A 57,671-nucleotide genomic window follows, 5' to 3' on the forward strand; every position below is an offset into this window, starting at 1 on the left:
TCCCGTACCCGGGCCATGCCGGCCCCGAGCCGCGCGTTCGAGCTCGGGCAGTGCGCGACGCCCGTACCCGTGGCCCCCAGGCGCGCCACGGCGGCGTCGTCGAGGTGCACGCCGTGCGCGAGCCAGACGTCCTCGCCCAGCCAGCCGAGCCGCTCAGCGTACTCCACGGGGGTGCAGCCGAACCGCGACCGGCAGAAGTCCTCCTCGTCGTCGGTCTCGGCGAGGTGGGTGTGCAGCCGGACGCCCTTGTCCCGGGCGAGCGCCGCGGCCTCGGTCATGAGCGTGGACGTGACGGAGAACGGCGAGCACGGCGACACCCCGACCCGCAGCATCGACTCCGGCGACGGGTCGTTCCAGCGGTCGATCGCGGCAGCGGTCGCGGCCAGCGCCGCGTCGGTCTCCTCCACGACGTGGTCCGGCGGCAGCCCGCCCTGAGACCGTCCCAGATCCATCGAGCCACGGGTCGGGTGGAAGCGCAGCCCGATCTCCCGGGCCGCCTCGATCTCCGCCGCGAACACGTCGCCGCCGTCGCGCGGGAAGACGTAGTGGTGGTCCATGCTCGTCGTGCAGCCGGACAGCGCGAGCCAGCCCAGGCCCGCGGCCGCCGCGGCGCCGACCGCCGACGCGTCGAGGCGGCCCCAGATCGGATAGAGCGTCGTCAGCCAGCCGAAGAGCGTCTCGTCCTGCGCCAGCCCGCGGGTCGCCCACTGGTAGAGGTGGTGGTGGGTGTTCACCAGGCCCGGCGTCAGCAGGCAGCCGGTGCCGTCGACGCGGCGGGCCGAGCCCTCGGGACGGTCGGCGGGCCCGGAGCCCACCGCCGCGATCCGGCCGTCGTCCCCGACGACCACGTGGCCGTCGGTGTGTTCGGTGCCCGCGGCGTCGACGGTGGCCACGGCGACGTTCTCGATGACGATCACGAGAACCACGGTGCCAGGGCCGGCGCGGCGTCGTCGCGGGTCACGGTGCCTTCGATCAGTCCGTACGGCCGGTCGCCCGCGATGAACACCTCGCCGGGGTTCGACAGGTCGAAGTGCGAGAGGTCGGCCAGGTAATGATGCTTGTTCGGCAACGCCAGCCGGATCTCCGCGATCTCGGGACGGTCCTCGAGCACTCGCGTGCCCATGGCGTACAGGGTCTGCTGCAGCGAATAGCTGTACGTCGTCACGAACGCGTGCACCATCGCGTCCTTCGCCTTCTCGAACGACTCGTCCCACGGCGACGCGGGCGAAGCGTGCCGCCAGCGGGCGTCGACGGCCGTGGCGAGGATCCGGTCGGTCGCCTCGGGCAGCGTCGTGTACTTGTCCCGCGCGAAACCGTGGAACTCCGAGTCGGTCGTGTTCATCAGCACGAGATCCCGGACGCCCGAGACCACCTGCTCCCCGGACTCGGTGACGTCCACGAGCGCCGTACGCACGAAGTCCCCCGCGCGGCGGAACGAGTGCGGGCCGAGGCGCTCCCACCCGTACGCCTCGATCGTGACCCTGGCCCGGAAGATCTGCGGCTGCGTCGCGACGAAGTGCCGCCCCAGCAGCAGCGCGAAGTCCTCGGGCGCGCCGATGCCGTACTCACGCGCGAAGGCGTACACCGTGTTCTTCATGGTGTCCGTGGGCAGCACGCCGCTGTTGTCGCCCGTCAGGTGCGTGGCCGCGAGGTCGCCGGCGAGGGCGACGCTGACGTTGAGATCCGCCAGCCCGTGCCTGTCGCCGTCCCGGGTGACCCGCACGAGCCGGGTCTCCGCCTTGCCGTATCGGTGGGGTCCCAGCACGATCGCCACGCGTCAGCTCCCTCGGTAGGTGGTGTAGCCGAACCTGCTCAGCAACAACGGCACGTGATAGTTCCGGTCGGTGTCCGCGATCCGGAAGGTCACCGTCGCGGACGGGAAGAAGGCGTCCGGCCCGAGATGGGCCGCCACGTCGAACTCGAGCCGGTAGTCGCCCGCCTCGGCCACGTCGAAGCGCAGCCGCCCGTCCCCGTCGGTCACGCCCGGCGCGCCGGAGGGCTGCAGGGTGACCGGCACCCCGGTCGCCGGCGCCCCGGTCACCGTGTCGAGCACATGGGTCGAGACGTGGAAGGGCACGAGCCGCGCCAGCCGCAGCCGCGCGATCTTGCCCAGCTCCCCGGCAACCACGCGCTGCTCGGCGGCCGGATCGGAGGACAACCGCTCGCGCGCCGCCGCCAGGATCTCCGCCTGCGACCTCCCGCTGGCGAAGATCAGGAACACATGCCCGAACTTCTCCTCGTACGCGCGGTTGGCCGCGACCAGCTCCGCCCGCGTCACGTCGTCGGCGGTCTGCGCGGCCGTCGACTGCTCCCGCCGCGACCACGCCGCCTCGGCCGTGTCCCCCTGCGCCCGCTCGCCGATCCGCGGATGGGCCGAGAGCCCCTGCAGCACGTCGTCCCAGGTGAGCGCGGCCGACGCGGCGTCAGCGGCGGCGAGCAGATCGGTCCGCGACGCGTACGGGCGGCCGGCCAGCACCGCGGCACCCCACGCGGGCGCGGCGCACACGGCCGTCAGCTCACGCGTCAGCCGCTCGGCGGGCAGGGAGTTGAACTCTCCGAGGCCGTCCACGTACCCCCCAGTGGTCAAGGAGAGATCAGTCAAGCAGCCCCGCACCGGATCCTCCATGCCTTCGGGGAGGATTTAACCGTGCTGATCCACCGATTGCCGGACCTGCCCATCACTCCGGTGCTGCCCGAGGTGACCGGCGCGCTCACGGCCCGGGGCGCGGCGGTGCTGGTCGCGCCGCCCGGCACCGGCAAGACCACGGTCGTCCCGCTGGCCCTGGCCGGGCCCGCCGGCGGCCGGGTGGTGATCGCCGAACCGCGCCGGGTCGCGGCCCGGGCGGCGGCGCGCCGCATGGCGGCCCTCTCCGGCACCGAGGTGGGAGACCTGATCGGCTTCTCGGTACGCGGTGAGCGCCGCACCTCCGCCCGCACGCGCATCGAGGTCGTGACCACCGGTGTCCTCGTCCGCCGGCTCCAGCGCGACCCGGAGCTCGCCGGCGTGACCGCCGTGGTGCTCGACGAGTGCCACGAACGGCACCTCGACACGGACCTCGCCCTGGCCTTCCTGATCGAGGTACGCGCGGCTCTGCGCGACGACCTCCACCTCCTCGCCACGTCCGCCACCGCCGACGCCACCCGCCTGGCCGCCCTGCTCGGCGACGCCCCGGTCATCACCGCGCCGGCCGTCATGCATCCGGTCGAGGTCCACTGGTGCCCGCCGCCCCGCCCGGTGCAGCCGCCGCAGGGCCTGCGCGTCGACCCCAAGCTGCTCGACCATGTCGCCGCCACGGTGCGGCTGGCGCTCACCGGCGGCGACGGCGACGTGCTCGTCTTCCTGCCCGGCGCCCGCGAGATCGAGGCGGTGGCCGGCCGGCTCCGCGGGCTCGACGTCGACGTCGTCTCGCTGCACGGCCGCCAGTCCGCCGCCACCCAGGACGCCGCCCTGCGCCCCGGCCCGCACCGGCGCGTCGTGCTGTCCACGGCCGTCGCGGAGAGCAGCCTGACCGTGCCCGGCGTGCGCGCGGTGGTGGACGCGGGGCTCAGCCGAGTTCCCCGTACGGACCATGGGCGCGGCCTCGGCAGCCTCGCCACCGTCCCGGTCTCCCGCTCCGGGGCCGAGCAGCGTGCGGGCCGCGCGGGCCGGGAGGCGCCGGGACGCGTCTACCGGTGCTGGTCCCCGGCGCAGCACGACCGGCTGCCCGCCCAGCCCGAGCCCGAGGTGGCCGCCGCCGACCTCACCGGCTTCGCCCTCGACCTCGCGCTGTGGGGACATCCCGACGGCACCGGACTCGCCCTTCCCGACCAGCCGCCCGCGGGAGCCCTCCAGGCCGCGACGGAGACGCTGCGTGCGCTGGGCGCCGTCGGCGAGGACGGCAAGGTGACCCCGCGCGGGCGGGCGCTGGCGGGTGCAGGTCTGCATCCCCGGCTGGCCCGGGCGCTCATCGACGGCGCGCCGAGGGTGGGCGCCCGGCGTGCCGCTGAGATCGTCGCGGTCCTGGACGCCGATCGCACGGCCGGAGACGTTGTCGCCGCGTGGCGAGCGGCTCGTCAGGACGGTGCGTGGAAGTCCGAGGTGCGCCGCCTCACCCGTGCCGTGGACGACGCGCCTCCGACCCGCATGCCCGATGACCTGGCCGCCGGGCTCGTGACCGGGCTCGCCTATCCGGAGCGGGTGGCCCGCGCGCGGGAGGCGGGCTCCGGGGCGTACCTGATGGCGGGCGGGACCGCCGCGGAGCTGGCCGCCGGCAGCTCGCTGGCCGGCGCACCCTGGCTGGCCGTGGCCGACGCCGACCGCGCGCCGGGCGCCCGCACCGCCCGCATCCGCGCCGCCGCCCCGCTCGACGAGCCGACCGCCCGCGAGGCCGCCGCCACCCTCGACCGCACGGCCACCGAGATCGGCTGGATCGACGGCGACGTCGTGGCCCGCCGGGTACACCGGCTCGGAGCGATCACGCTCACCGAACGCCGCCTCGACCACCCCGATCCCGCCCTGGTCGCCGAGGCGCTGCGCGAGGGCCTGCGGCGGGAGGGGCTGGGGCTGCTGACCTGGTCGCGTACGGCGACCGAGCTGCGGCAGCGTCTGGCCTTCGCGCGCGCGGCCCTCGGCGACCCGTGGCCGGACGTGAGCGACGCCGCCCTCGCCGACCCAGGCTGGCTCGATCTGGGCCGCGCCCGCCGCCGCGCCGACCTGGCCCGCATCGACGTGACCGCCGCCCTGCGCGCCCTCCTCCCGTGGCAGGTCGCGGGCCGCCTGAACGAGGTCGCCCCCGAACGCCTCCCGGTGCCGAGCGGCTCGGCGATCCGCGTGAACTACGCCGACCCGGCCCGCCCGGTGCTCGCCGTCAAGCTCCAGGAGACCTTCGGCTGGCAGGATGCGCCCCGCCTCGCCGACGGCCGGGTGCCCGTCGTCCTGCACCTGCTCTCGCCGGCCGGGCGGCCTCTCGCGGTCACCAGCGATTTGGCCAGCTTCTGGTCCTCGGTCTACCCCCAGGTACGCGCCGAGATGCGCGGCCGCTACCCCAAGCACCCCTGGCCCGAGGACCCCACCGCCACCGCCCCCACCCGCCACACCAACCGCCGAGCCCGCTGACCGCGACGGACGGACCATAGCCGCCACCAAGTGACGGCCGAGCGCGACGGACCGCTACGACCACGCCTGCCAAGCACTGGACGAGACTGGCCACACCCTCTGCGCCTGCGGAACGAGAGGTGGCGGGTCAGGCTGTGCGGGCCTTGTCGGAGCGGCTTTCGATCGCGGCGATGACGTGCTCGGTCGTCCGGAGGCCCGCGAACGACAGCGCCTCGCCGTCTGCCGCGGCCAGTTTTCGCAAGATGTATTGGTTGAGGCTCATGCCGTCCTCGGCGGCGCGGATGGCGAGCTCCCGATGCAGGCTCTCGCCGACCCGCACGTTGAACTTGCCGGAGTAGCTGCGCTCGGCCAGTGGCTGCGGCACTTGCTCACCCTGGCCGACGAGATCGGCGACCACGTCCCGGACGAGGACGAGCATTCCTTCGAGCGCCTCGACCTGGGACTCCGCCAGCCATGACAGCGACGGGAACTCGGCGCAGGTCGCCACGTATTCGCCGTCCTCGGCCGACCAGCTCACCCGATAGCTGTAGTGCGACACATCGGAACGGTCTGCAGTCGAACTCACGTGGCCTCCTTCTTGTCGATCGCCGCGAGCACCTGCCGCACCTGGTAAGCCTTGGCCTTCGCGCCCTTGCGCTGGATGTTCACCCGGGGATTCCCGGGCCAGGGCATTCGGAAGACCATGTGGGAGCTGCCGCTCTGCCGCGGCTCGCCGAAGTAGAAACACGCACACCTGGCAGAGGTCGTCGAAGGCGATGTTTCGCGGGTTGCTTCGCATCGCGGTGACGATCTTATCTAGTTGCGTCACCGAGAAATGGTACTACAAGCGGTACCGCCGGTACCAGCTACGACGCGAGCTCGGCCCGATCGGCCGGCCCGGGCTGGGCGGGAATGGCGACACCCGGCTGGGCGGGAATGCCGGGGCCGAGCTGGGCGGGGACACCGGCACCCTCCTGCGCAGGGAGGTCGGCCGCGAGGCGCTGGACCGGGCGCGGCTGGCCGTAGAGGTAGCCCTGGCCGAGGTCGCAGCCCAGGCCGGTCAGGGCCGCGGCGCGCTCCGGGGTCTCGATGCCCTCGGCCACCACGAGGATGTCCAGGTCGGCGCAGATGGTGACGACGGAGCGGCACAGGGCGCGGGCTCGTTCGGGGGCCACGTCGACGTCCGTGAGGCTCGAGTCCAGTTTGACGATGTCGACGGGCAGGGAGTGGAGCTGGGCGAGGGCGTTCCAGCCGCTGCCGAAGTCGTCGAGGGCGATGCGGACGCCGTGGGCGCGCAGCTCGTCGGCGGACGCGGCGGCCCGGGGCATGTCGGGGATGCGGCGGGTCTCGGTGATCTCGACGATGAGGCGCTGGGGCGGAATCCCCCACCGTTCCAGCGCGGCGACGACGGTGGCGGTCAGGCCGGGCTGGGCCAGGCGGGCGGCGGAGACGTTGACGTGGACGTCGACCGGGTGGCCGTACGCGTGGGCCAGGGCCGCCATGTCGGCGCAGGCGCGGTCCAGGACGAAGTCGTCGACGGCGGCGACGAGGCCGGTGCGCTCGGCAACAGTCACGAAGACGTCGGGGTCGACCGGGCCGGCGATCGGGTCGGTCCAGCGGGCGAGGGCCTCGACGGCCACGACGGCGCCGTCCGACAGGCGGACGATCGGCTGGTAGTGGACCTGGAAGCCGTACTCGGCGGGGTTGCCGGACAGGGCCCGCAGCAGCAGGTGCGGGAGGTCGGCGTGCGGGCCGCCGTCGGCGGCGCCGGTGTAGCGGGCGAGGGCGTTCTTGCCTCGGCGCTTGCTCGCGTACATGGCGGCGTCGGCCCGGCGCAGCAGCGAGTCGGCGGAGAGCTCCTGGTCGCCGGGCTCGGGCTGGACCAGGCCGACGCTGGCGCTGACCACGATCGTGCGGCCGTCGACGAGGAACGGCTCGCGCAGGACGGCCAGGATGCGCTCGGCGATGGGCTCGGCGTCGGGGGCGTGATGGTCGAGCAGCACCGCGAACTCGTCGCCGCCGAGCCGGGCGACCAGATCACCGCGGCCCGTGCAGCCCGCCAGGCGCTCGCCGATCGCGCGCAGCAGCCGGTCGCCCGCGGCGTGGCCGTAGCTGTCGTTGATGAGCTTGAAGTCGTCCAGGTCGGCGAAGATCAGGGCGACAGGCTGACCCCACAGCCGGTACGCCTCCAGCGCCGCACCCAGCCGTTCGCGGAACAGCGCCCGGTTGGCCAGCCCGGTCAGCGAGTCGTGATAGGCCTGGTGGCGCAGCCGTTGCCGGCCCTCGGACACCCGGGCGAGCAGCACGGAATTCTCGGCGATCGTGAGCATCTGCCGCGCGACGACGAGACCGAGGCCGAGCCAGCCGTAGAACGCCTCGTAGGCGGTCAGCTGCGCCCCGGAGCCGGTGCGCACGACGATGACGACGCCCGACGCGATCACCGGCAGGTAGGGCAGCAGCAGGTGCGTCCAGTCGGCCTCCGCCTGCGACGAGTCCGGGGGCGCGAGCGGGCCGGGGTTGCTCAGCGCGGCCAGCCCGAGCAGCGCGGGACCGAGCAGATGACCGGCGGACTCGACGGGGGTCGGCAGGGCCGCGCTCAGCTGCAGCAGCCGCACGAGGTCGGAGGCGCCGAAGGCCAGCATGCCCGCCGCGACGAGCCCCAGCGGCGCGCGCCCCGGCTGCCACGCGGGCCGGGTGATGAGCAGCAGCACGGCCATGACGGTCAGGAGCAGATCCGCCACCGGGTACGCGGCCGCGACGCCCGTGGTCCACGGGGTGCGCGTGACCTCGTCGACCACCCGCAGCGGCACCAGCGACCAGACGAGGGCCACCAGCGAACCGGTGACCAGGATGCTGTCGATGACCAGCACGACGCGGTCGCGGCCGAGGGAGATCCGGGCGGGCCGGGGCAGCACGGATGTCGCGCACAGCAGCCCGGCGAAGACGGCGGCCGGCAGGATCAGGAAGCCGCTGCGGCCCGGCCCGGACAAGGGGTCGGCGACGTCGCGGACGACCCACCACACGCGGGTGGCCGCCCAGGCGGTGAGCCCGGCCCCGATCAGCACCCGCCACGCTGCCAGGGCACCCGACCGGTCCCGGGCCCCCGCGAAGCAGGCATAGGCCGCCAGCACTCCGGCCGCGAGCTGAGCCGCGTCGCCGTAGAGACGGCGGCCCGGCCCGTCGGGCACCACCCACGTGCCGGCGGCCGTGACGACGGCGACGATCGCCAGCGTCACGGTGAGCCGCACGGACAGGCGTCCCGTCGTCATCACCACCCACCAGCCGGTCACGGGAACCGAAGTAAGGTACCGCAGGCGAGCGCCGGAGGCGGGACTGTGCTCAGTCCAGTGTCAGATCGGCGACAATCACCGTGATGTTGTCCGGGCCGCCACCCTCGAGCGCGAGGTCGAGCAACCGGCCGGCGCAGTCGTGCGGGTCCGGGATCGCCAGCATCTCCGCCTCGATCCGCTCGGGCGGGACGACGCCGGTGAGGCCGTCGCTGCACAGCAGCCAGCGGTCGTTCTGCTCGGGCTCGACGATCACGTAGGACGGGCTGACCGGCTCGCCCTGCAGGGCTTGGGTCACCACCGCCCGCCGCGGATGCCCGGCCGCTTCCTCGGGCCGGATCAGGCCCTGGTCGACGAGCATCTGGACGTACGTGTCGTCCTTGGTCAGCTGGTTCAGCGTGCCGTCGCGCAGCAGGTAGGCCCGGCTGTCGCCGACATGGGCGAGCGCGGCGCGGTCGGTCGAGAAGACGACAGCGGTCAGCGTGGTGCCCATGCCCTGCAGGGCCTGGTCGCCGGCGACGGTCTCGGCGATCCGTCCGTTGGCGACCTCGAGGGCCTTGTGCAGGGCGTCCATCTGGTGGTCGTTGTCGATCGGCACGTCGAGCGACGCCATGGCCTCGACGGCGATGCGGCTGGCCACGTCTCCGGCGGCCATGCCACCCATGCCGTCCGCGACGACCAGCAGGCGCTCCCCGGCGTAATGGCAGTCCTGATTGCTGCTCCGCACGTGGCCTCTATCGGTGACGGCCGCCCACCGCAGGTGCAAGGTCATGGCGTGCAGCCTGCCAGGTCCGGTCCAGCCTGTCTGCACGTGGTCGGCGGCGCGCCGCGACAAAGCCCCGCCAACTGCGGAAAAAGGAGTTCCACGGGTGCGTTTCCCCTCATCGCGACACCGGACGGCCGAGACAGCGCGGGTCGACGGCGGCGCCGGCGGGGCGCGTCGGAGCAGCCCATTCGAGGGCGGACTGATCGACGGCCCAGCCGCGCACCGTGATCCGGCTGAACTGCGGGCGCACCGGTTCCGGGCAGAGCGTCTTGGACCGTACCCGATCGTTGGGAACGAACATGACGTCACCCCCGCGAGTGAGGATGGTCGTCGCGGTGTCGTCCACCGTGATGAGTTGCCCGCGGATCACCTCAGGGCCCGGATCCACCTCGATCGCACTGTTGGGGAGCACCGGCGCGCGGAGGAAGACCACGCCGACGACGATCGGTGCCACGGCGACCGCGGCGACGGCGGGCCAGTGCGTGGCGAGGCGGGCGGCGCGCGGCGGCACCGGCCCGGTGAGCAACCAGCCGAGCAGCGGGGGTACGGCCAGCAGCACCGCCGTCCCGGTCTCCCCGGCCGCGAGGGCGGTCCGCACGCCCGGCCACACCCAGATCAGCGCGATGATCCCGGCGGCGACGGGGACCACGAGCGTGGCGACGACCAGCATCGCCCGCTCCCCCGGGAAACGCTGCACCGCGGTGAGCCCGATGATCGCGACGACGAGCATCAGCAGGGTCGGCAGCATCCGCATCTGCCACGTGAAGCCGGCCAGCCCGACGCCGAGCACCACCACCCAGTCGGGCATCCGCTGGGCGCTCAGGGCGAGCCCGGACCGGCGCGTGGTCTCTTCCCCCTCGGGCGAGCTGACCAGCAGGATGCCGCCGAGCGTGCGGATGACGAGGATGACCGCCGGGACCGTCCAGATGAGCGCGATCACCAGCGCGCTGATCATGCCGAGCGGGCTGATGTACTGCACCAGCAGCAGCATCGTGGGCAGGTCCTGCCGGCTCAGGTACCAGAGCCGCAGCACGAGCAGCACCAGCGGGAACGCGGGCAGCGCGGTGAGCAGCCAGTTGAACTGGGCGCGGCGGCTGCGCTTGAGACGGTCGGCGGAGGTCACGGCGTCAGGTTCTCCCACGGCAGCTCGCGCACCCGCGGCCGCTCGATGACCGGCTGATTCGGCCGGGCGAGCGGGGTGAGCGGCAGACCGGCCGCGTTGACGCCCAGGTTCTTCTGCAGCGGCAGCTCCGGCTTGATGGTGCTCTCGTACGCGTCCTCCCAGCGATGATCCTTCGGATCCGCGTACGAGCGGTAGAGCGTCACGTTGACCAGATCGCGCAGGGCCGCGTTGTTGCCGACGCTGACGCCGTACGCCTCGGTGACGTCCAGGCCGAGGTCCCAGTGGTCGTATTTCACCCGGTTCTGCGCCTTGAATCCGCCCAGGATGGCCGCGTCCGTGCTGATCGCGTCGACCTCGCCGGAGTCCAGCATCGGCAGGCACTCGCTGACCCGATTGACCCGCTTCAGGGTGCCGCCGGCCTTCTCCACCTCGCTCGCACTGGTCGAACTGGACAGCGAGCACACGGTCTGGTCCTTGAAGTCCTCGAGGCTGGTGACCTTGCGATGGCCGGCGAGGGTGAGCACGGACTGCTCGGTGTGCAGATAGGACTTGCTGAACATCACGTTCGGCATCGCCTCGCGGGTGGGCGTGATGCTGTAACTGGCGATGACCAGCTTCACCGGCTGCGGGTTGCCGATCAGGTCGGTCGCCTCCATCCGGGCGCGGTCCTCGCTCTCGATGCCGTAGAACAGCACCTGCTCGCGGGTGAAGCCCAGATCCTCGGCGATCATGTACGCGATCTGGATGTCGAACCCCGACCAGATCTTGGTGTTCTCGTCGTAGTAGGCGATCCCGGGCTGATCGTTCTTGACGCCGATCTCCAGCGTCGGCCACTCGTCCACGCCCGCGGCCCGGCGCAGGTCCTCGACCGACGGCGGCCCGACGTGGAACAGCCGCACCCACGAGAACGTCAGCACCAGCACGATGATCAGCCCGATCGCCGCCAGCCGCCACGGCGCGAGCGAGTGCCCGAAGGTGCGTACCGTCTCCTCGGGCCGCGCGAACGTGCGCCGCAGCCCCTCCAGAGCCCGCTGTCCGCGCAGCTCGCGGGGTTTCGCCCGTTGCCGCGGCGGCCGCCGCACCACCACCTTGCGCACGGCCCGATCATCGTCCATGCGCAACATCGTGCCCCAAGATTGCTACACCCAGGGGTCACGCATGAGCGGCACGTGTCCGGGTATGCCGCGCAGCATGAAGCGTGGACTCCTCACCGGGGTCGCCGCGGCCGCTGTGCTCGGCGCGGGGATCCGGCTCGTGCACCGGCAGGGCCAGCGGTTGCTGCATCCGGACGGCCGCACCTATTCCGGGGAGCTGCGGGTCCCCGGCGGCGCCGGCACCGGCTCGGCCCTGCTGGACCGCCCGGCGCGGCACCCGATCACGGTCCGCGTGTCCAAGGGCATCGGCACCGAGCCGGGCCGCTACGACATCCTCGGCCTGGCCGTCCGCGTGCACGGGCCGGTGGCGGGACACCGCACCGACCTGCTCTTCTCGACGTGCGGCGCGGGCCGGGCCCTGCGGCACGTCCCGGCCCTGCGGCGGGACTTCTCCACCACGTACGGATCGATCCTCGCCTACCGCAGCGGCACCGGCCGTAAGTTCTATCTCGCCGCCCGGCCGGCACCGGGCAGCGAGGACCTGGGCGGCACCCTGGAGTCGGTGACGGCCACCGCGGCCAAGGACGGCGCGCTGTTCGAGATCCGCGCCGACGAGCGCACGGTCGCGGAGCTGTGCTTCGGTCAGGAGCTGCCGGAGTCGACGGACGCGGCGCTGGCGTTCAACCCGATCGACAACGTGACGGCCGACCTGCACCCCGTCGGGCTGATCCACCACAGCAGAGCCCTCGCCTACCGCTGGTCGCAACGGTGGCGAGGGCTCCCGGTGTAGCTCAGCGGGCGTACACGATCACCGCGGTCTCGGCGGGCAGCTCGACGCGGTCGCGCTGGAGGACCACGCCGGGGCCGGTCGCCAGCAGCACCTTGCTCGGCGTTGACTGCAGGCTCACGGTCTGCGCCACCCCGGCCAGGTTCGCCGCCACGACACATCGGCCGCGGCGCATGACGACATATTGATCGCCGTGCGACACCTCGACCTTGTCCAGCCGCGGGTCGGACAGGTCGGTGTGCTCCTTGCGCAGCGCGATCAGCGTCTTGTAGAGGTCGAGGATCTCCGCGTGCCCCGGCTTGGCGGCCTCGGACCAGTCCAGCTTGGAGCGCTCGAAGGTCGCCGGGTCCTGCGGGTCGGGCACCTCGGCCTCGGCCCAGCCGTGCTCGGCGAACTCGCGCCGCCGGCCGTTCTGCACCGCCGCCGCCAGCTCGGGCTCGGGGTGGCTGGTGAAGAACTGCCACGGGCTGCTCGCCGCCCACTCCTCGCCCATGAAGAGCATCGGGGTGAAGGGCGAGGTCAGCAACAGCGTCGCGCCGACCTTGAGCAGACCCGGCGACAGCGTCGCGGAGATCCGGTCGCCGATCGCGCGGTTGCCGATCTGGTCATGGTTCTGCAGGTACGCGACGAAGCGGTGACCCGGCGTCCGCTGCCGGTCGACGGGCCGCCCGTGGTGCCGGCGCCGGAAGCTCGACCAGGTGTTCGCGTGGAAGAAGGCGCCGGTCAGCACCGTCTCCAGGCACTCCAGCGAGCCGAAGTCGCCGTAGTAGCCCTGCCGCTCCCCGGTGAGCAGCGTGTGCAGCGCGTGGTGCACGTCGTCGGCCCACTGGGCGTGCAGGCCGTAGCCGTGGCCCTCGCGCGGGGTGATCAGCGTCGGGTCGTTGAGGTCGGACTCCGCGATCAGCGACAGCGGCCGGCGCAGGTGCGCGGAGAGGCTCTCGACCTCGGTCGCGATCTGCTCCAGCAGGTGGACGGCGTTGTGGTCGACCAGCGCGTGCACGGCGTCCAGGCGCAGCCCGTCCACGTGGTAGTCGCGCAGCCAGCCCAGAATGCTGTCGATGATGTAGCGGCGCACCTGGTCGGACTCGGGACCGTCGAGGTTGACCGAGTCGCCCCACGGGTTGTTGCCCGCGGCGCTCAGATAGGGCGCGAACATCGGCGCGTACGCCCCGCTGGGGCCGAAGTGGTTGTAGACCACGTCCAGCACCACGCCGAGCCCCTTGGCGTGCGCCGCGTCGACGAAGCGCTTGAGCCCGTCGGGCCCCCCGTACGCCTCGTGCGGCGCGAACCAGCACACGCCGTCGTAACCCCAGTTGTACTCGCCGTTGAACGCGTTGACCGGCAGCAGCTCGACCAGGTCGACGCCGAGGTCGACCAGGTGGTCCAGGCGCTCGATCGCAGCGTCGAACGTGCCTTCGGGGGTGAAGGTGCCGATGTGCAGCTCGTAGAGGACCGACCCGGGCAGCTGGCGGCCGGTCCAGGAGCCGTCGGACCACGGGAAGGCCGCGTGGTCGTACACCCGGCTGGGGCCGTGCACCCCCTGAGGCTGCCACTTCGAGCGCGGGTCGGGAAGGGGCGTGTCGTGATCCGGCAGAAGGTACGCGTAATCCGTCCCGGGACCGGCGTCGGCGACCTCGGCGCGCCACCACCCGTCGTCCCCGCGCTCCATCTCCCGCTCCTCGCCGCCGATCGACAGCTTGACGGTTGTCTCGGGCACCCACACGGCGAACTCGGTCATGCTCACTCTTTCACCAGCAGGGCGACGGGGTAGGTCTGAAGGATGTCGGCCACTGCCAGGCGATTGCCGCCGTACGTGGTGTTCGTGAAGACTTCCGTCCACGTGTGGCCGTCGAGTGTCAGCGTGGTGTCGTGCCAGCCGCCGTGGCGTGACAATCCGACCGGCAGGCGGGTCGCCACGGCCACCACGCCGCCCCGGTCGAAGGCGAGCACGTGCTCGGCGGTGCGCCCGTCGGCGTACACCGGCTTGTAGCTCGTGAAGAGCTCGGGCCGCTGCTTGCGCAACCGCAGCAGGCGGCTGGTGACCAGCAGCTTGGCTGCCCCGGTCGCGTCGACCGGCGGCAGCCACCCGTCGTCGATGCGGCTGAGCAGCTCGCGCCGCTCGGCGAAGTCCACCGGGCGCCGGTTGTCCGGGTCGACCAGCGAGAAGTCCCACAGCTCGGTGCCCTGGTAGACGTCCGGGACGCCGGGCATCGCCAGCTGCACGAGCTTTTGGCCGAGCGAGTTCGACCAGCCCGGCGGGGTGATCGACTGCGCGAACCCCGCGACCTCGCTGTGCAGCGCCGGGTCGTCGTAGATCCGGTCGACCATCTCCTTGAGCTGCGTCTCGAAGCGCTCGTCGGGCGTGGTCCAGGTGGTCGCGCTGCCGGCTTCCTTGGCGGCCTTCAGCGCGTACGCGTGGAGCCGCTCGCGGGAGATCGGCCAGGCCCCGACCGCGGCTTGCCACACCAGGTGCGCCATCGCCGGATCGCTGAGCGGGGCCGTGCGGACCCAGCGGCGCACCACCTCGGTCCAGTCGCCGGGCAGCTCGCTGAGCACGGCGAGCCGGGCCCGCACGTCCTCGCTGCGCTTGGTGTCGTGGGTCGAGAGCGTGGTCATGCTCTCCGGCCAGCGCCGATGCCGCGCCTCGGTGAGGTCGTGGAACTCGTCCGGGGAGACGCCGAACTTCGACGGGTCGTTGCCGACCTCGTTGCGCGCCGTGAAGCGGGTCCAGCGGTAGAACGCGGTGTCCTCGACGCCCTTGGCCATGACCGCGCCGGTGTACTGCTGGAAGCGCAGCGCCAGCTCGTCGGCCGGATTGCGCAGCCGGGCGACGAGCTTGTCGAGGCACGGGATCAGCTCGGGGCGGCGGCGACCGGCCTCGGCGCGGGCCTTGGCCAGGTGCCGCGAGCCGAACGGCATGTAGGTGCGGTAGACCGGGAAGCACGCCGCCAGCTCGGCGAGGGCCCGGGGCGCGGTGTCCTCGTCCGGCATCAGCCGCGCCAGCCGGGCGTTCTCGGCCGCGAGCTGCTTGGTCGCGTGGGCGTACTTGGTGTCGTGGACCAGGTTCTCCCACGTCGTCGTGGTGCCGGTCAGGTGGTGGTCGAGGGTGTCGAAGAACGCCTCGGTGGTGCCGTCGACGAAGACGCCGCCCACCTCGGAGAGCGCGTCGTAGCCGGTGGTGCCGGCGACGGGCCAGTCCGGCATCTCCTCGCCCGGCTCGAGGATCTTCTCGATGACCAGCCACGCGTCCGGGGCGGCGGCCCGCAGCATCTCCAGGTAGCCGCCCGGGTCACGCAAACCGTCGGGGTGGTCCACCCGCAGACCTTGTACGGAACCCTCGGCCACCCAGCGCAGGATCTCCTTGTGCGTGGCCTCGAAGACCTCGGGGTCCTCGACGCGCAGCCCGGCCAGGTCGGTGATCGTGAAGAACCGGCGGTAGTTGATCTCGCTGTCGCCGCGCGTCCAGTTGGCCAGCTCGTAGTTCTGCCGCTCGTGCACCTCCCGCGGCGAGCCCTCGCCGGTGCCCTCGGCGATCGGATAGCGCTTGTCGTAGTAGCGCAGCTCGCCATCCTCGACCCGGAGCTGGTCGAGCGCGTCCGGCTCGTCGGCCAGCACCGGGATCAGGATCTTGCCGCGTGACCAGTCGATGTCGTAGAACTTCGCGTACGGCGACTGCTCGCCGTTCTTGAGCACGTCCCACCACGTCGGATTCGCGTGGGGCACGGCCACCCCGGCGTGGTTGGGCACGATGTCGACGACCAGGCCCAGCCCGGCGGCCTCGAGGGCGGCCTTGAGCTCCAGCCGCCCCTGCTCGCCGCCGAGCGCGGGGCTGACCTGGGTGTGGTCGACGACGTCGTAGCCGTGCTCGGAGCCGGGCGCGGCGGTGAGGATCGGAGCCGTGTACATGTGGCTGGCGCCGAGGTCGGCCAGGTAATCGGCCAGCTTGGCCGCCTCGGGCAGGGGGAAGTCGGGGCGTACCTGAATGCGGTAGGTACCGGAGAAGGGCATCAAACCGTCCTGTCCAACACGATGAGCGAGCGGTCCGGAACGAGGATCGTGTTGCCCGCCTCGACCACGTTCGGGCGGTCGGGCGAGGGTTCGGCCGTTTCGATGACCTTCTCCCACTTCTCGCCGTACTCGGCGGGCGGGGTGTGGAACTCGATGGGCGCGTCGTGGGCGTTGAAGAACAGCAGGAAGGAGCTGTCGACGTGGCGCTGGCCGTACTGGCCGCGCTCGCGGATGCCCTCGCCGTTGACGAAGAGCGCGACCGCCCGGCCGAAGTCGTTGCCCCAGTCGTCGCCGGCCATCTGCCGCCCGTCCGGGGTGAACCACTCGAGGTCGGGCAGCGGGTCGCCGCCGCCGCGCGCGGTGACCGGCAGGCCGGTGAAGAAGCGCCGCCGCTGGAAGACCTGGTGCCGGTGGCGGAAGGCGGTCAGCTTGCGGGTGAACTCGAGCAGCGTCTCGTCCGCGTTGTCCCAGTCGATCCAGCTGATCTCGTTGTCCTGGCAGTAGGCGTTGTTGTTGCCGCCCTGGGTGCGGCCCAGCTCGTCGCCGTGCGAGATCATCGGCACGCCCTGGCTCAGCATCAGCGTGGCCAGGAAGTTGCGCCGCTGCTTGGCCCGCAGCTGCAGCACGCCCTTGTCGTCGCTCGGCCCCTCGGTGCCGCAGTTCCACGACCGGTTGTGGCTCTCGCCGTCGCGGTTCTCCTCGCCGTTGGCCTCGTTGTGCTTGTCGTTGTACGAGACCAGGTCGTTGAGCGTGAACCCGTCGTGCGCGGTGACGAAGTTGATCGAGTGGAAGGGCTTGCGGCCGTCGTCCTGGTAGAGGTCGGCGGAGCCGGTGATGCGGCTGGCGAACTCGGCGAGCGTCGCCGGCTCGCCGCGCCAGAAGTCGCGGACGGTGTCGCGGTACTTGCCGTTCCACTCCGTCCAGTTCGGCGGGAAGTTGCCCACCTGGTAGCCGCCGGGCCCGACGTCCCACGGCTCGGCGATCAGCTTGACCTGGCCGACCACCGGGTCCTGCTGCACGACCTCGAAGAACGTCGACAGCCGGTCCACGTCGTAGAACTCGCGGGCCAGCGTCGAGGCGAGGTCGAAGCGGAACCCGTCGACGTGCATCTCGGTGACCCAGTAACGCAGCGAGTCCATGATCAGCTGGAGGCTCTGCGGGCTGCGCACGTTGAGGCTGTTCCCCGTGCCGGTGTAGTCCATGTAGAAGTTGGGCTGGTCGTCCACCAACCGGTAGTAGGTCCGGTTGTCGATGCCCTTGAGGCTCATCGTCGGGCCGAGGTGGTTGCCCTCCGCCGTGTGGTTGTAGACGACGTCGAGGATGACCTCCATGCCGGCCGCGTGCAGCGCCTTGACCATGCCCCGGAACTCCTGGGTCTGCTGGCCGAGCGCGCCCATCGCGGAATAGCCGTGGTAGGGCGCGAAGAAGCCGAGCGTGTTGTAGCCCCAGTAGTTGCGCAGGCCCAGGTCGTCGAGGCGGTTGTCGTGCACGAACTGGTGCACCGGCATCAGCTCGACCGCGGTGACGCCCAGCTTCGCGAAGTGCTCGATGACGGCCGGGTGCCCGATCGCCGCGTACGTGCCCCGCATCTCCGGCGGCACGTCGGGGTGGCGCTGGGTCAGGCCCTTCACGTGGGTCTCGTAGATCACCGAGTGGTGGTACGGGATGTCCGGGCGCCGGTCGTTGCCCCAGTCGAAGTACGGGTTGACGACCACGCCCTTGGCCATGTGCGGCGCCGAGTCCAGATCCGACATCTGATCGGGGTTGGCGAAGTCGTAGGCGTACAGCGACGGGTGCCAGTCGATGTCCGAGTCGACGGCCCGGGCGTAGGGGTCCAGCAGCAGCTTGTGCGGGTTGCACCGCAGGCCGCGGGACGGGTCGTACGGGCCGTAGACGCGGTAGCCGTACCGCTGGCCGGGCTCCACCCCCGGCAGATAGGCGTGCCAGACGAACGCGTCCTGCTCGTGCAGCTGGACCTTGCGCTCGTTGCCCGACGCGTCGAAGAGACACAGCTCGACCGCCTCGGCGACCTCCGAGAAGATCGCGAAGTTGGTGCCCGTGCCGTCATATGTCGCGCCCAGCGGATACCGGTGACCCGGCCACACCTGCATGTTGTTGCTCCCAGCCCTCGACCAGTCGGGTACCTCGCGGCCACGAGGGCTTCGCCGCGGGCAGGATCGCGTTTCCCCGCCACGCGCCGGTCCAATCCTGCGCGACCGCGTCACGGTCATTCTTACGGACCGATCGGACCGCGGACGGGCGACCGTCCGATCACCGGTAACTCGTGTGGGCGGCGTCACCCGGCCAGTGGGTTTAGCGAAGATCAGCCCGAGCATTAAGGGAACCGTGCCGCGAAGTCCCCAGATCATCACCGGTTCCCTGGCCGCGGACGGTGGTGCCGGATGGGAGTGGCTGGTCACCGACGGCACCGGCGGCTTCGCCACGGGCACGGTCGCCGGCCTGCGCACGCGGCGCTATCACTCGCTGCTCACGGTGGCCGACCCCGCCACGGGCGTCCGGCACACCGCGCTCGCCGCGCTGGACCTGACGCTGACACTGCCGTCCGGGGCGCGGGTGCCGCTCTACACGCACCAGTGGGAGTCCGGCGCGGTGTCCCCCGAGGGCCATCGGCACCTCGAGACGTTCACCCTCGCCGACGGATTGCCCCGGTGGCGGTGGCGGGTGGGGGACGTGGTCGTGGAGCGCGAGCTCGCTCTGGCGTACGGGCGGCCGGCCCTCGCCGTCGTCCACCGCGTCGTCGCCGCTCCGGAGCCCGTGGGGCTGGCGGTCGCGGCGATTTGCACGTGGCGGGACGCGCACGGCGAGCGCTACGCCACCGGGCCCGCCCTCGACGTCGAGCAGCTGGCGGACGGGGCGGTCGTCGCCGGGGCGTACCGGATCAGCGGCCCGGGCTGGCAGCCCGGCGGCGGCTGGCATCTGGGGGCCTGGCACCGGGAGGAAGCCGGCCGCGGGCTCGTCGCGACCGAGGACCTGTTCCTGGCCGGCACCTTCGTCGACCGGCTCGGCGAGGGCGGCACCCTCGAGATCTCCGCCTGGGCCGGCGACCTGGCCCGGCGCCCGCCCGCCGCCCCGCCCGCCGTGATCGCCGCCGCGCACGACCGGGCCCGGTCGCTGATCACCACCGCCCAGGGCGACCCCCTCGCCCTGGCCGCCGACCAGTTCCTCGTCGCCGCGGCGGACGGGCCCGACGTCGTCGCCGGCTACCCGTGGTTCGGCAGCTACCTCGGCGACACGATGACCGCCTACGAGGGGCTGTTCCTCGCGACCGGCCGCGCCGACGAGGGCCGTGAGCTGCTGATCGCCCGGACGGCCGCCGCGGTCCGCGACACCGCGCGCAACTCCCCCGACGCGCCGTGGAGCCCGCACGACTCCCCCGACGCGCCGCTGTGGCTGGTGCACGCCGTCGACCGGCACGTGGCCCGCACCGGCGACACCGACCTCGCCGCCGAGCTGGCCGAGGGGCTGAGCCGCATGCTGGCCGCCCGGGTCGGCCCGCTGCTGCAGGACGACGAGCTGCTGCGCCTCTCCCCCGCGACCCTGAGCTGGATGAACGCCTACACCGCGGCCGGGCCGGTCACGCCCCGGATCGGGAAGCCGGTCGAGATCAACGCGCTGTGGGTCAACGCCTTGGCGGCGCTGATCGAGCTGCGGTCGGCGGCCGGGAAGGACCTCGGCTCGCTGCGCGCGCGACACTCCCGGGCCAGGGACGCGTTCGCCACGCGGTTCCGGGCGCCGGACGGCTGGCTTCACGACGTGATCGACGGGCCCGCGTCCGCGTACCCCCTGGGCGCCGGCGCCCACGACGACGACCCGTCGCTGCGGCCCAACCAGCTGTTCGCGTGGTCGCTGCCGCACGCGCCGCTCGCCGGCCCGGTCACCGAGGCGGACCGGACGGCCCTGCGCGCGATCGGCTCGGCCCTGCTGACCCCGCTCGGGCTGCGCACGCTCGCCCCGGCCGAGTACGGCTACCAGGGCGAGCACCGCGGCGGGCGCGACGAGCGGGACGTCGCCTACCACCAGGGCACGGTGTGGCCCTGGCTGATCGGCGCCTACGTGGACGCGCGCGCCGCGACCGGCCTGGGCGTGACCGGACTGCTGACCGGCCTCGAGGCGCACGTGCGCGAGGCCGGGCTGGGGTCGTTGAGCGAGACGGCGGACGGCGACCCGCCGCACCGGGCGACGGGCAGCCCGTTCTCCGCCCGGTCCGTCGCCGAGGTGCTGCGAGTGAGGGGAAGGGCCGGATGCGAATCCTGATGCTGAGCTGGGAGTATCCGCCGCTGCTGGTGGGCGGTCTGGGCCGGCACGTGCACGCGCTGGCGACCGCGCTGGTCGCGGGCGGGCACGAGGTCACGGTGGTCACCCGGCACGCGCCCGGATCGCTGCGCGAGGAGTACGCCGAGGGCGTGCACGTCGTCCGCGCCCCCGAGGACCCGGTGGACTATCCGCACCTCGTGGGCGAGGCGACCGCCTTCAACCACACGTTCACCCGGGCGGCCCTGCGGGCGGCGCGCACCGGCCGGTACGACGTCGTCCACGCCCACGACTGGCTGGTCGCCCACGCGGCGGTGACCCTGCGCGAGCACCTCGACGTGCCGCTGGTCGCCACGATCCACGCGACCGAGGCGGGCCGGCACCAGGGCTACCTGCCCGAGGCGCACAACCGCACGATCGACGACGTCGAGCGCTGGCTCGCCTCCGAGGCGGCCCGCGTGATCGTCTGCTCCGACTACATGCGCCGGGAAGTGCAGCGCCAGTTCGCGGTGCCCGCCGCCCGTACGGCCGTCGTGCGCAACGGCGTCGACGTCCTGCGCTGGTACGCCCGCCCGCGCGCGATCGCCGCCGCCCGGTCCGCCTACGCCGGGGACGCCCCGCTGGTCTCCTTCGCGGGCCGGCTGGTCTACGAGAAGGGCGTCCAGCATCTGCTCGCCGCGGTGCCCGCGCTCCGCTCGTCGATCCCGGATCTGCGCGTGGTGATCGCGGGCGACGGCCCCTACCGTTCCGCGCTCGAGGAGATGGCCCCGCCCGGCGTGACGTTCACGGGGTTCCTCACCGGCCACTCGCTGACCGCGCTGATGGGCGCCTCGGACTGCTACGTCGTGCCGAGCATCTACGAGCCGTTCGGCATGGTTGCCCTGGAGGCCGCCGCCGCGGGCACCCCGGTCGCCGTCGCCGCCACCGGCGGGCTGGCCGAGATCATCGAGCCCGGCGTCACCGGCGTCGCCTTCGCCCCGCAGGACCCGGACTCCCTGGCGGCATCCGTCGCCTCTGTCCTCACCGACCGCGAGTACGCCCGCACCCTGGCCCGCCGCGGCCGCCGCCGGGTCCGCGAGGACTTCACGTGGCCGTCGATCGGGTCCCGCACGGTCGGCGTCTACGAGGCAGCCGCCCGGACGACCGGCTTCGTCGCCCGCGAGGCGGAGATCGTGCTCGCCCGGCAGGACGGGCTGACCGCCGCATGAGGGCGCTGGTCCTCGGGGGCGGCGGCATCACCGGCATCGCCTGGGAGCTCGGCCTGCTCGCGGGGCTCGGCCTCACCCTGGCGGAGGACGACCTGGTCGTCGGCACCTCCGCCGGGGCGTACGTGGGCGCCCTGCTCGCCACCGGCACCGACCTGTCGTCCGCGGCCCGCGCGGCCGCGGCCGTCGACATCGAGCTCTCACCCCGCATCGACGCCGGCCTCCTCGCCCAGGGATTCGCCCTGCTCGGCGACCGGTCCCTGGCCCCGGAGCAGCTCCGCGCCCGCCTCGGCGGCCTGGCCATGGCCGCGCCGGTCGGCTCCCCCGCCGCCCACGTCGACCGCTTCGCCGCCCAGCTGCCCGTCCACGAGTGGCCCGCCGCGCCCCGCCTCGTGATCACCGCCGTCGACACCGCCACGGGCGCCCTCGCCGCCTGGGACGCCGCCGCCGGTGTCCCCCTGCCCGACGCGGTCGCCGCGAGCTGCGCCCTGCCGGGCATCTTCCCGCCCGTCGCCATCGACGGCGGCCACTACATGGACGGCGGCGTCCACTCGGTGACCCACGCGGCCCTCGCGGCCGGCGCGTCGGCGGTGCTGGTCGTCGCGCCCAGCGGCGGCGGCATGCTGCGCGCCTCGCCGGAGGCCGAACTCGCGGCCCTGGCCCCGCCGCGCAGCCTGCTGATCACCCCGGACGCGGCCGCCCGCGCGGCCATCGGCGGCAACATCCTCGACCCGGGCCGTCGCGCCCCCGCCCTGGCCGCCGGCACCGCCCAGGCCGCCACCCTCGCCGCCGCGGTCGCCGCCGTCTGGGCCTGAGCCGGCCACGCCCCCCACACGTCGCCGGCCGCGATCGGCAGGACCACTCGTCGGTCGGTGCGGGTTGAGCCGTTCACCGCGCCCCGGATGCGGCACGCGCCGTTCGACCGGGGCGAGCGGGTCGTTCCGGGCGTGGTGGCCGAAGCGCGGCTCGGAAGCAGGCGCGATCAGTGGCAGGCGGGCCGCCGGCAAGCGAGGCCGGTGAGAGGCGCGGCCAGTGGCAGGCGGGCCGCCGGCCCCGGGGTCATGGCCGGCGGAGTCGGTGGCCCGGCCGGCGGCGGTGACAGGCGGGGTCCGTGGCCGGCCGGCGGCGGTGACAGGCGGGGTCGGTGGCCGGCCGGGCGCGGAGGCCCGGCCGGCGGTCGTGCGGTCGTCAGGCGCCGAGGACGTCGTCCACGTAGCACCACTTCCAGGTCTCGCCCGGTTCGTACGAGCGCATCACCGGGTGCCCGCTCTCGTCATGGTGGGCGGACATGTGCCGCCGCGGCGAGGAGTCGCAGCAGCCCACGTATCCGCACTCCAGGCAGAGCCGCAGGTGCACCCAGTCGTGGTGGCCGTCGTGCACGCACTCGGGACAGCCGCCCTCGTAGGGCGCCTGCGGGGCCGGCTCGGTGGCTTCCTTCAGGTGCTGGCAGGTCAATCGTCGCTCCGGTGTAGCTGGGACTCTTCCAGGTCGAGCTCGCGTTGCGCGCGGGTCAGCACCTCCTCGGAGATGCGCCCCTCGTTGCGGGCGATCTTGAAGACGTGCCGTTCCGCGGTAATCATCTCCCGCCGCAGTCTGCCGTACGCGGCGGACGGGGTCTCCTGCCGCTGGTTGCCCAGCCGCTCCCAGGCCCCGTTGGCCCGGCTGTCGGTGAGCGCGCGCAGCCGCTCGACCACGGACACGGGCGCCCCGTCGGCGTGCTCCTCGAGCCGCTCGCGGGCGGCGCGGCTGGCGGCGTGCTGGACGTTGGCCTCGGCCAGGGCGTCGGCGCTGCTGGTGTCCTCGCGCACGCCCAGCCGGCGGGCCATCCACGGCAGGGTCGTGCCCTGGATGAGCAGCGTCAGCACGATGACCGCGAAGGCGACGAAGACGAACAGCTCGCGCGGGTAGTCGTTGCCCGCGAACGTGTCGTTGGGCGGCAGCGTCAGCGCGGCCGCCAGCGTCACCACGCCGCGCATGCCCGCCCAGGCGATGACCGTGGGCACGGCGACCGGCGGGCGCTCCTCGCGGGCGCGGATCCGGGGCATGAGCCGGGCCAGATAGGTCGCCGGGTACATCCACACGAACCGGATGACCACCAGCACCAGGAACACCATGACCGTGACCCGGATCGTGGTGGCCAGGCCGACCTCGATGTTCTCGATGAGCTCGCGCAGCTGGAGACCGACGAGCAGGAACACGACGCCTTCGAGCAGGAAGTTGACCAGCCGCCAGACGGCGTCCATCTGCAGGCGGGAGGTCGCCGACAACAGGTACGGGATGCGGTGCCCCAGATAGAGCCCGGTCACCACGACGGCGACGACGCTCGACGAGTGCAGCTCCTCGGCGACGATGACGACAACGAACGGGGTGAGCAACGACACCGCGTCGTCCAGCAGCGGGTCGGTGATCTTGCGGTGCAGCCACGCGGCGCCCACCGCGGCGGCCAGGCCGAGCAGCACGCCGCCGCCGGCCTTGAGCGCGACCTCGCCGGCGATCTCCCAGAAGCCGACCGCCGACCCGAGCAGGGCGGCCACGGCGATCCGCACGGTGACCAGCGCGGTGGCGTCGTTGAGCAGGCTCTCGCCCTCGAGGATGGTGACCACCCGCCGGGGCAGGCCGATGCGGCGGGCGATGGCGGTGGCGGACACCGCGTCGGGCGGGGCGACGACCGCGCCCAGTGCCACGCAGGCGGCCAGCGGCACGTCGGGCAGCAGCATGTGCACGACGAAGCCGACGACGAACGCGGACAACAGCACCAGCCCGACGGCCAGCAGCAGGATCGGGCGCAGCGCGCGGCGGAAGGCGACGAGGTTGGTGTTCAGGGCGGCGACATAGAGAAGGGGCGGCAGGATGCCGATGAGGACGAGTTCGGGCTCGAGGTGGATCTCCGGCATCCCCGGCACGTAGGACAGGGCGAGGCCGGCGACGAGCAGGACCAGGGGTGCGACGAATCCCAGGCGCCGGGCCAGGGCGGCGCCGAGCACCGAGATGGCCACGAGCACGACCGTCTCGACGATGCTTTCCATGCGGAGAGCTTAGAGAAAACTGAGCGCCGCGGCCTGTGGCGCCCCACACCCTTACTTTGTCCGCACCACCGGCGACCGCAGCAGCGTCCCCGCCATCGTCCCGTCCCCGCTGCGCCGGGTGATGACCGCGTCGAGGGAGAAGACGTATCCGGTCGTCCGGTCGAGGCCGGAGATCGTGGCGGTCATCGGCCCGCAGGCGGCGCCCGGCTTGACCGTCACCCAGCCGACATCGCGCTGCTTGCCGAACTTGAGGTCCTGGCTGATCGCGGTCAGCCGGTACTCGACCAGGTTGTAGCCGCCGACGTTGTACCAGCTGGCCACCGCGCTGGTGGTGCCCGGCACGACGTCGAGCGCGCGGATCTGCGAGAAGTGCACGGTGTTGGGCGAGCACGTCGGCGTGGGCGTCGCCCGGGTCGCCGCGGGCAGCGGCAGGAAACCCGTCGTCGGTCCCGCGCTCGGATAGGGCGGGACCCCGCTGCTGTACGTGGGCGTGGGCGTCGCGCTGCCCCGGACGACGACCTGCCACGGCTGGGCGCCGTTGGCCTGGCCGGTCGCGGACGACGAGCCGCCGCCCGCGGTCGAGCCGGAGCCGCCGAGCACGCCGCAGCCGGCCAGCAGCACGGGCACGAGCAGCAGCAACGCCCAGCGCGCGCCGCGCATCGGGCCGGCGGTCCGGTCAGCAGTGGTGGTCACGGGGTCCCGATCGCCCGGACCGGCCCCGACATTAGGCGGCCGAGTACTGCTCCCGGGTGCGTCTTGCGAGATCTTTGGTTGCCGCCGAGTTGGCCCAGGTGCCCAGGAGGACGGCCGCGCCGGGGACGATCTTGGCGAACATGCGCTTCGCCGCGCGTACGCCCGCCATCTGCGCGAGCTTGACGCCCAGCTTGACCATCACCCCGGTCAGCGGCCGGTCGGCCGCCCCGGCGAAGAGCCGGCTGGCCCGCTCGCGCCCGGCCGCGACGCCCAGGGCCAGGCGCGCCGACTCGGCGATCTTGTGCACGCGCTGGAGGACGAGCAGGTCGGTGGCGCGCTCGGGGTCGGTGGGGTCGAGCCCGTAGGCCGCGGCCACGTGCAGCACCATGCGCGCCTGCGTCCAGGCCAGGACGCCGACGTCGACGACCGCGCCGGGCAGGCCGGTCGCCCCGGAGACCGCCCCGGACAGCCGGGCGTGGTTGGTGAAGCGGCGCACCGCCAGCTGGGCCAGCGCCTCCTCGGTGATGCCGGGCTGCTCCTCGCGGACGCGCCCGGCCCAGTCGCGGGCCTCGGGGCCCAGGCGGCGGACCGCCTCGAGCGCCAGATGCTCCGGCGCGTATTGCGGGTCGGCTTTCATCCGGGCCCACAGGCTCCCCGGCGGGGTGGCTTCGTCGGACGTGGTGGCGGACGGGGGAACGGCGGAATCACTCACCAGATCGCTCCGAGGGGACGAGGGGGATCCTGGTCTTATTGTGCCTTGCAGATGCACGTGCACGCCAAACCGAGACAGAAAACACTTTCCGCGCTCGTCCGGTGACTCTGCCGTACCCCTCGTGGGCACTCGACGAGGGCGGGAGGGCGTACGGAAAGATCAAGGAATGAAACCGCGCGCCGGGGTGTTGTGGTCACAATGCCCGCCGGTAGTGCGGGCGTTGTGACGAGGAGGTCCGCAGCGTGCTCGACCCACAGGGGCTCTACGAGTTGGCCGACGACCTGCCCGAGCTGGACAGCGTGGTGCTGATCCAGGCGCTGACGGGGTTCGTCGACGCGGGGAGCGCGATCCAGCTGTCCCGCGAACATCTGCTGGAGGAGTTCGAGAGCCGGGTCCTCGCGACCTTCGACCTCGACCAGCTGCTGGACTACCGGTCCCGGCGCCCGCCCATGATCTTCGTCGAGGACCACTGGGAGAGCTACGAGCAGCCCAGCCTCGCCCTGCACCTCGTCAAGGACCTCACCGGCACCCCGTTCCTGCTGCTCGCCGGGCCCGAGCCGGACCTGCAGTGGGAGCGCTTCATCGCCGCCGTCCGCCAGCTCATCGGCCGCTTCGGCGTGAGCGTCACCGTGGGCCTCAACGCGATCCCGATGGCCGTGCCGCACACCCGCCCGGTCAGCATGACCGCCCACGCCACCGAGCAGCGCCTGCTCGGCGAGCACGAGTCCTGGCTGCAGAAGGTGCAGGTGCCGGCCAGCGTCGGCAACCTCCTCGAGTTCCGCCTCGGCGAGGCCGGCCTCGACGCCATGGGCTACGCCGCCCACGTCCCGCACTACCTGGCCCAGACGTCCTATCCGGCCGCGGCCGAGCTGCTCATCGAGTCGGTCGCCAACAGCACCGGCCTGGTCCTGCCCACCCTCCAGCTGCACGAGGCCGCCGCCGAGGTGCGCGAGGAGGTCGACAAGCAGGTCGCCGACGACGAGCAGGCCGGGCGCCTGGTCACCTCGCTCGAGGCGCAGTACGACGCCTTCGTCCGGGGCCGGGACAGCAACCTCCTCGCCGAGCCGGGCCGCAACCTGCCCAGCGCCGACGAGCTGGGCGCCGAGCTGGAGCGCTTCCTGGCCGAGCAGACCCGCGACAGCGACTGAGCCGGGCCGTGACAACGGCCGAGTGCGGGCCGTCACAACGGCCGGGTTCGGGCCGCGAGAACGCCGGGAAGGGCTATTTCACGTACGTGAAGGTCAGCTTCCCGCTGTAGCCCGCCGCCGAGCGCACCTGCACCGACACCTTGCCGGCGGCGTGGCGGACGAGGGTCAGCGTCAGCCGGGTGTCGCTGACCCGCTGGAAGCTGGCCCGCTTGCCGGCCGAGTAGGCGATCGTCACCTTGCTCAGATACCGCCCGGTGACGCTCACCTTGGTCATCTTCGCGGTGCTGCCCTGGGCCGGGGCCAGCGAGCTGATGAGCGGCCGGACGCTCGCCGAGTAGGTGAAGGTCGCACTCTTGCTCACGCCGCCCGGCCCGGTGACGACGACTGTGACCTTGCCGGCCCGGCGCGCCGGGGCCGTGAACTTGAGCTGCGAGTCGGACACCCGGGTGAACGACACCGCCCGCCCGCCGATCGCCACCCGGGTCGCCCCGGTGAACCCGCCGCCGTTGATCACCACGGCGGTCGACGTCGTCGTGAGCCCGATCGCCGGGCTCAGCGAGGTGATGGCCGGCTTGGCGGGCGCCTTGGCGGTGTACGTGAGCGCGTTGCTCGTACCCCCGGCGGTGGTGACCACGAGTGACGCCGAGCCGGTCGCGCGCTTCTTGACGAAGACCTTCAGCGTGGTCGCGCTCACCACCGTGTAGCCGAGCGCCGTCGTGCCCAGTTTGACCGAGCGGATGTTGACGAGGTTGGTGCCCGTGACGACCACGGTCGTCTGGACGGCGGTGCTGACGCCCGTCGCCGGCGTGAGCTTGCTGAGCGTGGGGACGCCCGAGGCCACGTACAGCAGATAGCGGTAGCCGGTCGTCCCGCCGCCCGTGGTGACCGTCACCGGCACGTTGCCGGTGGTGTGCGCGGGCGCCACGAACGTCACCGTCGTGTCGCTGACCGACGCGGGCGCGACGATCGAGGTGCCCACCTTCACCGAGGTCGCGCCGGCCAGGTCGGTGCCGGTCAGGGTGATGGTCGTGCCGCCGTCCCGGCTCACGCTGGACGGGCTGATCGCCGTGAGCGCCGGGGGCGCCTGCGTGAAGGAGAAGTCGTCGGCCGTACCGCTGCCGTCGCTCGTGCCCGCCGCGTTGGTGACCGTCACGTCGGCCACGCCCGTGACGCCGCGCGGGGCGGCCGCGACCAGGCGCGTGACACCGTTGGTGACGGTCTTGCTGAAGGTCGCGCTCGCGCCGCCGAACCGGACCGCGGTCGCCTTGGCCAGCCCGGCCCCCGTGACGGTGACCGACGTGCCCGCCGGCCCCTTCGTCGTCGACAGGGCCGTCACCTGCGGCGCGACGGTGACCGAGGAGGAGGGCGTCGCGATGCCGTTGATGGTGTACGCGCCGGAGACCACCGTCTCGACGAAGCTCCACGAGAGGTGCGCGTCGCCGTCGTTGCCCCAGCCCGTACCCCACTGGTTGCGGACGTAGATGCCGTCGGCGTCGTACCCGAAGGCGGTGATCATGTGGCCGCCGAGGCTGGTGCCGCTCGTGGTGCTGTAGAGGCTGTGCGGGCCCAGGTCCATGAAGTCCTGGAAGACGTTGAAGCCGATGGCCACCGGCTGGTTGTTGGCCAGCGCCTGCTTGATCGCCGTCTCGGCGTTGTCGCCCTGGTTGGCGCCGCTCCACAGCCGGGTCCAGCCGGTGATCTTGTAGTTGCCGGCGTTCGCGATCTCGGCGGAGGTCGGCGCCACCTTGTAGTTGCTGGTGCCCTGGAAGTAGTCGTCCTGGCTGTCGACGCCGTTCGCCTGCACGTTGGCGAGCACCGTGTCCGGGTTGAGGCCCCGGCTCGGCGCCCCGCCCGCGACGACGTTGCGCATGTAGAGGAACAGCGGCGCGTACGGGGAGTCGACCCCGCCGGTCCGGTTCGCGTACCAGCCCATGAGGTTGCGCGAGATCGTCCACGCCACGCACTGGCCGATCGAGCCCTGGTCGCCGACCGCCGGCGCGTAGGGGCGCAGGTCGACGGCGGCCGGGATGCCGGTCGTCACGGCGCTCGGGCTGGCGAGGTACCGCTCGGTGTTCGCGACGTACCCGCCGACGTGCGGCTGGGTGTCCTCGATCATGGCCGAGTCGTCCCACGGGTCGAACTCGGGCGCTCCGGGCGTACCGTCCGCGGGAATACCCTCCCCGGGCGGCGGCGGCACCGAGGCGCGGGTGGCGGCGAAGGCGGCCTGTGTTCCGGTGCCGAGCGCGAGCGCGGTGACGAGGGAGACCACGACGGTCCTGGCGGCGCGGGGCATCCTGATCTCCGTTCGTCGGGCGTTCGCCGGCATCGCGCTCCTGATCGGTACGGCCCCCGAGCGCTTGAGCGGTGGAAACCGGAGCGCAACCCGGGTTCACCGATTCGCCCGCCGGAGGGGTCCGGCTTGTCCGATGATGAGGAGGTTCGCGAGTGACAGGAGTTCCGCGGTGGTCTCATTCCGGTCGCGTTCGGCGGAACGGCAGGGCCCGGCAGCGGGCATGCCGATCCCCCGTGACGTCGAGAGCCTCGAGAAGCTGATCATCGACCTCACCGGCGCCCAGGACGAGGAGTCCGCCTGGCGCATCACGGTCGACAGCACGGTGAGCTCGCACAACTTCAGCTACGGGGCCGTGTGGCTGCCGACCGGCACGGGCCAGGTCACCGTCGCGTACGAGACCGGGACGATCGTGCGCGAGATGCAGGCCGTGATCCAGGGCAAGCCGGTGCCGGCCGACGCCGGGCTGGTCGGCAAGGCCATCCGGACCAAGCAGCCCGTGTACGTCGGCCAGATGGACCAGTGCAGCGACTGCCTGCGCTGCCAGGCCGCCGGGCGCACCGGCATGCACGCGGCGATCATCACCCCGGTCATCCGGGACAACCAGGTCATCGCGGCGCTGGAGTACTACTCGGCCGAGCCGCTCTACATCGACGGCCCGCGCAGCGAGAAGTGGGCGTCCATCGCGCGGATCGCCGAGCAGGCCCGGTTCAACGCCCTCGCCGCGGCCGAGCTGCGCCAGGTCGCCGACGACCGGCTCGCCGTCACGAACGTCGTCACCGCGCTCGGTGAGGCCACCGACCCCATGTCGACGCTGCGGATCGCGCTGGACTCGGTGCGGTCGGCGTTCGGCTGGGCGTACGGGTCGTTCTGGGAGCTCGACGACACCCAGAACGTGCTCAAGTTCAAGATCGAATCGGGCTCGGCCGGCGACGAGTTCCGCAAGGTGACTCTCGCGGCGACCTTCGCCGAGGGCGTCGGCCTGTCCGGCCGCGCCTGGCGCGCCCGGGACCTGGTCTTCGTGCGGGACATCGGCGAGCTGACCGATTGCGTACGGGCGCCCGCGGCGCAGCGGGCCGGCGTGCGCTCGGGCGTCTGCTTCCCGATCCTGAGCCACGGCCGGATCATCGGCACGATGGACTTCTTCACGACGGAGTACATCGAGCTGTCCGACTCCCGGGCGTCGGCGCTGCGCAACGTGCAGCAGCTGGTGTCGCAGCGGCTCGACATCGTCCGCGGCAACGAGACGGCGGCCGAGAACTCGCGGAACCTGCTCGACACGATCTCCCGCCTGCGCGCGGCGAGCGACGACGCGACCCGGGTCGCCCAGGACGCCGTGGCCCGCGCGTCGGAGATGACCCAGGAGGTCGAGGCGCTGGGCCGGGCCTCGACCGCCATCGGCGACGTCATCAAGATCATTTCGGCCATCGCGGACCAGACCAACCTGCTCGCCCTCAACGCGACCATCGAGGCCGCCCGGGCGGGCGAGGTCGGCCGCGGCTTCGCCGTCGTCGCCGGCGAGGTCAAGGATCTGGCCCGCGAGACGGCCGAGGCCACCCAGCGCGTGTCCGAGCAGATCAACGGCATTCAGAACAGCGCGCGTACGGTCTCCAGCGGCATCCTCACGACCAGCGACACCATCGGGCAGATCAGCGCCGTGCAGGAGCGGATGAACGAAGTGCTCGAGGAGCAGGCGCGCATGGCCTCGGCCCTGCAGCTCTAACGGTCCAGCGGCAGCCAGTCGAGCACGGCCTGGATGTGCTCGTCCCAGTAGTCCCAGACGTGCGCGCCGGGGCCGAAGCCGACCTCCAGCGCGACATTCTCCTTGCGGGCCGCCGCGACGAACCGCTCGTTGTGCGGCAACAGGTGGTCCTCGGTGCCGCACCGCACCATCAACTCCGGCAGCCGGTCGTCCGCCTTCGTCAACAGGTGCAGCAGGTCGTCGTCGGTGCCGGCCGGGTCGGCCCCACCGAACACCCGGCCGATGAGGTCGGCGACGTGCGGCCGCTGGTCGTGCTCGAGCATGTACGCCACATCGAGCGCCCCGGACAGGCTGGCCGCCGCCGCGAACCGGCCGGGCTGCCGCAGCGCCCACTTGAGCGCGCCGTAGCCGCCCATCGACAGCCCGGCGACGAACGTGTCCTCCCGCCGCGCCGACACCCGGAACATGCTCGCGACGATCGCGGGAAGCTCCTCGGACAGGAAGGTCCAGTGCTTGAGGCCGTACTTCTCGTCGGTGTAGAAACTGCGATGCACCTGCGGCATGACGACGGCGAGACCCTTGGCGGCGGCATAGCGCTCGATCGAGCTGTAGCGGGTCCACGCCGTGTCGTCGTCCGTGAGCCCGTGCAACAGATAGAGCACCGGCGGCGGATCGTCCGTGGCGCCTCCCTCGCCGGAAAGCCCGATCTGCGCGGCCGTCCGCTGCGGCAACAGGACGGTCATGGACGTGCCCAGCTCGAGCGTCTCGGACATGAAGTTGCACCGGATCAATGCCATCCCCGCAGTCTCCACCAAGATCACGCACCGTGTCGAGGCGCTCACCTGCGCGTTGGGAAATGTCGTACCCGTCGATTAGTATGTGTGTACGAAAACGGCGCCTGAGCTGCGGGGAGATCACTGTGACGACGCCCGTAATGTCCACCTCGATCCCGACCATCCCGCCCTACGCGACAATGCTGGCCTTCACCCGCTATGTGGCCCGGACCGGCCCGGCGAAGGCCACCTTCGTCGGCGGCCTGCGCCGCCAGCGCGAGCGGCGCAGCGGCTTCAACCCGCACGGTCAGCTCGTCAAGGCCCTCAAGGCCGACATCGCCTTCCGCACCGGCGGCAGCTATCTCGAGGGCGTCACCGAGCTGGTCAAGCCCCGGTGGAAGCCGCTCTACGAGGCCGTGAGCACCGGCGCCCTGACCTATCTGCGCTCGCTCGGCGACCCGGGCGAGGTCGGGCTCGCCCAGACCCGCGAGGCGCTGACCTCGGTCGGCCCGCTCGCCGTGAAGATCAATCCCCACTTCGGCCTGCACCACGAGGACGGGCGCCGCGAGGCCGTCCGGCTGCACTTCGACGAGCAGCCCCCGACGCCCGAGGTGGTGACCGCCACCCTCCACCTCATGGCCCGCCACATGGACCAGATCCTGCCCAACGCCGAGCCGGTCCTGGTCGACCTCCGCCGCGGGGTGACCCACCGCCCCGACCCGGCGACCAGGACGGGCGACGTCGAGCGCTGGCTCGCCGGCGAGGCCGCGGCCTTCACGGCGATGTGGAGCACCGACGCCGCCTGATCCCTGCCGCACTCACGGCCAGGCACCCGCCCGCACGGTTCGCGCCGTGCGGGCGGGCTGCTCACGGCCGGGCGGGCGGGCTGCTCACGGCCGAGCCGCGGATCTTGCTCGCCCGGGCACCGGGGCCGGCCGCTCGGCCGTTGACCGCGCCCGCCGGGGGTTTCCTGCCGGGCCGGGCGAACGGCGGCACACCGGCCGCCCGCGCCCGGCCGCCCGCCGGCTCGACGGTCCGGCTCATCTGCCCGGCGACGCGTCTCACCCGGGTCGCCTGGGCCGGCGTCGGGGCGGGCGACGCTCCTCTCTCGATCTCGGTTTCGGGCAGCCGTGCGCTTTGGGGGCTTTGTCCGGGCGGGGCGGGTCCACGGGAAAGCGGACGGAGGCGGGTCGTCCGAACGGTTCGGATTTGTTGGGGTTTCGGGGTGGGAACCGCTTAGGTGCGGGCCGGTTGCGACGATGACTGCGGTGTAGGCGGAAGACGACGTCGGGGGGCGTTGACCATGCAGGTCCGGATTGCGGCGCGGGTGGCAGTGGTGGTGGCGGGCATCGCCGGGGCGGGGCTGGTGGCTCCCGTGGCGGCGGAGGCGGCAGCCGGTGCCAGGGCGGCCGCGCCGGCCGCGGTCGCATACGTGCGGTCCGGCGACGTCTACGTCAGCCGGGGCACCGCGGAGTCGCGGGTGACCACCGGCGGCGGCTGGTCGCGGCCCCGCTGGTCGCCCGACGGGCAGTCGATCGCGCTGCTCAAGGGCGGGCAGCTGTGGGTCATGAAGGCCGACGGCACCGCCAAGCGCCGGGTCACCACGCGGGCGGCTGCCGGGCCGAGCTGGTCGCCGGACGGGCAGTCGATCGCCTTCGCGTCGCTGTCCTGCTCGGGCGGCCCCGGGGTCTACCGCATCTCGGCGACGACGGTGAACGCCGCGCCCGAGGTCGTCTTCCCCGCGTACTGCCGCGAGGAGGAGCTGCCGGCCGAGCCCGCCGCCCAGGCCGCCGCGACCGGATCGCTCAGCGAGCGGCTGCGTACGGACGATGCCGTGGCCTGGTCCCCCGACGGCACCCGCGTCGCCTTCCGCGGCGGGGACTGCGAGTCGCTCTACGACGCGTGCCTGACCGTGGGCACGCTGGCCACCGGGGGCGAGAAGACGGTCGCGGCCTACGGGGGCGGCAGCCGGCAGAACTCGGGCTTCGCGGTCGTGCCGAGCTGGCGGGCCGACGGGGCGAAGCTGGCCTGGACCGCGTACGAGCAGGGCGAGACCCCGGCGGCGAACCAGCCGGTGCACGTGGTCGAGTACGACACCGCCTCCGGGGCGAAGCGGACCGTCGGCGCCAGCCAGGACCGGGAGCTCGCGTACATCGACGCCGGCCGCGCCGTGGCGACGGGCACGTACAAGAACGGGTCCTGGGTCATGCTGGTCGACCTGGCGACGGGGGCGCGGACGCCGTTCCGGCAGGGGTCGCAGCCCAGCGTCCAGCCCACGCACTGACCGCGCGAAGAAACAGGATCCACGCGAGGGAAGCGCGCGGGAACACGACCCGCGCGACGAAAGCGTGCAGGGAAGCGCGAAGGACGCCCGCGCGACACGAGGTCCCGCGAGCGGAGCAAGGGCCGGCCCGGCAACTCGGGCCGGCCCTTCGCACGTCGTTCGGCGCCGCCGGGCGCGACGCGCGTACGGAAGAAGCGGGAAGAACCCCGGACGGACCGTAAGGTTCATCGCAAGTGCCCGGAAATTTCGGGGCTGTGCCCTTTTGACGCGAGACCGTTACCGGTTCGTCCCGGGGCCAGGTGACGGCCCCGCCGCCGCGTCCGGGCCGGTCGCGCGGCAGTGATCGGGCTCGATGGGCGACCGGGCGGGCCGTTCTCCCCGCTGGACAAGTCGGCCGGGCGCACTAGAGTGGGCGTCGCTTCCACAGTGGATATCCACTGGTCATCCCCCGACGCCTCTCGCCGCTCGAGGATGCTCATGCCCGATACAGTTCTTCCCGCCCCGTCCGGTTCGGACGATGCCGCGCTGCGGGGGCGTCTCGTGCGGCTCGGTGTTCTGCCCGCCGCCGCGGCCGCCGTCCTCTTCGCGGTGGCGATCGGCTACCTGTGGTCCGGCGGGGTGGACGCGACCGAGGGCGCGCTGATCGCCGCGTTCGTGGCCGGCCTGCTCGTGATCGCCGTGACGGCGGCCAGTGCGGGGCGGGCCGCCCGGCAGGCCGACGAGCGGATCGTGGTGCTCCGGGCGGAGGCCGCCGAGGCCCGGGCGTACGCCGCGGATGCGCGTACGGAAGCAAGCCGGGCCCAGGCCGAGGGCGCACGCGCCCAGGCCGAGGCCAACCGGTCCCGGGCCGACGCCGGCGCCGGGCGGGCCGACCTCGAGGCCACGCGGGCCGAGCTGGCCCAGCAGGTGGCCGAGGCGACGGCAGCCCGGGCCGAGGTCGTGACCGCGCGCGCCGTCGTCGCGCAGGCCCAGGCGGCCGCAGCCGACGCGCAGACGGTCGCCGCGCACGCCCGGGCCACCCTTGATCTCGTACGGGCGGAGGCCGACCAGGCCAAGGCGGAAGCGGCCGAGGCCGCGGCGCTCAAGGAGCGGCTGCGCGAGGCCGAGTCGCGTCCCGTCGTGGTGCGGTCGCACTCCGGCCGTCAGGTCGAGGTCTTCGTCAACCTGTCGCGGCGGCTGCAGTCCCTGGTCCACCGCGAGATCATGCTGCTGGACGCCCTGGAGAACGAGGTCGAGGACCCCGACCTGCTCAAGGGCCTGTTCCAGGTCGACCATCTCGCGACCCGCATCCGCCGGCACGCCGAGAACCTCGCGGTGCTGGGCGGCACGGTGTCGCGCCGGCAGTGGAGCCGGCCGGTCGTGCTGACCGAGGTGCTGCGCTCGGCGATCGCCGAGGTCGAGCACTATTCGCGGGTCAAGCTCGTGCCGCCGATCGAGGGCACCGTGCCCGGGCACGCCGTCGCCAGCATCATCCACCTGGTCGCGGAGCTCATCGAGAACGCCACGATGTTCGCGCCGCCGCAGACGCAGGTGCTGCTGCGGGCGCAGGCCGTGGCGGCCGGCATGGTCGTCGAGGTGGAGGACCGCGGGCTCGGCATCCCGGCCGCGGACCGCGAGCGGGTCAACCGGCTGCTCGCCGACCCCGACGACGTCGACCTCGACGAGTTGCTGCAGGACGGCCGGATCGGCCTCTTCGTGGTCTCGATGATCGCCCGCCAGCACGGCATCACCGTGCAGCTGCAGAGCAACATCTACGGCGGCACCCAGGCCGTGGTCGTCCTGCCGCGCCAGCTCCTCGGCCCGGTCACCGAGGAGGGCGAGACCGCGGTGGTCCCGGCCGCCGCGCCGGTCCCGCCCGCCCCGACGGTACGGGCGACAGCCCGCGCCCAGCTCACCGCGTCACCCCCCGAGTGGCCCGCCCCGGCCGCTCCCGCCCCCGAAGAGAACGCCGATCCGGAGCCCGACACCGACGTCATGCTCCTGACCGGTGCTGCCGGAGACGGCCCCGCCGACGCTCCGCCCCCACTCCCCCGCCGGCACAGCCAGACCCATCTGGCGCCGCAGTTGCAGGCGGGACCCCCGGAGCGCGCCAGCGACCCCGAGGAGGACACCGAGGTGCACGACCCCAGCCTGATGGCGTCGTACCTGCGTGGTGTCTCGCGAGGCGAGGCAGGCGAGCCGACCGGCACCGAGCCCCGCTGAGAGAGGTCCCCATGCTCACGAACGATCCGGTCCGCCCGGCCCAGAGCCTGGCCTGGCTGCTGTCCGGCCTCGCCGACCGCGTCCCGCACACCCGCAGCGTGCTGCTGCTCTCGTCGGACGGGCTGCGCAAGGCCGCGCACGGGCTCGACGACGACAGCGCGGACCACCTCGCGGCGATCGCCTCCGGGCTCTTCTCGCTGGCGCGCAGCGCGGGCATCCGCTTCGACGGCGGGGACGACGTGCGCCAGGTGGTGGCGGAGCTCGACGGCTCGTTGCTCTTCGTGACCGCGGCCGGCTCCGGCGCGGTGCTCGCGGTCCTCGCCGGCAAGGCGGCCGACCCGGGCGTGCTCGGCTACGAGATGGCCCAGCTGGTCAAGAGCGTCAAGCCCTACCTCGGTACGCCCGCCCGGCCCCCGGCGCGGTGACGGCCGTGGGTGCCGAGCAGGAGCCGTGGCTCGACGAGGCGGCGGGGCGGCTCGTCCGGCCGTACACGGTGAGCAACGGCCGCACCGAGCCCAGCACCCGCATGGAACTGCTGTCCATGGTGATCGCGACCGGCCGGCAGCCGCACGGCCACCTCGAGCCGGACCACGCCCAGGCGCTCGGACTCTGCCGCAGCCCCACGACGGTCGCCGAGGTGGCCGCGCGCCTGCGCCTGCCCGCCGTCGTCACGAAGATCCTGCTCTCGGACCTCGTCGACGCCGGCGCCGTCCACACCCGGTCGCCCGGCAAGCCGGACGATCCCACCACCACGTCGGTACTGGAGACCATTCTCGATGCCCTACAACGACGGCTCTGAGCCCCTGCCGAGCCTGCCCACCGCCCTCAAGCTGCTGATCGCGGGCGGCTTCGGGGTCGGCAAGACCACCTTCGTGGGCGCGGTCAGCGAGATCGAGCCGCTGCGCACGGAGGAGCTCATCACCTCCGCCAGCATCGGCACGGACAACCTGGCCGGCGTGGAGAGCAAGGCGACCACGACGGTGGCCCTCGACTTCGGCCGCATCACCGTCGACCAGGACCACATCCTCTACCTCTTCGGCACGCCCGGCCAGGAGCGCTTCTGGTTCATGTGGGACGAGCTGTCCGCGGGCGCGCTCGGGGCGGTGGTGCTCGCCGACACGCGCCGGCTGCAGGACTGCTTCGCGGCCGTCGACTTCTTCGAGTCGCGGGGCATCCGCTTCGTCGTCGCGGTCAACGAGTTCGAGGGTGCGTACCGCTATCAGGCGCCGGACCTGCGCGCGGCGCTCGACCTCGACCCCGCGGTCCCGATCGTCACCTGCGACGCGCGGGACGCCCGGTCGGCCACCGGCGTGCTCATCCGCCTCGTCCGCCACCTCCTCTCCTCACCGACGCCCGTAGGGAGCCCGGCATGATCTACGACTCCGCCCCCCACCACCCGCTGACCCCGGTCGACCCCGAAGTGCCCCTGCGCATGCGCCGCCTCGCCGACCTGGGCCTGGGCGACCAGCCGGTCCCCGAGTTCGACGAGTTCGCGCGGCGGCTGACCGAAGTGACCGGCGCCCCGTACGCGATGGTCAACTTCATCAGCGCCGACCGCCAGTACTTCGCCGGCCTCCACACCGTCTCCCGAGGCGACGACGCGGCGACGCCCGGCCGGGTCATGGACCGGGACCACGGCTACTGTCCGCACGTGGTGGTCCGCCGCAAGGCGCTGGTCCTCGACGACGTCTGCGACTACCCGCGCTTCGCCGGCAACCCGGTGGTCGACGAGATCGGCATCCGCTCCTACCTGGGGGCGCCGCTCATCGACCGTACGGGCACGACCCTGGGCACCATCTGCGTGGTCGACGTGGAGCCGCGCCCGTGGGGCCGCCCGGGCCTGGAAACCATCAAGTCGATGGCCGCGGAGCTGATCGACCAGATCCACCGCCGCGAGGACGGCCGCTGACGCGCTGTTCTTCCACCGCCTCCCCGTCACGTGCCGCCTCCCCGTCACGTGCCTTCTGTTACGCGAATCACGCCGCCGTTTTTCGCACCGGGCACGAACTCGCCGAGCGAATGTGGCACTCGGAAAATCGAATCCGATGAGGTGTGCGCGGACCTCGCGGAGGACAATCGTCGCCATGGAACAGTTGTCGATGTTCAGCGGGCCGGAGGTGGCCGTCATGCGCGACAAAGGACGGTCACGCCGCCCTGACGCTGCGCGCGACGAGTTCCGGCGTGCGCACGCGCGTCATCGCGAGTGGGGTAAGGCCGTCCGTCACGCGCAGGCTATTTACCGCGCTTTCCACAGTGAACCGGAGTCGGGGCCGCCGCGCACGCCCGAGGAGGAAGCCGCCCAGTCCCGCCGGGCGGAGAGTGCCGCTCAGCCCGGTCGAGAGCGCGCCGTCCGACCCGCTCGAGAGCAAGGCGCCGTCCGACCCGCTCGAGAGCAAGGCGCCGTCCGGCCCGGTCGCGAGGAGGAGTGCCCCGCCCGCCAAGAAGAGGAGCTCGCCGCCACCCCCCGCGAGGAGGAGGACGCCCGCGGTGACCACCGCCCGCCCAGTGCGCCACATGCCGCTAGCAGCCCGCTCGACGCGCCCGGCCGGCGATCAGCCCACCCGACACGGCACGCTTTGCGACCAACCCCACCCGGTGCGCCGCGGCTCGTCCGCGACCGGGCACCCGATGCGCCTGACCTTGCGACCAGCCCACCCCGCGCGCCCTGCCTCGCGACCGGACCACCCGGCGCGCCCGAACACGACCGGCACCCGATACGCCCGGTCCCGCGACCAGGCCGCCCGACGTGCCCGGTCCCGTGATCAGGCCGCCTGACGCGCCCGTCCCGTGATCAGGCCGCCCGACGCGCCCGTCCCGTGATCAGGCCGCCCACCGCCCCAGCGCCACTCCCGCGTTTGGACCCCTGTCGGAGCTTGTGCCGAGTAGTTGCTGTTCCTGCATGTGAAGGCGAGTGTCCGCTTTCGTGCTCGGATCGGTCCTGTTTCTGAGAACGCGCGCGCCGGCTCCCGCTTTCGCGCTCGGATCGGTTTCCGTTTGCGCGTGCCGGTTCTCGCTTGCACTCTCGGGGTGTTTCTGATTACGAGTCTGCGCGCGGCGTTGCCTTCCCGCGCTTGCACTTTGAGTCGGTGACGTGTGCGCGGCGCGGCTGTTCCGCTCTCTTGTTCATGGCAGTTCCGACTGAACGATCGAGCTTCCCGTTCCGCGATTTCCGGCTGCGCCCAACGCGGGGCGTTCAGCGCCGTCTCCTGGGCCCGCGGCGCCGAGACCGGGCTTCCGAGAACAGCCAGCCGTGCGCACGACCGACGATGACCAGCCGCGCGCACGACCGAAGAGGTTCAGACGCGCGCACGACCGACGACGCTCAGACGCACACGACCGAAGAGGTTCAGTCGCGCACACGACCGACGATGACCAGCCGCGCGCACGACCGAAGAGGTTCAGACGCGCACACGACCGACGACGTTCAGACGCGCGCAGGCGGCGGGGGGTGGGCAGCTGCGCACGGACGACCGTGGGTCCATAGCCCGAAGCGAAGGGGAAGCGCGGCGCGGGCGAGCGGCTCGGAGCGAGGCGCCGGCGAGCGGGGCGCCGGCGAGCGGGGCGCCGGCGGGCGGCTGGTGCGCGGTCAGCTGGTGACGGCTTCGGGCTCGGCGGGGGTGGGGGCGGCGAGGCGTTCGGACCATTGGCCCTTGGCGGTGCCCAGGGCGAACTCGGCGAGGCGGAGGAGTTGGACGTCGGAGGTGCCGGCGGGGGCGTAGATGTGGTGGGCGTCGCGGAGGTAGCGCTCGACCGGGCGGTCGGGGAAGAGGCCGGCGGCGGCGTGGATCTCCATGGCGTTGCGGGCGCTGTCGAGGGCGGACTCGACGTTGACGAATTTGGCGTTCATCAGTTCGGCGTCGCAGGGCAGGCCCTGGTCCAGGGTGTGGACGGCGTGGTAGGCGGCGAGGCGGGCCGTCATCAGGCGGGACTGCATCTGGCCCAGTTTGAGCTTGATGGGCAGGAGGTCGCCGAGCGGCCGGCCGTAGCGGTGGCGGTCGGTGACGAAGGCGGTCGTCTCCTCCACGAGCGCCTGGTGGATGCCGAGGGCGACCGCGGTCAGGTTCGCCCGGCCGTACAGGATGCTGGAGGAGTAGGCCACCGGCAGGCCGTCGCCCTCGGCACCCAGCCGGTTGGCCGCGGGGATCCGGCAGTTGTCGAAGATGAGCTCGCCGAAGCTGAAGCCGTGCAGCCCCATCGCGGGCCGGTGCTCGCCGAGCGAGAAGCCCGGCCGGTCCGCCTCGACGAGGAAGGCCGACAGGCCCTTGGACCCCGGCCCGGTCCGCACGACCACGCCGTGCAGGTCGCCCACGTGACTGTTCCCGACGTACACCTTGCCGCCGTTGAGGATGTAGTCGTCGCCGTCGCGGACGGCGGTGGTGGTCATGCCGAGGACGTGGCCGCCGGACTCCTCCTCGGTGACCGCGATCGTGGGCAGGCAGTCGCCGGCGGCGATGCGCGGCAGCCAGGTCGCGCGCTGCTCGTCGTCGCCGAAGTGCAGGATCTTCGCCACGCCGAGCTGCGACGCCTGGACCATGGCGCCCATCGCCCCGCTGACCCGGGCCAGCTCCTCGATGACGATCGTCTTGGCGAGGTGGCCGAGACCCATGCCGCCGTACTCGGTGCCGATGGTCACGCCGATCCAGCCCTGCCGGGCGATGAGCCGGGCGAGGTCGTGCTGCACGCTCCGCGCGGCCTCCATCTCGCCGACCCGCAGGCGCACCTCCGTCTCGGCGAACGCCCGCACCTCCTGGCGCAGGCGGTCGTGGCGTTCGGTCAGGAAATAGGCGTCCACGGCAACTCCTCGTGGGGGGTCGAGGGAGGTGGCTTCTCGCCGCTGATCGTATCCGGACAGACACGCATAGTGATAGATCAAATTTTCCCGTGGATCACGGAAACCCGGCGAATCCGTCCACAATAGATGACCCGCCGCCCCCGCATCGACAATCGGCATGATCCCCGGCGCCTGCGGGGCCGCCGGACCATGATCGCCGGCCCGAATCCGGGCCGGGTCCTAGACTGGGCGCCTGATGAGCGACACGAACGCACGGCCGATCCGGACCTTCCACCCGCGCCGGGGCCGCATGGGCACCCGGCACGCCGACGCCTTCGCGGAGCTGTGGCCACGGCTGGGGATCACAATCGAGGACGGCGACCGCAGCCCGCTGGATCTGGCGGAGTTGTTCGGGCGGGACGCTCCGGTCGTCCTCGAGATCGGATTCGGCATGGGTGACAGCCTGGCCGCGACGGCGGCCGCCGATCCGGGGCGGAACTATCTAGGCGTCGAGGTGCACACGCCCGGCATCGCCAACCTGCTGGCCCTGGCCGGGGAGAACGTCCGGGTGGCGCACGGCGACGCGATGGAGCTGGTCCGGCGGCTGGCGCCGGGGAGCCTCGACGCCGTGCACGCGTTCTTCCCGGACCCGTGGCCCAAGGCGCGGCACCACAAGCGGCGCCTGATCCAGCCGGCCAACGTGGCCTTGCTGCGCGAGCGGCTGCGGCCGGGCGGCACCCTGCACTGTGCGACGGACTGGGCGCACTACGCCGAGGCGATGCTGGAGGTGCTGACCGCCGATCCGGGACTGGCGAACGCGTACGACGGCTTCGCCCCGCGCCCGGACACGCGGCCGGTGACGAAGTTCGAGCAGCGGGGCGTCCGGGAGGGGCGGGACATCGCCGATCTGGTGTTTCGCCGCGTTTGACCCGTTTCGGAAGGCTACGCTGAGGGCGGAGGTCGCGCATGCCACTCAGCGAAATCGTCGGCCCGGCGGATCACCTCGCCGCGCTCGTGGCCCGGGCGGCCCGCGCGACGAGTGCGCTCGTGCACTTCGCCGAAGGTGGCCGGCTACGGCTGTGGGGCGCCTACGGCCTGGAGACGCCGCGCGAGCGGATCGCCGACGCCCCCATGGACGAGGGCCTCTCGGGCATCGTCGTGTCGACCGGCAAGGAGCTGATCCTCGACGACCTTACCGGCGAGGAGTGGGCGGCGGTGGGCTGGCGGCCCGGGGCCTTTCTGGCGTTTCCCATCCGCGGTGAGCACGGCGACATCCTGGGCATGTGCTGTGTGGCCGAGCGCGACCCGAGAAAGTGGAGCGCCGACGACGTGGCCGCCGTCGCCGAGGGCGCCCGGGTCGGCACGCTGCTCATCACCGAGCACCTGGCCCGGCAGGAGATCGATCGGCAGCGGCGGTTCCTCGACGCCGTGCTCGACAGCCTGCACGACGGCGTCACGGCCTGCGACGCCGAGGGCAACGTGGTGCTGCTCAACCAGCGCATGCAGCAGCTCTGGGGCGACCGGCCGCTGCCGCGCACGATGGCCGACATCGACGTGATCGCCGGGTTCACCGACGGCACGGGCGCGCCGGTCAAGCGCGACGACATCGCCATCCTGCGGGCGCTGCGCGGCGAGCCCGTACGCAATCACGAGGTCGAGCTGCAGGGCCGCGACCGTCCCACCCGGCACTACGTCGTGGACGCCCAGCCGATCATCGGGCCCACCGGCGACACCATCGGGGCCGTCCAGGCGATGCAGGACGTGACCCGGCGCAAGCGGGCCGAACGGTTCCGGACGTGCGAGCTCGAGGTGATCACGGCGCTGGCGGAGGCCCGTACGGTGGAAGCGGCCGGCCCCCGCGTGCTGGAGGCCATCGTCCGGACCCTGGGCTGGACCCACGCCGAACTGTGGCTGGCCGACGACGCGGCCGGGACGATCCGGTCGGCGGCGCAGTGGAGCGCCCCGACCTGGGACGGCGGCATCGACGTCCCGGACGAGCTGCCCTACGGCGTCGGGCTCGCCGGCCGCGCGTGGCAGGCCGGCAAGCCGCTGTGGATCCGCGACGTCGGCCGCCCGCAGAGCCTGATCTCGCCCGAGACCGCCGCCGAGTCCCAGCTGCACGCCGCGCTGGCGATCCCGGTCCGGCACGGGCTCGAGGCGCTCGGGGTGCTGACAGTCTTCGCCGGGAGCGCGGAGAGCCACGAGGACGAGCTGGTCGCGCTGATGTCCGGGATCGCCGCGCACATCGGGCAATTCCTGGAGGCGCGGCTGGTGGAGGACCTGCAACGTCAGCTGACCCGGACCAAGAACGAGTACCTGGCGCTGATCGGGCACGAGTTGCGCACGCCGCTGACGTCCATCGCCGCGTACACGGAACTGCTGCGGGAGGCGGACGCCAAGACGCTGACCGAGGACGGGCCGGCGATGCTCGAGGTGATCGAGCGCAACACCACGCAACTACGGCACATCATCGGCGAGCTGCTGGAGCTGTCGGCCCTGGACGGCGGGCACGCGGAGGTCCAGCTCACCCCGATCGACCTGGCCGGCGTCGTGCGGGAGGCCGTCGCCCGTACGCGGGAAGCCGTCGACGGGGAACCGCTCACCGTCGAGGCGGACCTGCCGCCGGAGCTGATCCTGCCCGGCGACCGCAAGCGCCTGCGCCAGGTCCTCGACAACCTGCTCGGCAACGCCGTCCGCTACAGCCCCGACGGCGGCCGCGTGACCGTCGCGCTGCGCGTGGAGGGCCGGGCGGCCGAGCTGTCCGTGTCGGACACCGGCATCGGGGTCTCGCCGGAGGAGCGCGAGAAGATGTTCACCGGCCTCTACCGCACGAGCCGGGCGCGGGACAGAGCCCTTCCCGGTACGGGTCTCGGCCTCACCCTGAGCCGCGCGGTCGTCCAGCGGCACCACGGCAGCATCGAGCTCATCGACGACGACGGCCCCGGCACGACGATCCGGGTCCGCCTTCCGCTCGACGCCCGATGAGGACAGACCGCGGCGCTCCGAGTTGTGCCGGTCCACTCGGCCCGGTAGGGAGAGAGAGTCCCTTCTCCGTTCGGAGGCTCGATGAGATCCACTTTGGCTGTGCCGATCACGGCGATCATGGCGGTTGCCACCACGGCGCTCGTGCCGACCGGCGCGAGCGCGCACACCCCGCAGAAAACCCCCACCGCGGTCGGGTACGGCGGCGCCGTGGCCACCGTCGACGCGACCGCCACCGCGGTCGGCCTCGACGTGCTGCGCCGGGGCGGCAACGCGGTCGACGCCGCCGTGGCCGCGGCTGCGACTCTCGGCGTCACCGAACCGTTCTCCGCGGGCATCGGGGGCGGCGGTTTCTTCGTCTACTACGACGCCAAGCACCGCACGGTGAGCACGATCGACGGGCGCGAGTCCGGGCCGGCCACGATGACCGAGCGGACGTTCATCGATCCGGCGGACGGGTTGCCGTACGACTTCAACGAGGCCCGCATCAGCGGACTCTCCGCCGGCACGCCCGGCACGCTCGCCACGTGGGAGGCCGCCACGCGCAAGTGGGGCAGCCGGTCGCTCGGCAGCCTGCTGCAGCCCGCGGCGACCGTGGCGGACCGGGGCTTCGCCGTCGACGCCACCTTCAACCAGCAGGTGACCGACAACCTGGCCGCCTTCGCCCAGTTCAGCTCCACCCGCGACCTCTACCTGCCCGGCGGCGCGGCGCCGGCGGTCGGCAGCGTCCAGCGCAACCCGGACCTCGCCGACACCTACCGCCTGATCGCGCGCAAGGGCACCGGCGTCTTCTACCGTGGCGCCGTCGGCTCGGACATCGTCCGCACGGTGCAGCACCCGCCGGTGGCCGCCGACCCGGCCCAGCCCTGGGCCTACCCCATCCGCCCGGGCGGCCTGAGCCTCTCCGACCTGGCCAACTACCGGCTGCGCTACCCGGCGCCGACGAAGTCCGGCTACCGCGGCCTGACCGTCTACGGCATGTCGACCCCGTCCAGCGGCGGCGTGGCCGTCAGCGAGGCGCTCAACATCCTCGAGAAGGCCAAGCTGTCCAAGGCCGACACCATCAAGGCCCTGCACTGGTACGCCGAAGCGTCCGCCCTGTCCTTCGCCGACCGCAACCGCTACGTCGGCGCCTACACCCCCGAGCGCGTCCTGAAGAAGCTGGTCAGCGACGGCTGGGCCAGCCAGCGCGCGTGCCAGATCAACCCGAACCGTGCCCTGACCAAGCCGGTCGCCCCCGGCGACATCAACGCGACCGGCTGCACGCCCGCTCGCGCCGGCGGCCCTGTCGAGGAAGGTCAGAGCACCACCAACCTGACCGTGACCGACAAGTGGGGCAACATCGTCGAGTACACGCTCACGATCGAGGCGACCGGCGGCAACGCCATGGTCGTCCCCGGCCGTGGCTTCCTGCTCAACAACGAGCTCACCGACTTCAACTTCACCGGCACGCAGGGCACCGCCCCGGACCCGAACCTCCCCGGCCCGAACAAGCGCCCCCGCAGCTCGATGTCACCCACCATCGTCCTGAAGGACGGCAAGCCGTTCCTCGCCCTCGGCTCCCCGGGCGGCGCCACCATCATCACGACGGTCCTGCAGATCCTCCTCAACCGCATCGACCTCGGCCAGACCCTGCCTCAGGCCATGGCCGCCCCGCGCGCCTCCCAGCGCAACAGCGCCGGCATCCAGGCCGAGCCGGCCTTCCACACCCAGTACGGTCCCGGCCTCGAAGCCCTGGGCCACACCTTCGGCCCCGACGTCGCCGAACTGGGCGCCGCGACCGCCATCGAATTCACCAAGCACGGCGGCCTCATCGCCACCGCCGAACCCGTCCGCCGAGGCGGCGGCGCGGCGGCAGTCGTCAAGCCGTCCCGCTGACCGCACCACCCGGGACGACTCCCCCAAGCCTGAGTCGTCCCGGGTATCGGCGCGTGACAACCTTCGACGGGTTGCTGTCCCGGTTGTGGAGCGGGGCAGACATCCACCTCCGTGCTGAATAACGTGTCGCGATGTGAACCGAGAGCCGGCCGACGAGATGTCGGCATCGAAGCCACCGGGCGATTACGGGATCGACGCTCCGCGGCTGCTGATCGTCCCCGTGGTGCTGATCGGCGCCGGCATCGCCCAAGCTGTCGTCCAGCGGACGTGGTGGCCGCTGGTGGGCGTCGCGCTGATCCTGGCCTGTTGCCTGCTGGCCGTCCATGCCTCCCGCGCCGGGAAGTTCGTGGTCTGGAACCGGCTGCTCGACGGGCTGGGTCTGCACGGCGACGAGAAGATCGTGGATCTCGGGTGCGGCCGGGGCGCGTTGCTGGTCTCCGCGGCGCGGCGCGTGCCCGCCGGGCTGGCGGTCGGCGTCGATCTGTGGCGCGCTGATCAGTCGGGCAACAGCCCGGATGCGACCATGCGCAACGCAGCCGCCGCGGGAGTGGCGGACCGCGTCGAGGTTCATACCGGCAACTTGCTCGATCTGCCGCTGCCCGACGCATCGTTCGACGTGGTCGTCTCCAATGTGGCGATGCACAACTTGAAAGCGCGTGACGACCGGGACCGCGCGATCGACGAAGCGGTGCGAGTGCTGCGCCCCGGAGGAAGATTGCTGATCGCCGATCTGAGCGGCACCCGTCAGTACGAGCAACGGCTGCGGCACCTCGGCCTGGCCGACGTGAGCCGGCGCGGTCTGGGCTGGCGGTTGTGGTGGAGCGGTCCGTGGCTGCCGACCCATCTGGTGAGCGCCCGCAAGCCCCGTTGAGAGGTGGCGGCCCGGGATCAGGGGGCCAGGCTGGACCTGGCCCAGGTCTCGAACATGGTGGCGTAGCGGCCGCCGGCGGCCAGCAGGTCGGCGTGGGTGCCGGACTCGAGGATGCCGTGGTCGTCGACGACGATGATGCGGTCGGCGCGCATGGCGGTGGAGAGGCGGTGGGCGACCAGGATGGCCGTGCGGCCCTCGAGGAGGCGGTCCAGGGCGGCCTCGACCCGGAGTTCGCTGCGCAGGTCCAGGCTCGAGGTGGCCTCGTCGAGGACGACCACGCGCGGTTCGGCCAGGAAGGCGCGGGCCAGGGCGAGCAGCTGGCGCTCCCCCGACGAGACGGACTGGCCTCGTTCGTGCAGCGGGGTCAGCAGACCGGCAGGCGTGCGTTCGACGAGGTCGCGCAGGCCGACCGCGTCGATGGCGGCCCAGACCTCGGCGTCGGTCGCGGACGGGCGGGCGAAGGCGATGTTGTCGCGGAGGGTGCCGGCGAAGAGGAAGGGTTCCTGGGGGACGACGCCGATCTGGCGCCGCAACGATTCCAGGGTCACGTCGCGCAGGTCGTGGCCGTCGATGAGGATGCGGCCGGAGGTGGGGTCGTAGAGGCGGGTGACCAGCTTGGCCAGGGTGGACTTGCCGGCGCCGGTCGGGCCCACGCAGGCGATGGTCTCGCCGGCGGCGATCGTGAGGGTGACGTGGGAGAGGACGGGCCGGTCGGGGCGGTAGCCGAAGCTCACGTCGTCGAAGACCAGCGCGCCCTCGACCCGGGGCAACGCGACGGCGGACGGAGCCTGGGCCACCGAGGGCGGCGTGCCGAGCAGGCCGTTCAGCTTGCCGACCGCCGCGCGCGCCTGCTGGTACTGCGTGTAGAGCTGGACGAGCTGCTGCACCGGCTGGAAGAAGGCGTTGATGTAGAGCACGAAGGCGGTCAGCTCGCCGATGGTCAGCGTGCCGCGCAGGACCATGCGGCCGCCGAGGAAGAGCAGCGCCGCCAGGCCGAGCAGGCCGACCACCGAGGTGCCGGGGCCGTAGAGGGCGTTGATGCGGCCGGTGAAGTCGTTGGCGTCCCGATAGTCGCCGACGACCGCGCGGTGGCCGACGATGTTGCGCTCCTGGCGGTTGTGGGCGGTGACGACCCGGGCGCCGTTCAGGCTCTCGGAGAGGTCGGCGAACATCGTGGCGATGGCGTCGCGCTGCCGGTTGTAGCCGCGGTCGGCCGCGCGGCGGTACCACAGCGACATGGCGGTGAGCGGTGGCACGACGAGCAGCAGCGTGATGAGGGCCAGCCCGGCGTTGTAGTGGAACAGGACGGCGGTGACCACGACCATGGTGAGCGCCTGGATGCCGAACTGCGCGAAGCCGTCGCCGATGAGCGTCTGCAGCGACTCCACGTCGGAGGTCATCCGGGTCATGGTGACGCCGGCCTTCTCCTTGGTGTAATAGTCCAGCGACATCCGCTGCAGGTGGGCGAAGACGCGGATGCGCAGGTCCCGGGTGGCCGACGAGGCGAGCCGGCCGCTCTGGCGCATGCGGACCGCGGTGGCGACGCCGGTCAGCAGCACCGCGGCGACGAAGGCGGCCGTCGCGGCGATCAGGACCGGCAGGCTCCGGCCGCCGATGCCATGATCAATTCCTATCTGCACGAGCAGCGGGCCCGCCTGCAGCAGCAAGGTCTCCACGAGCACGGCCACCACGGCGGCGACCAGCAGACCGGGGCGCCCGGCGACGAGCCGCGTGAAGGACACCTTGCCGCCCCGGTCGGCGACGGGGTCGAACGCGACGTGCGGGTCGCCGTGGTCGGGCTCGGCCCGTTCGAGCCGGGCGACACCCTCGGCCAGGTCCGTCGGGATGCCGGCGAAGGGCAGCCCGTTGCCGCTGCGCCCCGCTGCCCCGACCGTCGGCCGCCCGCCCGCGTTGAAGCCGCCGAAGCCACCCCCGAACATGCTCATGCGACGGTGTCCAGCGACGCCGCCAGCACCTTGGCGTAGCGCGGCTCCGAGGCGAGCAGCGAGGCATGCGTCCCGTCCGCCACGATCTTGCCGCCTTCCATCAGCACCACCCTCTCGGCCAGCCCGATCGTCGACAGCCGGTGCGCGACGATCAGCGTCGTGCGGCCCGTCATGCGCTCCCGCAACGACTCGTGGATCGCCTGCTCCACGGTGACGTCGATGGCACTGGTCGCGTCGTCGAGCACCAGGACCGGCGGGTTGACGAGCAGGGCCCGCGCGATGGCGATCCGCTGCCGCTGCCCGCCGGACAGGGTGTAGCCACGCTCCCCCACGACGGTGTCGTAGCCGTCGGGCAGGTCGCGCACGAAACCGTCGGCCCCGGCGGCCACGGCGGCGGCCTCGACCTCGTCGCGGGTCGCACCCGGGCGCCCGTACGCGATGTTGTCGTGCAGTGAGAGCGAGAAGAGGAACGGCTCGTCGGGCACGATGCCGACCTGCCGCCGTAAGGCGTCGAGCCGGAGTGAGCGGACGTCGTGCCCGTCGACGGTGACCCGGCCCTCGGTGACGTCGTAGAAGCGGCCGAGCAGGCGGCCCAGGGTCGACTTGCCGCTGCCGGTCGCGCCGACCACGGCGACCGTCTCACCCGGGCGGACGTGCAGGTCGAGGCCGTCGAGGGCGAGCGTGCCGTTCGGGTACGTGAAGCGGACGCCCTCGAAGCGCACCTCGCCGGTGAGCGGGACGTGCACCGCGCCCGGGGCGTCGACCACGTCGCTGGGGGTGTCGAGGATCTCGTAGATGCGGCGGGCCGAGGCCGAGGCGCGCTGACCCATCATGATCATCATGCCGAGCAGGCGGAACGGCGGCTGGAGCATCAGCACGTACGAGTTGAACGCCACGATCGTGCCGACCGTCGTGTGCCCGTCGAGCACCATGATCCCGCCGATCAGCAGGACCAGGGCGAGGCCGAGCCGGGGCAGGTTGTCGAGCACGGGGTTCCACCGGCTGCGGATCTTGGCGTCCTGCACGTAGGCCCAGCGGACACTGTCGGCCGCCTCGGCCAGCGAGTGCAGCTGGCGGCCCTCGGCGGCGAAGGCCTTGACGATGCGGACGCCCTGGATGTTCTCGTCGACGATCGTGGCGAGCCGGGCCAGCCGGGCCTGGATGAGCCAGGACACCGGGAAGACGGCCTTGCGCATGCCGACGCCGAGCAGCCCGATCAGCGGCATGGTGGCCATGGCGACCAGGGCCAGCGGGACGTTGATCGAGAGCATCAGCCCGAAGGCGGCCACGGCGATGAGGCACTGCACGAGGATCGACGGGCCGAACGACAGGTACATCTGCACGGCCCGGATGTCGGAGCTGGACCGCGACATCAGCTCGCCGGACTGGACCCGGTCGAAGAAGCCGAACGGCATCCGGACCAGGTGGGCGTAGACGATATTGCGCAGGTCGTACTCGATCTCGTAGGCCGTGCGCAGCAGATAGAGCCGGGCCAGATAGTTGATCACGCCCTGGAGCAGGGCGAGGCCGACGATGCCCCACACATAGCCGGAGAGCGGGGCGACCCGGTCGACGACCGCACGGTCGATGCCGGCGCGCACCAGGTTCGGGATCTGCACCTGCACGATCAGGCCGGCGAAGGACATGACGAGCGAGGTGATCAGCAGCACCCGGTGGGCCTTGACCAGGGGCATCGCGCGGCGGAGCCAGGTCTGGCCGGAGTCGGGATCGATGGACGCCCTCGGTGCTCGGCGGCTCAAGGGCGACTCCTTCGGGAACCAGGTGCTTAGCCTGGCTAACGATACCCCCGTCAAGCCGCCCCGACACCGCCGGGCGGCGGCTCGACCCCGGGACAGGACGTGACGGCGGGCGGCGCCACCGCCAGCAGATAGCGGTCCACCACGGCGTTCACGCAGGGCGTGCGCCCGTACGCGGTGTGACCCCACCCTTCGTACGTGACCAAGGTCGCCCCCGCGCCGAGCTGAGCGGCGACCGAGCGGGCCCACGCGTACGGCGTCGCGGGGTCGTGCCGCGAGCTGAGCACCAGGACCGGGCCGGTGCGCCCGGGGCTCAGCGGCCGCTGCGGATTGTCCGTGGCCAGCGGGTCGCCCACGCAGCTCGCGATCGACGTCATGCCCAGCGGCGACACCGGCATCTGCGGGTACGCCCGGCCGAGTCGCGCGAGCCGCAGCCGCAGCCCCGCCCACCCGCCGGCCGGCCCGGCCCAGTCGTCGCAGAAGACCGCCGGGAAGCTGAACTCGGCCACCGGGTCCAGCGGGGGCGCCACCTGACGACGGCCCAGCGCCGACGCCTCGCGCAGGTAGACCCCGAACGAGTGCCACTGCGGGTCGTAGAACGAGCCGAGGGCGACGCCGAGCAGCTCCTGCACGCCGAGCTTCGCCGTCGGGTCGAACGGGTCGCGCAGGGTGCCCCGGCGGGCGCGGGACAACAGCGCCGCCCAGAGCGCGCGCACGTCCCGGCCGTGCACCGCGCACTGCGTACTGCGGTCGCACCAGGCCACGAACTCGTCGAACGAGTCCTGTGCGGCCGCGGTCTCGTCGGCGAGGAAGGCGCCCGCGCTGCGGCTGTGGTCCATCACGCCGTCCAGGACCAGCGCGCGGACCCGCCGGGGGTAGCGCTCCGCGTACTGGGCGCCGAGCAGGGTGCCGTACGAGGCGCCGTAGAAGCTGATCGCCTGTTCACCGAGCGCGGCCCGGAGCGCGTCCATGTCCTGGGCGACGCTGAGCGAGTCGGTGTGTCCGTAGAGCGGCCCGGTCCGGCGGGCACAGTCCGCGGCGAGCCGGCGGTTGAAGGCGACATTGGTCGCGTACGAGCGGGCGTTGGAGATCATCACGGACGGCCCGGCGGCGAGCAGCGCGGACGAGCAGACGACCGGGTTGCTGCGGCCCACGCCACGCGGGTCGAAGCCGACGATGTCGAAGCGGCGGCGCACGGCGGCACCGAAGGCATAGGTGCTGTCCAGCGCGAAGTCGACGCCCGAGCCGCCGGGGCCGCCGGGGTTGACCAGCAGCGCCCCGATGCGGGTCTTCGGGTCGGTGGCGGGACGGCGGGCCACGGCGACGCCGACCGCCGGGCCGTAGGGGTCCGACCAGTCCACGGGTACGCGCAGAGTGGCGCACTGGGCCGTCTTGTCCTCCGCACAGGGCTGCCACTTGAGCGACGAGACGGGACGAGCCGCGGCGGCCGGGGCGGCAGCCGTGGCGAGCGCGGTCACCACAGCCAGGAAAGCAGCCCGCACGCGCATGTCTCCGCCCCTCGGCCCTCCGAGGCCGAAGCCCCCGCACGCAGCCGCGCCGCGCGCTCAAGTCTCGGACGCATTGTCGTCGACGGAACGCGCGGCGCGGGGTGCTCTTCGGTAGATCAGCCCGAAAGAGGAGCTACCGGAGCAGGTGTTTCATGGACCGGCGGACCAGGTCGTCCCGGGCCGCCGGCGTCAGCGTCTCCAGGCCGAACCCGAGGTACACGGTGTCGGTCGTGGTGATGCCGGCGCCCATGTCGAACGCCAGCTGGCTGCGCGTCCAGTCCGACGTGTTGACCTGCGAGCCGGCGGGCGGCCCGGCGACGGTCCAGCCGCCGAGGTCCGTCTCGAAGCCGGTCTGCGCCGTGGTGGCCCCGCCCACCTCGACCCGCACGTCGTCGAGGAAGACGCCGAGGCCCTGCGTGCCCCAGTCGGACATGTACGTGATGGAGACCTCGACCCGCTTGCCCGCATAGGCGGACAGGTCGGCGTCGAACTGCTTCCACCCGCCGCTGTTGCCGCTCGCCGCGTTCCACGTGCCCGTGGTGCCGGTCGGCGAGCAGTCCGCGCCCTGGTAGTGGGCGACGAACGGGTGCAGCCCGGCGATGCCCTCGGGGCAGCTGTCCCCGGTCGACGTGGTGGTCAGGCCGCCGGCGTCGGGCAGCGTCGTCCAGTTGTCCGTGCCGGCCTCGTGCGCCTCGACGAACAGGAAGTCCCAGTTCGCCTCGGTGTCGAAGGACGTCGCGAACTTGAGGTGACCGCTCGTGGCGCCGGTCAGGTCGATCGTCCGGGTGAGCCGCTTGTACGACTGGTCCGCCTGCCCGCTCCACAGGTAGTAGTCACCCTCGAAAGGCTCGTACGGCGCCGCCCCCGGCAACTGCCAGTCCAGTGCGCCCTTCGAGCTGGCGAACTGCGGGAACTTGGCCGGCGGCAGCGAGCTGGACGTGGCCAGGAACGCGGCCGTGTGCCCGGCGCCCGGTTGCGCGGTGAAGCCCTGGAACTTGCCGGCCGTACCGGCGACGGGGTAGGGGTTGCCCTCCGGGTCGGTGCCGCCGCCGTCGATGTACGAGTACGCCCCGAGGTAGTACTGCTCGAAGTCGTTCACCAGCGGCAGGCACTCGGCGCTCGCCGGGTCGAGGCACTCCCCCGCACCCTCGGGCTTGTACGACTGCGTGCCGGCCGCCCCGCTCGACGCCAGGCCGGCGTTCTTGCCGGCGTAGAGCAGCTTGCCGCCCTCGTTGAGATAGTCGCGCACGGCGATCTCGGTCTGGGCCGCCACCCGGGCGGCCGTGCCGGCGGGCTGGCCGGTGCGGCGCGGGATCACGTCGTCGCCGGTCTCCCAGACGACGGCCTTGTAGTGCGACAGCACACCGAGCGGGTGCGGGGCCACGCCGCCGCGGGCGTCGATGTCGTAGACGTCAGCGCGGTAGCCGGCCTTGCGCAGCGAGGCGACGTGCTCGTCGGCGTAGCGGGCGGTGACGGCACCGTCGGTCGCGGCCGGCGAGATGCCGGTGACGTCCTCGGCCGCGAGCACCAGCACGTTCCCGCCGATCTTGGACGCCACGGTGTAGGTGAAGCTCGCGGAGGTCTTACGACCGGCCGTGAACCAGACCTTCACCTTGTCGCCGGCGCGCTGCCGCGGCACGGTGCCCCGGACCTCGGCGTAGTACTTGTCCAGCTCGCCGCCGTAGCGCTCGCCGCCGTTCCACACCCGGGTCCGCGCGGTGGAAGCACGCTTGCCGTTCACGGAGTAGTGCAGCGTCACCGGCCCCAGCTCACGCTTCGCCGTCACTGCCACTTGCTGGCTGGTCCCGTACGAGACGGTGAAGGGGTCGATCTTGAGGTCCGGCGTGGTGCGCCCGACCGTGGAGACGGGGTCGGCCGGGTCCTTCGCCGACTTGGCGACCGAGAGCGCGAACGGGACGTTCTTGGCGAACTCCTGCTGGATGAGCTTCTCGTCGTCCGGGAACGTGAAGATGCTCTCGCAGTTCGCGGGGTCCCACTGGTCGGCGGGGTCGAGCGCGGACGCGGTCTGGCAGGTGCTCATCTCGGGCGTGAAGCCGATGGTGCCGTACCGGACCTGGGCGTGGCCGTCGGTCTCGCCGTTGGTCGGGTAGAGCTCGGCGGACAGGTCGGGGTCGTAGCCGGGCACCGCCGGGCGGGCGTCGTCACCGGCCAGGGCCACGGCGATCTCGTCGTCCGGGCTCGGGGTGTCGACCTGCCAGCCGACACCGTAGAGGAGCAGCTCGGCGGCCGAGTGATAGTTGATCATGAACTCGAAGCCGACCTTGCGGAACAGCCCGTCGAGCGCCTTGGTCTCGGGCTCCGAGCCGGGCTTCGGGCCGCGGTAGGTCTCGCTGGCCGGGTCGGACGACGAGCCCTCCTCGTCGTACCCCCAGCGCTCGGGGAAGTTGCGGTTGATGTCCACGCCGTCGACCGCGGTGATCTGCCCGTCACCGTCGTTGTCGCGCAGGTTCTTGCGCCACTGCCGGTGGCCCTCGGTGAACGTGTAGTCGTAGCCGTCGACGTTGATGACCGGCAGGAACCACAGCTCGGTCGTGTCGACGAGCCGGGTGACCGTGGCGTCCTTGCCGTAGTTGTCGAGGAAGTAGTGCAGCAGCCGGCGGGTCATCTCCGGCGTGATCCACTCGCGGGCGTGCTGCGTGCCGAGGTAGAGCACGGCCGGGCGGCGGCCGGCGGCGAGGCTGCGGGCGCCCTTGGTCACCTTGACGGCCTGGATCGGCACGCCCTTGGTGGACTTGCCGATCGTCTCCAGCTTGGCGATGCGGGGATGCGTCGCGGCAGCCTCGGCGAGCTCGTCGCGGATGCCGCCCTCGGTGTTGTACGGGCGGAAGACCGCCGGGCCGGCGGCCGCGCGCTTCCTCGCCGTCGCGGGCTTGGCGGCCAGGGGCACCCCGGCCGCGATCAGGGACTCGGCCTGACGCGGGCCGAGGATGGTCTCGACGCTCAGCTTGCCGCCCCCGGCGTCGGTGACCGCCGCCTCGGCGGGGTCGACACCGGCGGCGCGGAGTTTCTCGAACTGGGCCGCGTCCAGCGTGCCGACATAGACACCCAAAGTGTCGTCGGCGGGGGCCGCGGCGGCCGGCGCGATCCCGGGCATGACGGCGGCGGCCGCCGTCACCAGGGAGAGCGCGCAGGCGGTCGCCCAGCGGGCTGGTCTCATCAGGGATCCTCCAGGAAAGGGAAGGTCGTGTGTGGACCTTCCGCCCGTGACGGAGGAGTGTCAAGATCTCACGCGCAGTGACATACAGTTTTCTTTCAGGCGGCCCGGGCACCGTGGAGCGATGACCACGACCACACGCTGGGCACTGGCCGCGGCGACGGCGGGCGCGGCGCTGCTCACCGCGTGTTCCGACTCTTCCGCCCCAACCGCACCGGCTGCCGCATCCAGCACGCCCGTGGCATCACCGGCAAGCCCGGAAAATCCGTCCCCGCGCGCTCTCGATCCGAGCGATCCGGAGACCGTCGCCACGGGTCTCGAGACGCCGTGGGGGCTCGCCTTCCTGCCGGACGGCAGCGCGCTGGTCGCCGAGCGCGACTCCGGCCGGGTGTTGCAGGTCAAGCCCGGGACCGATCAACCCCAGCCGGTGTACGAGGTCCCGGGCGTGAGCGCTCAGGGCGAGGGCGGGCTGCTCGGCCTCGCCGTGGCGCGCGACTTCGCCGAGACGCGGCAGGTCTACGCGTACCACACGGCGGAGTCGGACAATCGGATCGTGCGCTGGCGGCTGGGCAGCGACGCCGCGCCGGAAGTGATCTTCGACGGCATCGGCAAGGCGGGCATTCACAACGGCGGGCGCATCGCCTTCGGGCCCGACGGCATGCTCTACGCGGGCACCGGCGACGCGGGCGAGCGCGGCGCCGCCCAGGACGCCGGCGACAGCAACGGCAAGATCCTGCGGCTGACCCCGGACGGGGAGCCGGCGCCGGGCAACCCGCAAGAGGGCTCGCCGGTGTGGAGCCTGGGCCACCGCAACGTGCAGGGGCTGGCGTGGGCCGCCGACGGCACGATGTACGCGGCGGAGTTCGGGCAGAACCGCTTCGACGAGATCAACAAGATCACGCCCGGCGGCAACTACGGCTGGCCCGAGGTCGAGGGCACCGCGGACGACAGCCGCTACGTGAACCCGGTCGTCACATGGGGCACCGACGAGGCGTCCCCGAGCGGGGCGGCGATCGCCGGCGACACGCTCTACGTCGCGGCGCTGCGCGGAGAGCGGCTGTGGAGCGTCCCGCTCGAGGGCGGCGAGCCACAGGCCGAGTTGTCCGGCCGGTACGGGCGGCTACGAACCGTAGCCGTCGCGCCGGACGGCGCACTGTGGCTCACCACCTCGAACACCGACGGTCGCGGCGATCCGAAGAACGGTGACGACCGGATCCTGCGGTTCCCTGCCCGGTGAGACGCGGGTGCCGCCGATCAGCCGTTGTTGGGCGGCAGCAGCGGCAGCTGACTGATCGCCGTGGCGTACTGGGAGATCTGCCGGCCGTTCGGCACCACGCCGAAGCTCCGGAGCTGATCCTGAATGGCCTGCTTGACAGCATCCTCGGACTGCCCGCGATGTGTCTGCATGACCCTGTTGACGACGTAGTCAACACGAAGCTGCATCTGCCAGCCCGGGGAGCGCTGCGAGGCTCCCGTGGCGAGGCTCACTGAGGCGAGGGGTTCCATGCCCCAAAGTATCGGAACACAGCTCGCGCACTGGAAGGTTCGGGGCCGCTGTGCAACCGACCCGCACCCGGCTCGCACCGTCTTCTCCATCAAACGGGCGAGCCGGGTGGCCGTTCAGTTGCCGTCCTGTCCCTCGGTGGGCACCTTGGTGGGCCGCCACCGGGCCCAGGCGAGGAAGAGCAGGCCCAGGACGAGCATCGTCAGGCCCATCCAGAGGTTGATGCGGACCCCCTGGGCCTTGTCGATCTCCGACTGCGAGTCGAAGACGCCGAGCAGGGTGACGATCACCCCGTAGATGACGAAGAGGCCGCCGATCACCACCCGCACGTCGAAGAGCCGCGCGGCGGAGGACCTGCCCTCGAGCTTCTCGGTCTTGTCGATCAGTTCGTCGTCAGCCATGACAACTCCTCTCCGGTTCCCCGGTCACCAGACCGGGATGTAGAGCACGAAGGCGAGCACGACGGCGATGCCGCCGAGCAGGGCGGGGTTGCGCCACCACACCTTGTCGGCGGCGAGGATCGCGTCGCCGGAGGTGGAGCTGCCGGCCAGGCCGTAGACCAGGCCGCGCAGGTCGTTCTCGGGCTTCGGCTTGGTCACCAGCGTGACCAGCACGGCGACCACGACGGCGGTGACGAAGGCCAGGCCCGCGCCCCAGAAGCTCTCCTCCAGGTCGGAGTTGAACTTCACGACGTCGCCCAGGTAGAGCAGGTAGAGCGTCAGCGACGACAGCGTGCCGAGCAGCAGCGACCAGAATCCGGCCGGGGCGGTCATCCGCTTCCAGAACATGCCCACGATGAAGGTCGCGAACAGCGGGGCGTTGATCAGGGAGAA

The 57,671-nt window shown here is 72.5% G+C and carries 45 protein-coding genes (2 of these 45 cut by a window edge); 19 read left to right on the forward strand and 26 right to left on the reverse strand.

Annotated elements, in window-relative coordinates; genetic code table 11:
* The 3 genes in view from RAN62_RS23295 to uraD are tightly spaced (at most 3 nt apart) and all read right to left on the reverse strand, a layout consistent with a single transcriptional unit that may run on beyond the window.
* Positions 1–917: the 5' portion of an 8-oxoguanine deaminase gene (locus tag RAN62_RS23295; protein WP_305786846.1), read on the reverse strand. The gene continues 433 nt to the left of window position 1, outside the view; the window shows 917 of its 1,350 coding nt (coding positions 1–917); the start codon lies at positions 915–917; its stop codon lies off the left edge, out of view.
* The gene (gene pucL, locus RAN62_RS23300) at positions 914–1,774 is read right to left on the reverse strand and encodes a factor-independent urate hydroxylase (protein ID WP_305786847.1); all 861 of its coding nucleotides are present in this window, start codon (positions 1,772–1,774) and stop codon (positions 914–916) included. Before pucL ends, RAN62_RS23295 begins: the two co-directional genes overlap by 4 nt.
* A 3-nt stretch (positions 1,775–1,777) precedes the next feature.
* Positions 1,778–2,587 carry a 2-oxo-4-hydroxy-4-carboxy-5-ureidoimidazoline decarboxylase gene (uraD, locus tag RAN62_RS23305; RefSeq protein WP_305786848.1) on the reverse strand — a complete coding sequence of 270 codons (810 nt, stop codon included), beginning with the start codon at positions 2,585–2,587 and terminating at the stop codon, positions 1,778–1,780.
* A gap of 63 nt (positions 2,588–2,650) precedes the next feature.
* Here uraD and hrpB point away from each other — a divergent pair, with 63 nt between their 5' ends.
* Entirely contained in the window at positions 2,651–5,095 is a 2,445-nt protein-coding gene (gene hrpB, locus RAN62_RS23310; protein WP_305786942.1) for an ATP-dependent helicase HrpB, read from the forward strand.
* A gap of 127 nt (positions 5,096–5,222) precedes the next feature.
* Here hrpB and RAN62_RS23315 read toward each other — a convergent pair whose 3' ends face one another.
* The 5 genes from RAN62_RS23315 to RAN62_RS23335 form a co-directional block, all read right to left on the reverse strand.
* Positions 5,223–5,660: a type II toxin-antitoxin system HicB family antitoxin gene (locus tag RAN62_RS23315; RefSeq protein ID WP_305786849.1), complete on the reverse strand. Its 438-nt coding sequence runs from the start codon at positions 5,658–5,660 to the stop codon at positions 5,223–5,225.
* 280 nt (positions 5,661–5,940) lie between these two features.
* Positions 5,941–8,364: a putative bifunctional diguanylate cyclase/phosphodiesterase gene (locus RAN62_RS23320; protein WP_305786850.1), complete on the reverse strand. Its 2,424-nt coding sequence runs from the start codon at positions 8,362–8,364 to the stop codon at positions 5,941–5,943.
* A gap of 49 nt (positions 8,365–8,413) precedes the next feature.
* Entirely contained in the window at positions 8,414–9,133 is a 720-nt protein-coding gene (locus RAN62_RS23325) for a PP2C family protein-serine/threonine phosphatase (protein ID WP_305786851.1), read from the reverse strand.
* Between the two features lie 109 nt (positions 9,134–9,242).
* A complete protein-coding gene (locus RAN62_RS23330; protein WP_305786852.1) occupies positions 9,243–10,250 on the reverse strand; it encodes a hypothetical protein in 1,008 nt (335 codons plus the stop codon).
* Positions 10,247–11,365 carry a transporter substrate-binding domain-containing protein gene (locus RAN62_RS23335; protein ID WP_305786853.1) on the reverse strand — a complete coding sequence of 373 codons (1,119 nt, stop codon included), beginning with the start codon at positions 11,363–11,365 and terminating at the stop codon, positions 10,247–10,249. Before RAN62_RS23335 ends, RAN62_RS23330 begins: the two co-directional genes overlap by 4 nt.
* A 76-nt stretch (positions 11,366–11,441) precedes the next feature.
* Between RAN62_RS23335 and RAN62_RS23340 the strand changes: the two genes are divergently transcribed.
* Entirely contained in the window at positions 11,442–12,134 is a 693-nt protein-coding gene (locus RAN62_RS23340) for a hypothetical protein (RefSeq protein ID WP_305786854.1), read from the forward strand.
* A 1-nt stretch (position 12,135) separates the two neighbouring features.
* Here the strand turns inward: RAN62_RS23340 and treZ are convergent, their stop codons facing one another.
* From treZ to glgX, 3 genes are read right to left on the reverse strand one after another with little or no spacing between them, the layout of a single operon-like run.
* Entirely contained in the window at positions 12,136–13,869 is a 1,734-nt protein-coding gene (gene treZ / locus RAN62_RS23345) for a malto-oligosyltrehalose trehalohydrolase (RefSeq protein WP_305786855.1), read from the reverse strand.
* A gap of 2 nt (positions 13,870–13,871) precedes the next feature.
* A complete protein-coding gene (gene treY / locus RAN62_RS23350; protein ID WP_305786856.1) occupies positions 13,872–16,139 on the reverse strand; it encodes a malto-oligosyltrehalose synthase in 2,268 nt (755 codons plus the stop codon).
* Complete coding sequence (glgX, locus tag RAN62_RS23355) at positions 16,139–18,250, reverse strand: glycogen debranching protein GlgX (protein ID WP_305786857.1); 2,112 nt, start codon at positions 18,248–18,250, stop codon at positions 16,139–16,141. Before glgX ends, treY begins: the two co-directional genes overlap by 1 nt.
* 235 nt (positions 18,251–18,485) lie before the next feature.
* On the opposite strand from glgX, the gene RAN62_RS23360 reads away from it, so the two are divergent.
* From RAN62_RS23360 to RAN62_RS23370, 3 genes are read left to right on the forward strand one after another with little or no spacing between them, the layout of a single operon-like run.
* A complete protein-coding gene (locus RAN62_RS23360) occupies positions 18,486–20,414 on the forward strand; it encodes an amylo-alpha-1,6-glucosidase (RefSeq protein ID WP_305786858.1) in 1,929 nt (642 codons plus the stop codon).
* Positions 20,402–21,619 (forward strand): glycosyltransferase family 4 protein, encoded by a 1,218-nt coding sequence (locus RAN62_RS23365; protein ID WP_305786859.1) that lies wholly within the window; start codon positions 20,402–20,404, stop codon positions 21,617–21,619. The genes RAN62_RS23360 and RAN62_RS23365 overlap by 13 nt, the downstream gene beginning before the upstream one ends.
* Positions 21,616–22,431 (forward strand): patatin-like phospholipase family protein, encoded by an 816-nt coding sequence (locus tag RAN62_RS23370; protein ID WP_305786860.1) that lies wholly within the window; start codon positions 21,616–21,618, stop codon positions 22,429–22,431. The genes RAN62_RS23365 and RAN62_RS23370 overlap by 4 nt, the downstream gene beginning before the upstream one ends.
* Before the next feature lie 373 nt (positions 22,432–22,804).
* Here the strand turns inward: RAN62_RS23370 and RAN62_RS23375 are convergent, their stop codons facing one another.
* The 4 genes from RAN62_RS23375 to RAN62_RS23390 are packed head-to-tail and all read right to left on the reverse strand — an operon-like array spanning position 22,805 to position 26,047.
* On the reverse strand, positions 22,805–23,071 hold the full coding sequence (locus tag RAN62_RS23375) for a UBP-type zinc finger domain-containing protein (protein ID WP_305786861.1): 267 nt from the start codon (positions 23,069–23,071) through the stop codon (positions 22,805–22,807).
* Positions 23,068–24,642 (reverse strand): Na+/H+ antiporter, encoded by a 1,575-nt coding sequence (locus RAN62_RS23380; RefSeq protein WP_305786862.1) that lies wholly within the window; start codon positions 24,640–24,642, stop codon positions 23,068–23,070. Before RAN62_RS23380 ends, RAN62_RS23375 begins: the two co-directional genes overlap by 4 nt.
* Before the next feature lie 51 nt (positions 24,643–24,693).
* Positions 24,694–25,335: a hypothetical protein gene (locus tag RAN62_RS23385; protein ID WP_305786863.1), complete on the reverse strand. Its 642-nt coding sequence runs from the start codon at positions 25,333–25,335 to the stop codon at positions 24,694–24,696.
* Positions 25,336–25,366: 31 nt separating this feature from the next.
* On the reverse strand, positions 25,367–26,047 hold the full coding sequence (locus tag RAN62_RS23390) for an EcsC family protein (RefSeq protein ID WP_305786864.1): 681 nt from the start codon (positions 26,045–26,047) through the stop codon (positions 25,367–25,369).
* Positions 26,048–26,289: 242 nt separating this feature from the next.
* Between RAN62_RS23390 and RAN62_RS23395 the strand changes: the two genes are divergently transcribed.
* Positions 26,290–27,195, forward strand: coding sequence for a proteasome assembly chaperone family protein (locus RAN62_RS23395; RefSeq protein WP_305786865.1), 906 nt, complete (start codon positions 26,290–26,292; stop codon positions 27,193–27,195).
* Between the two features lie 73 nt (positions 27,196–27,268).
* Here the strand turns inward: RAN62_RS23395 and RAN62_RS23400 are convergent, their stop codons facing one another.
* On the reverse strand, positions 27,269–29,488 hold the full coding sequence (locus tag RAN62_RS23400) for an IPT/TIG domain-containing protein (RefSeq protein WP_305786866.1): 2,220 nt from the start codon (positions 29,486–29,488) through the stop codon (positions 27,269–27,271).
* 220 nt (positions 29,489–29,708) lie between these two features.
* On the opposite strand from RAN62_RS23400, the gene RAN62_RS23405 reads away from it, so the two are divergent.
* Positions 29,709–31,208, forward strand: a complete 1,500-nt coding sequence (locus tag RAN62_RS23405; protein WP_305786867.1) for a GAF domain-containing protein — start codon at positions 29,709–29,711, stop codon at positions 31,206–31,208.
* On the opposite strand, the gene RAN62_RS23410 is transcribed toward RAN62_RS23405, so the two are convergent.
* Complete coding sequence (locus RAN62_RS23410) at positions 31,205–31,984, reverse strand: alpha/beta hydrolase (RefSeq protein ID WP_305786868.1); 780 nt, start codon at positions 31,982–31,984, stop codon at positions 31,205–31,207. The genes RAN62_RS23405 and RAN62_RS23410 overlap by 4 nt on opposite strands.
* A 137-nt stretch (positions 31,985–32,121) precedes the next feature.
* On the opposite strand from RAN62_RS23410, the gene RAN62_RS23415 reads away from it, so the two are divergent.
* Positions 32,122–32,766, forward strand: coding sequence for a hypothetical protein (locus RAN62_RS23415; RefSeq protein WP_305786943.1), 645 nt, complete (start codon positions 32,122–32,124; stop codon positions 32,764–32,766).
* Positions 32,767–32,827: 61 nt separating this feature from the next.
* Here RAN62_RS23415 and RAN62_RS23420 read toward each other — a convergent pair whose 3' ends face one another.
* The gene (locus tag RAN62_RS23420) at positions 32,828–33,025 is read right to left on the reverse strand and encodes a hypothetical protein (RefSeq protein ID WP_305786869.1); all 198 of its coding nucleotides are present in this window, start codon (positions 33,023–33,025) and stop codon (positions 32,828–32,830) included.
* 238 nt (positions 33,026–33,263) lie between these two features.
* Here RAN62_RS23420 and RAN62_RS23425 point away from each other — a divergent pair, with 238 nt between their 5' ends.
* From RAN62_RS23425 to RAN62_RS23450, 6 genes are all read left to right on the forward strand, one after another.
* On the forward strand, positions 33,264–34,244 hold the full coding sequence (locus tag RAN62_RS23425) for a TolB family protein (RefSeq protein WP_305786870.1): 981 nt from the start codon (positions 33,264–33,266) through the stop codon (positions 34,242–34,244).
* 477 nt (positions 34,245–34,721) lie between these two features.
* Positions 34,722–36,446 carry a sensor histidine kinase gene (locus RAN62_RS23430; RefSeq protein ID WP_305786871.1) on the forward strand — a complete coding sequence of 575 codons (1,725 nt, stop codon included), beginning with the start codon at positions 34,722–34,724 and terminating at the stop codon, positions 36,444–36,446.
* Between the two features lie 11 nt (positions 36,447–36,457).
* Positions 36,458–36,871 carry a roadblock/LC7 domain-containing protein gene (locus RAN62_RS23435; RefSeq protein WP_305786872.1) on the forward strand — a complete coding sequence of 138 codons (414 nt, stop codon included), beginning with the start codon at positions 36,458–36,460 and terminating at the stop codon, positions 36,869–36,871.
* 5 nt (positions 36,872–36,876) lie between these two features.
* Positions 36,877–37,245, forward strand: a complete 369-nt coding sequence (locus RAN62_RS23440) for a DUF742 domain-containing protein (RefSeq protein ID WP_305786873.1) — start codon at positions 36,877–36,879, stop codon at positions 37,243–37,245.
* Positions 37,223–37,819 carry a GTP-binding protein gene (locus tag RAN62_RS23445; protein ID WP_305786874.1) on the forward strand — a complete coding sequence of 199 codons (597 nt, stop codon included), beginning with the start codon at positions 37,223–37,225 and terminating at the stop codon, positions 37,817–37,819. The genes RAN62_RS23440 and RAN62_RS23445 overlap by 23 nt, the downstream gene beginning before the upstream one ends.
* Positions 37,816–38,355 carry a GAF domain-containing protein gene (locus tag RAN62_RS23450; RefSeq protein ID WP_305786875.1) on the forward strand — a complete coding sequence of 180 codons (540 nt, stop codon included), beginning with the start codon at positions 37,816–37,818 and terminating at the stop codon, positions 38,353–38,355. Before RAN62_RS23445 ends, RAN62_RS23450 begins: the two co-directional genes overlap by 4 nt.
* A 1,677-nt stretch (positions 38,356–40,032) precedes the next feature.
* Here RAN62_RS23450 and RAN62_RS23455 read toward each other — a convergent pair.
* The gene (locus tag RAN62_RS23455; protein WP_305786876.1) at positions 40,033–41,238 is read right to left on the reverse strand and encodes an acyl-CoA dehydrogenase family protein; all 1,206 of its coding nucleotides are present in this window, start codon (positions 41,236–41,238) and stop codon (positions 40,033–40,035) included.
* A 235-nt stretch (positions 41,239–41,473) separates the two neighbouring features.
* On the opposite strand from RAN62_RS23455, the gene trmB reads away from it, so the two are divergent.
* The 4 genes from trmB (at position 41,474) to RAN62_RS23475 (ending at position 46,948) form a co-directional block, all read left to right on the forward strand.
* Positions 41,474–42,145 carry a tRNA (guanosine(46)-N7)-methyltransferase TrmB gene (gene trmB / locus RAN62_RS23460; RefSeq protein WP_305786877.1) on the forward strand — a complete coding sequence of 224 codons (672 nt, stop codon included), beginning with the start codon at positions 41,474–41,476 and terminating at the stop codon, positions 42,143–42,145.
* A 38-nt stretch (positions 42,146–42,183) separates the two neighbouring features.
* Positions 42,184–44,202 (forward strand): sensor histidine kinase, encoded by a 2,019-nt coding sequence (locus tag RAN62_RS23465; RefSeq protein ID WP_305786878.1) that lies wholly within the window; start codon positions 42,184–42,186, stop codon positions 44,200–44,202.
* An 81-nt stretch (positions 44,203–44,283) separates the two neighbouring features.
* A complete protein-coding gene (ggt, locus tag RAN62_RS23470) occupies positions 44,284–46,077 on the forward strand; it encodes a gamma-glutamyltransferase (protein ID WP_305786879.1) in 1,794 nt (597 codons plus the stop codon).
* Positions 46,078–46,210: 133 nt separating this feature from the next.
* Positions 46,211–46,948: a class I SAM-dependent methyltransferase gene (locus tag RAN62_RS23475; RefSeq protein ID WP_305786880.1), complete on the forward strand. Its 738-nt coding sequence runs from the start codon at positions 46,211–46,213 to the stop codon at positions 46,946–46,948.
* A 17-nt stretch (positions 46,949–46,965) separates the two neighbouring features.
* Here the strand turns inward: RAN62_RS23475 and RAN62_RS23480 are convergent, their stop codons facing one another.
* From RAN62_RS23480 to RAN62_RS23495, 4 genes are all read right to left on the reverse strand, one after another.
* Positions 46,966–48,894, reverse strand: coding sequence for an ABC transporter ATP-binding protein (locus RAN62_RS23480; protein WP_305786881.1), 1,929 nt, complete (start codon positions 48,892–48,894; stop codon positions 46,966–46,968).
* Positions 48,891–50,654 (reverse strand): ABC transporter ATP-binding protein, encoded by a 1,764-nt coding sequence (locus tag RAN62_RS23485; RefSeq protein ID WP_305786882.1) that lies wholly within the window; start codon positions 50,652–50,654, stop codon positions 48,891–48,893. The genes RAN62_RS23480 and RAN62_RS23485 overlap by 4 nt, the downstream gene beginning before the upstream one ends.
* A gap of 50 nt (positions 50,655–50,704) precedes the next feature.
* Positions 50,705–52,159 carry an alpha/beta hydrolase gene (locus RAN62_RS23490; protein WP_305786883.1) on the reverse strand — a complete coding sequence of 485 codons (1,455 nt, stop codon included), beginning with the start codon at positions 52,157–52,159 and terminating at the stop codon, positions 50,705–50,707.
* A 133-nt stretch (positions 52,160–52,292) separates the two neighbouring features.
* Positions 52,293–55,337 (reverse strand): M14 family metallopeptidase, encoded by a 3,045-nt coding sequence (locus RAN62_RS23495; RefSeq protein ID WP_305786884.1) that lies wholly within the window; start codon positions 55,335–55,337, stop codon positions 52,293–52,295.
* A 121-nt stretch (positions 55,338–55,458) separates the two neighbouring features.
* On the opposite strand from RAN62_RS23495, the gene RAN62_RS23500 reads away from it, so the two are divergent.
* Positions 55,459–56,571: a PQQ-dependent sugar dehydrogenase gene (locus tag RAN62_RS23500; RefSeq protein WP_305786885.1), complete on the forward strand. Its 1,113-nt coding sequence runs from the start codon at positions 55,459–55,461 to the stop codon at positions 56,569–56,571.
* A gap of 17 nt (positions 56,572–56,588) precedes the next feature.
* Here RAN62_RS23500 and RAN62_RS23505 read toward each other — a convergent pair whose 3' ends face one another.
* The 3 genes from RAN62_RS23505 to RAN62_RS23515 all read right to left on the reverse strand — a co-directional run.
* Positions 56,589–56,840, reverse strand: coding sequence for a hypothetical protein (locus tag RAN62_RS23505; RefSeq protein ID WP_305786886.1), 252 nt, complete (start codon positions 56,838–56,840; stop codon positions 56,589–56,591).
* Between the two features lie 114 nt (positions 56,841–56,954).
* Entirely contained in the window at positions 56,955–57,239 is a 285-nt protein-coding gene (locus RAN62_RS23510; protein ID WP_305786887.1) for a hypothetical protein, read from the reverse strand.
* Between the two features lie 24 nt (positions 57,240–57,263).
* Positions 57,264–57,671, reverse strand: partial view of a sodium:solute symporter family protein gene (locus RAN62_RS23515; RefSeq protein WP_305786888.1) — the final stretch only. Its footprint extends 1,269 nt past the window's final position; 408 of the gene's 1,677 nt are visible here — the last part of the coding sequence; its start codon lies beyond the right edge, outside the window — the gene reads right to left on this strand; its stop codon occupies positions 57,264–57,266.

Source organism: Symbioplanes lichenis, assembly GCF_030709675.1.
In the GTDB taxonomy this organism is placed as follows: domain Bacteria; phylum Actinomycetota; class Actinomycetes; order Mycobacteriales; family Micromonosporaceae; genus Actinoplanes; species Actinoplanes lichenis.

Bases quoted from the DNA above. Each gene is read 5' to 3' on its own strand.
- RAN62_RS23435 (WP_305786872.1), top strand. From the start codon at position 36,458: ATGCTCACGAACGATCCGGTCCGCCCGGCCCAGAGCCTGGCCTGGCTG.
- RAN62_RS23495 (WP_305786884.1), bottom strand. From the start codon at position 55,337: ATGAGACCAGCCCGCTGGGCGACCGCCTGCGCGCTCTCCCTGGTGACG.
- RAN62_RS23430 (WP_305786871.1), top strand. From the start codon at position 34,722: ATGCCCGATACAGTTCTTCCCGCCCCGTCCGGTTCGGACGATGCCGCG.
- RAN62_RS23415 (WP_305786943.1), top strand. From the start codon at position 32,122: ATGTCCACCTCGATCCCGACCATCCCGCCCTACGCGACAATGCTGGCC.
- RAN62_RS23365 (WP_305786859.1), top strand. From the start codon at position 20,402: ATGCGAATCCTGATGCTGAGCTGGGAGTATCCGCCGCTGCTGGTGGGC.
- RAN62_RS23450 (WP_305786875.1), top strand. From the start codon at position 37,816: ATGATCTACGACTCCGCCCCCCACCACCCGCTGACCCCGGTCGACCCC.
- RAN62_RS23410 (WP_305786868.1), bottom strand. From the start codon at position 31,984: ATGGCATTGATCCGGTGCAACTTCATGTCCGAGACGCTCGAGCTGGGC.
- RAN62_RS23405 (WP_305786867.1), top strand. From the start codon at position 29,709: ATGCCGATCCCCCGTGACGTCGAGAGCCTCGAGAAGCTGATCATCGAC.
- RAN62_RS23335 (WP_305786853.1), bottom strand. From the start codon at position 11,365: ATGGACGATGATCGGGCCGTGCGCAAGGTGGTGGTGCGGCGGCCGCCG.
- RAN62_RS23425 (WP_305786870.1), top strand. From the start codon at position 33,264: ATGCAGGTCCGGATTGCGGCGCGGGTGGCAGTGGTGGTGGCGGGCATC.
- trmB (WP_305786877.1), top strand. From the start codon at position 41,474: ATGAGCGACACGAACGCACGGCCGATCCGGACCTTCCACCCGCGCCGG.
- RAN62_RS23505 (WP_305786886.1), bottom strand. From the start codon at position 56,840: ATGGAACCCCTCGCCTCAGTGAGCCTCGCCACGGGAGCCTCGCAGCGC.
- RAN62_RS23445 (WP_305786874.1), top strand. From the start codon at position 37,223: ATGCCCTACAACGACGGCTCTGAGCCCCTGCCGAGCCTGCCCACCGCC.
- RAN62_RS23380 (WP_305786862.1), bottom strand. From the start codon at position 24,642: ATGGAAAGCATCGTCGAGACGGTCGTGCTCGTGGCCATCTCGGTGCTC.
- RAN62_RS23500 (WP_305786885.1), top strand. From the start codon at position 55,459: ATGACCACGACCACACGCTGGGCACTGGCCGCGGCGACGGCGGGCGCG.
- RAN62_RS23490 (WP_305786883.1), bottom strand. From the start codon at position 52,159: ATGCGCGTGCGGGCTGCTTTCCTGGCTGTGGTGACCGCGCTCGCCACG.
- RAN62_RS23400 (WP_305786866.1), bottom strand. From the start codon at position 29,488: ATGCCCCGCGCCGCCAGGACCGTCGTGGTCTCCCTCGTCACCGCGCTC.
- ggt (WP_305786879.1), top strand. From the start codon at position 44,284: ATGAGATCCACTTTGGCTGTGCCGATCACGGCGATCATGGCGGTTGCC.
- treZ (WP_305786855.1), bottom strand. From the start codon at position 13,869: ATGACCGAGTTCGCCGTGTGGGTGCCCGAGACAACCGTCAAGCTGTCG.
- RAN62_RS23465 (WP_305786878.1), top strand. From the start codon at position 42,184: ATGCCACTCAGCGAAATCGTCGGCCCGGCGGATCACCTCGCCGCGCTC.
- RAN62_RS23480 (WP_305786881.1), bottom strand. From the start codon at position 48,894: ATGAGCATGTTCGGGGGTGGCTTCGGCGGCTTCAACGCGGGCGGGCGG.
- glgX (WP_305786857.1), bottom strand. From the start codon at position 18,250: ATGCAGGTGTGGCCGGGTCACCGGTATCCGCTGGGCGCGACATATGAC.
- RAN62_RS23510 (WP_305786887.1), bottom strand. From the start codon at position 57,239: ATGGCTGACGACGAACTGATCGACAAGACCGAGAAGCTCGAGGGCAGG.
- RAN62_RS23340 (WP_305786854.1), top strand. From the start codon at position 11,442: ATGAAGCGTGGACTCCTCACCGGGGTCGCCGCGGCCGCTGTGCTCGGC.
- RAN62_RS23370 (WP_305786860.1), top strand. From the start codon at position 21,616: ATGAGGGCGCTGGTCCTCGGGGGCGGCGGCATCACCGGCATCGCCTGG.
- RAN62_RS23325 (WP_305786851.1), bottom strand. From the start codon at position 9,133: ATGACCTTGCACCTGCGGTGGGCGGCCGTCACCGATAGAGGCCACGTG.
- treY (WP_305786856.1), bottom strand. From the start codon at position 16,139: ATGCCCTTCTCCGGTACCTACCGCATTCAGGTACGCCCCGACTTCCCC.